At 66.6% G+C, this 57,484-nt stretch carries 53 protein-coding genes and 1 tRNA gene (2 of these 54 only partly in view); 18 read left to right on the plus strand and 36 right to left on the minus strand.

The annotated features are described in order from the left end of the window. The 3 genes from AB0I14_RS09825 to AB0I14_RS09835 form a co-directional block, all read right to left on the minus strand. On the minus strand, positions 1-396 hold the beginning of the coding sequence (locus AB0I14_RS09825) for an LLM class flavin-dependent oxidoreductase (RefSeq protein ID WP_358019562.1). It extends 969 nt beyond the left edge of the window; the window shows 396 of its 1,365 coding nt (coding positions 1-396); its start codon is at positions 394-396; its stop codon lies off the left edge, out of view. Further along, positions 393-1,685: an MFS transporter gene (locus AB0I14_RS09830; protein WP_358021188.1), complete on the minus strand. Its 1,293-nt coding sequence runs from the start codon at positions 1,683-1,685 to the stop codon at positions 393-395. The genes AB0I14_RS09825 and AB0I14_RS09830 overlap by 4 nt, the downstream gene beginning before the upstream one ends. Positions 1,686-1,781: 96 nt before the next feature. Then, entirely contained in the window at positions 1,782-2,390 is a 609-nt protein-coding gene (locus AB0I14_RS09835; RefSeq protein ID WP_358019565.1) for a TetR/AcrR family transcriptional regulator, read from the minus strand. A gap of 45 nt (positions 2,391-2,435) precedes the next feature. Between AB0I14_RS09835 and AB0I14_RS09840 the strand changes: the two genes are divergently transcribed. Together AB0I14_RS09840 and AB0I14_RS09845 are read left to right on the plus strand one after the other, a co-directional pair. Then, entirely contained in the window at positions 2,436-3,584 is a 1,149-nt protein-coding gene (locus AB0I14_RS09840) for a phosphotransferase family protein (protein ID WP_358019568.1), read from the plus strand. Beyond that, entirely contained in the window at positions 3,585-4,700 is a 1,116-nt protein-coding gene (locus AB0I14_RS09845; RefSeq protein WP_358019571.1) for a hypothetical protein, read from the plus strand. Positions 4,701-4,759: 59 nt separating this feature from the next. Here the strand turns inward: AB0I14_RS09845 and AB0I14_RS09850 are convergent, their stop codons facing one another. Beyond that, entirely contained in the window at positions 4,760-5,125 is a 366-nt protein-coding gene (locus AB0I14_RS09850; RefSeq protein ID WP_358019573.1) for a DUF4345 domain-containing protein, read from the minus strand. A 34-nt stretch (positions 5,126-5,159) separates the two neighbouring features. Here AB0I14_RS09850 and AB0I14_RS09855 point away from each other — a divergent pair, with 34 nt between their 5' ends. Beyond that, positions 5,160-5,915, plus strand: a complete 756-nt coding sequence (locus AB0I14_RS09855) for an AraC family transcriptional regulator (protein ID WP_358019576.1) — start codon at positions 5,160-5,162, stop codon at positions 5,913-5,915. Positions 5,916-5,918: 3 nt separating this feature from the next. Here the strand turns inward: AB0I14_RS09855 and AB0I14_RS09860 are convergent, their stop codons facing one another. Together AB0I14_RS09860 and AB0I14_RS09865 are read right to left on the minus strand one after the other, a co-directional pair. After that, the gene (locus AB0I14_RS09860; RefSeq protein WP_358019579.1) at positions 5,919-7,400 is read right to left on the minus strand and encodes an NAD(P)/FAD-dependent oxidoreductase; all 1,482 of its coding nucleotides are present in this window, start codon (positions 7,398-7,400) and stop codon (positions 5,919-5,921) included. A 45-nt stretch (positions 7,401-7,445) separates the two neighbouring features. After that, positions 7,446-8,417, minus strand: a complete 972-nt coding sequence (locus tag AB0I14_RS09865) for a TIGR03617 family F420-dependent LLM class oxidoreductase (protein ID WP_358021191.1) — start codon at positions 8,415-8,417, stop codon at positions 7,446-7,448. A gap of 27 nt (positions 8,418-8,444) precedes the next feature. Here AB0I14_RS09865 and AB0I14_RS09870 point away from each other — a divergent pair, with 27 nt between their 5' ends. Next, positions 8,445-9,800: a flavin monoamine oxidase family protein gene (locus AB0I14_RS09870; RefSeq protein ID WP_358019582.1), complete on the plus strand. Its 1,356-nt coding sequence runs from the start codon at positions 8,445-8,447 to the stop codon at positions 9,798-9,800. 5 nt (positions 9,801-9,805) lie between these two features. Here AB0I14_RS09870 and AB0I14_RS09875 read toward each other — a convergent pair whose 3' ends face one another. Further along, positions 9,806-10,732, minus strand: coding sequence for an alpha/beta hydrolase (locus AB0I14_RS09875; protein ID WP_358019585.1), 927 nt, complete (start codon positions 10,730-10,732; stop codon positions 9,806-9,808). Between the two features lie 43 nt (positions 10,733-10,775). Further along, entirely contained in the window at positions 10,776-11,870 is a 1,095-nt protein-coding gene (locus tag AB0I14_RS09880; RefSeq protein WP_358019588.1) for an NAD(P)-dependent alcohol dehydrogenase, read from the minus strand. A 70-nt stretch (positions 11,871-11,940) separates the two neighbouring features. Between AB0I14_RS09880 and AB0I14_RS09885 the strand changes: the two genes are divergently transcribed. Next, a complete protein-coding gene (locus tag AB0I14_RS09885; RefSeq protein WP_358019591.1) occupies positions 11,941-12,912 on the plus strand; it encodes an NADPH:quinone oxidoreductase family protein in 972 nt (323 codons plus the stop codon). A gap of 39 nt (positions 12,913-12,951) precedes the next feature. After that, on the plus strand, positions 12,952-13,374 hold the full coding sequence (locus tag AB0I14_RS09890; protein ID WP_358019594.1) for a nitroreductase family deazaflavin-dependent oxidoreductase: 423 nt from the start codon (positions 12,952-12,954) through the stop codon (positions 13,372-13,374). Positions 13,375-13,377: 3 nt separating this feature from the next. On the opposite strand, the gene AB0I14_RS09895 is transcribed toward AB0I14_RS09890, so the two are convergent. After that, a complete protein-coding gene (locus tag AB0I14_RS09895) occupies positions 13,378-15,441 on the minus strand; it encodes an acyltransferase family protein (RefSeq protein WP_358019597.1) in 2,064 nt (687 codons plus the stop codon). A gap of 333 nt (positions 15,442-15,774) precedes the next feature. On the opposite strand from AB0I14_RS09895, the gene AB0I14_RS09900 reads away from it, so the two are divergent. Then, a complete protein-coding gene (locus tag AB0I14_RS09900) occupies positions 15,775-15,924 on the plus strand; it encodes a hypothetical protein (RefSeq protein WP_358019600.1) in 150 nt (49 codons plus the stop codon). A gap of 84 nt (positions 15,925-16,008) precedes the next feature. On the opposite strand, the gene AB0I14_RS09905 is transcribed toward AB0I14_RS09900, so the two are convergent. From AB0I14_RS09905 to AB0I14_RS09925, 5 genes are all read right to left on the minus strand, one after another. Then, entirely contained in the window at positions 16,009-16,746 is a 738-nt protein-coding gene (locus AB0I14_RS09905) for an SDR family oxidoreductase (protein ID WP_358019602.1), read from the minus strand. 66 nt (positions 16,747-16,812) lie between these two features. Continuing rightward, positions 16,813-17,106 carry a hypothetical protein gene (locus tag AB0I14_RS09910; protein WP_044516894.1) on the minus strand — a complete coding sequence of 98 codons (294 nt, stop codon included), beginning with the start codon at positions 17,104-17,106 and terminating at the stop codon, positions 16,813-16,815. Between the two features lie 119 nt (positions 17,107-17,225). After that, positions 17,226-18,671: a DHA2 family efflux MFS transporter permease subunit gene (locus AB0I14_RS09915; protein WP_358019606.1), complete on the minus strand. Its 1,446-nt coding sequence runs from the start codon at positions 18,669-18,671 to the stop codon at positions 17,226-17,228. Positions 18,672-18,759: 88 nt separating this feature from the next. After that, positions 18,760-19,458, minus strand: coding sequence for an alpha/beta hydrolase (locus AB0I14_RS09920; RefSeq protein ID WP_358019609.1), 699 nt, complete (start codon positions 19,456-19,458; stop codon positions 18,760-18,762). Positions 19,459-19,580: 122 nt separating this feature from the next. Then, entirely contained in the window at positions 19,581-19,754 is a 174-nt protein-coding gene (locus AB0I14_RS09925) for a zinc-binding dehydrogenase (protein ID WP_358019612.1), read from the minus strand. Positions 19,755-19,763: 9 nt separating this feature from the next. Here AB0I14_RS09925 and AB0I14_RS09930 point away from each other — a divergent pair, with 9 nt between their 5' ends. Next, positions 19,764-20,066 carry a MarR family transcriptional regulator gene (locus tag AB0I14_RS09930; RefSeq protein ID WP_358019615.1) on the plus strand — a complete coding sequence of 101 codons (303 nt, stop codon included), beginning with the start codon at positions 19,764-19,766 and terminating at the stop codon, positions 20,064-20,066. Between the two features lie 2 nt (positions 20,067-20,068). On the opposite strand, the gene AB0I14_RS09935 is transcribed toward AB0I14_RS09930, so the two are convergent. After that, positions 20,069-20,890: a class I SAM-dependent methyltransferase gene (locus tag AB0I14_RS09935; protein WP_358019618.1), complete on the minus strand. Its 822-nt coding sequence runs from the start codon at positions 20,888-20,890 to the stop codon at positions 20,069-20,071. A gap of 925 nt (positions 20,891-21,815) precedes the next feature. Here AB0I14_RS09935 and AB0I14_RS09940 point away from each other — a divergent pair. Further along, positions 21,816-23,246 carry a hypothetical protein gene (locus AB0I14_RS09940; RefSeq protein ID WP_358019621.1) on the plus strand — a complete coding sequence of 477 codons (1,431 nt, stop codon included), beginning with the start codon at positions 21,816-21,818 and terminating at the stop codon, positions 23,244-23,246. 597 nt (positions 23,247-23,843) lie between these two features. Here AB0I14_RS09940 and AB0I14_RS09945 read toward each other — a convergent pair. From AB0I14_RS09945 to AB0I14_RS09980, 8 genes are all read right to left on the minus strand, one after another. Next, positions 23,844-23,920, minus strand: a tRNA-Met gene (locus AB0I14_RS09945). A 108-nt stretch (positions 23,921-24,028) separates the two neighbouring features. Then, the gene (locus AB0I14_RS09950) at positions 24,029-25,423 is read right to left on the minus strand and encodes an FAD-binding oxidoreductase (RefSeq protein ID WP_358019624.1); all 1,395 of its coding nucleotides are present in this window, start codon (positions 25,421-25,423) and stop codon (positions 24,029-24,031) included. A gap of 113 nt (positions 25,424-25,536) precedes the next feature. Continuing rightward, positions 25,537-28,941, minus strand: coding sequence for a BTAD domain-containing putative transcriptional regulator (locus AB0I14_RS09955; RefSeq protein WP_358019627.1), 3,405 nt, complete (start codon positions 28,939-28,941; stop codon positions 25,537-25,539). Between the two features lie 47 nt (positions 28,942-28,988). Beyond that, positions 28,989-29,501, minus strand: coding sequence for a hypothetical protein (locus tag AB0I14_RS09960; protein WP_358021194.1), 513 nt, complete (start codon positions 29,499-29,501; stop codon positions 28,989-28,991). 14 nt (positions 29,502-29,515) lie between these two features. Beyond that, positions 29,516-30,691, minus strand: coding sequence for a type VII secretion target (locus AB0I14_RS09965; protein WP_358019630.1), 1,176 nt, complete (start codon positions 30,689-30,691; stop codon positions 29,516-29,518). Positions 30,692-30,715: 24 nt separating this feature from the next. Continuing rightward, on the minus strand, positions 30,716-31,237 hold the full coding sequence (locus AB0I14_RS09970) for a hypothetical protein (protein WP_358019634.1): 522 nt from the start codon (positions 31,235-31,237) through the stop codon (positions 30,716-30,718). A gap of 102 nt (positions 31,238-31,339) precedes the next feature. After that, positions 31,340-34,345: a UPF0182 family protein gene (locus tag AB0I14_RS09975; RefSeq protein ID WP_358019637.1), complete on the minus strand. Its 3,006-nt coding sequence runs from the start codon at positions 34,343-34,345 to the stop codon at positions 31,340-31,342. A 96-nt stretch (positions 34,346-34,441) separates the two neighbouring features. Continuing rightward, positions 34,442-35,482, minus strand: a complete 1,041-nt coding sequence (locus AB0I14_RS09980) for a PDZ domain-containing protein (RefSeq protein WP_358019640.1) — start codon at positions 35,480-35,482, stop codon at positions 34,442-34,444. Between the two features lie 91 nt (positions 35,483-35,573). Here AB0I14_RS09980 and AB0I14_RS09985 point away from each other — a divergent pair, with 91 nt between their 5' ends. The 3 genes from AB0I14_RS09985 to AB0I14_RS09995 all read left to right on the plus strand — a co-directional run bounded on the left by AB0I14_RS09985 (position 35,574) and on the right by AB0I14_RS09995 (position 39,276). Beyond that, the gene (locus AB0I14_RS09985) at positions 35,574-36,989 is read left to right on the plus strand and encodes a zinc-dependent metalloprotease (RefSeq protein WP_358019643.1); all 1,416 of its coding nucleotides are present in this window, start codon (positions 35,574-35,576) and stop codon (positions 36,987-36,989) included. A gap of 64 nt (positions 36,990-37,053) precedes the next feature. Next, positions 37,054-37,899, plus strand: a complete 846-nt coding sequence (locus AB0I14_RS09990; protein ID WP_358019646.1) for a cyclodehydratase — start codon at positions 37,054-37,056, stop codon at positions 37,897-37,899. 42 nt (positions 37,900-37,941) lie between these two features. Beyond that, entirely contained in the window at positions 37,942-39,276 is a 1,335-nt protein-coding gene (locus tag AB0I14_RS09995) for an AarF/UbiB family protein (protein ID WP_358019649.1), read from the plus strand. A gap of 79 nt (positions 39,277-39,355) precedes the next feature. Here the strand turns inward: AB0I14_RS09995 and AB0I14_RS10000 are convergent, their stop codons facing one another. The 3 genes from AB0I14_RS10000 to AB0I14_RS10010 form a co-directional block, all read right to left on the minus strand. Next, entirely contained in the window at positions 39,356-39,667 is a 312-nt protein-coding gene (locus tag AB0I14_RS10000; RefSeq protein WP_358019652.1) for a WhiB family transcriptional regulator, read from the minus strand. A 485-nt stretch (positions 39,668-40,152) separates the two neighbouring features. Next, positions 40,153-42,279, minus strand: coding sequence for an ATP-dependent DNA helicase UvrD2 (locus AB0I14_RS10005; protein WP_358019655.1), 2,127 nt, complete (start codon positions 42,277-42,279; stop codon positions 40,153-40,155). 53 nt (positions 42,280-42,332) lie between these two features. Further along, positions 42,333-43,076 (minus strand): NAD(P)H-binding protein, encoded by a 744-nt coding sequence (locus AB0I14_RS10010; RefSeq protein WP_358019658.1) that lies wholly within the window; start codon positions 43,074-43,076, stop codon positions 42,333-42,335. Positions 43,077-43,148: 72 nt separating this feature from the next. Here AB0I14_RS10010 and AB0I14_RS10015 point away from each other — a divergent pair, with 72 nt between their 5' ends. Beyond that, positions 43,149-43,625 (plus strand): Rrf2 family transcriptional regulator, encoded by a 477-nt coding sequence (locus AB0I14_RS10015; protein ID WP_358019661.1) that lies wholly within the window; start codon positions 43,149-43,151, stop codon positions 43,623-43,625. A gap of 19 nt (positions 43,626-43,644) precedes the next feature. Here the strand turns inward: AB0I14_RS10015 and AB0I14_RS10020 are convergent, their stop codons facing one another. From AB0I14_RS10020 to AB0I14_RS10030, 3 genes are read right to left on the minus strand one after another with little or no spacing between them, the layout of a single operon-like run. Continuing rightward, positions 43,645-44,064 (minus strand): hypothetical protein, encoded by a 420-nt coding sequence (locus AB0I14_RS10020; protein WP_358021197.1) that lies wholly within the window; start codon positions 44,062-44,064, stop codon positions 43,645-43,647. Positions 44,065-44,095: 31 nt separating this feature from the next. Next, positions 44,096-44,980 (minus strand): dihydrodipicolinate synthase family protein, encoded by an 885-nt coding sequence (locus tag AB0I14_RS10025; protein ID WP_358019664.1) that lies wholly within the window; start codon positions 44,978-44,980, stop codon positions 44,096-44,098. A gap of 44 nt (positions 44,981-45,024) precedes the next feature. Continuing rightward, complete coding sequence (locus AB0I14_RS10030) at positions 45,025-45,810, minus strand: aldolase (protein WP_358019667.1); 786 nt, start codon at positions 45,808-45,810, stop codon at positions 45,025-45,027. Positions 45,811-45,994: 184 nt separating this feature from the next. Here AB0I14_RS10030 and AB0I14_RS10035 point away from each other — a divergent pair, with 184 nt between their 5' ends. Further along, positions 45,995-46,306, plus strand: a complete 312-nt coding sequence (locus tag AB0I14_RS10035) for a hypothetical protein (protein WP_358019670.1) — start codon at positions 45,995-45,997, stop codon at positions 46,304-46,306. Between the two features lie 7 nt (positions 46,307-46,313). Here AB0I14_RS10035 and AB0I14_RS10040 read toward each other — a convergent pair whose 3' ends face one another. From AB0I14_RS10040 to AB0I14_RS10050, 3 genes are all read right to left on the minus strand, one after another. Next, positions 46,314-46,841: an XRE family transcriptional regulator gene (locus tag AB0I14_RS10040; RefSeq protein WP_358019673.1), complete on the minus strand. Its 528-nt coding sequence runs from the start codon at positions 46,839-46,841 to the stop codon at positions 46,314-46,316. A gap of 101 nt (positions 46,842-46,942) precedes the next feature. Then, positions 46,943-47,959, minus strand: coding sequence for an acyl-CoA dehydrogenase family protein (locus AB0I14_RS10045; protein ID WP_358019676.1), 1,017 nt, complete (start codon positions 47,957-47,959; stop codon positions 46,943-46,945). Between the two features lie 63 nt (positions 47,960-48,022). Then, entirely contained in the window at positions 48,023-49,159 is a 1,137-nt protein-coding gene (locus AB0I14_RS10050; protein WP_358019679.1) for an acyl-CoA dehydrogenase family protein, read from the minus strand. A 102-nt stretch (positions 49,160-49,261) separates the two neighbouring features. Here AB0I14_RS10050 and AB0I14_RS10055 point away from each other — a divergent pair, with 102 nt between their 5' ends. Continuing rightward, positions 49,262-49,510, plus strand: coding sequence for a mycoredoxin (locus tag AB0I14_RS10055; RefSeq protein ID WP_358019682.1), 249 nt, complete (start codon positions 49,262-49,264; stop codon positions 49,508-49,510). Positions 49,511-49,530: 20 nt separating this feature from the next. Here AB0I14_RS10055 and nudC read toward each other — a convergent pair whose 3' ends face one another. Beyond that, positions 49,531-50,475, minus strand: a complete 945-nt coding sequence (gene nudC / locus AB0I14_RS10060) for an NAD(+) diphosphatase (RefSeq protein WP_358019685.1) — start codon at positions 50,473-50,475, stop codon at positions 49,531-49,533. Next, entirely contained in the window at positions 50,472-51,566 is a 1,095-nt protein-coding gene (locus tag AB0I14_RS10065; RefSeq protein ID WP_358019688.1) for an NAD-binding protein, read from the minus strand. Before AB0I14_RS10065 ends, nudC begins: the two co-directional genes overlap by 4 nt. Positions 51,567-51,641: 75 nt before the next feature. On the opposite strand from AB0I14_RS10065, the gene AB0I14_RS10070 reads away from it, so the two are divergent. From AB0I14_RS10070 to AB0I14_RS10080, 3 genes are all read left to right on the plus strand, one after another. Then, entirely contained in the window at positions 51,642-52,031 is a 390-nt protein-coding gene (locus AB0I14_RS10070; RefSeq protein ID WP_358019691.1) for a hypothetical protein, read from the plus strand. Positions 52,032-52,161: 130 nt separating this feature from the next. Continuing rightward, positions 52,162-52,875 carry a VIT family protein gene (locus AB0I14_RS10075; RefSeq protein ID WP_358019694.1) on the plus strand — a complete coding sequence of 238 codons (714 nt, stop codon included), beginning with the start codon at positions 52,162-52,164 and terminating at the stop codon, positions 52,873-52,875. Between the two features lie 34 nt (positions 52,876-52,909). After that, complete coding sequence (locus AB0I14_RS10080) at positions 52,910-53,401, plus strand: DUF2231 domain-containing protein (RefSeq protein WP_358019697.1); 492 nt, start codon at positions 52,910-52,912, stop codon at positions 53,399-53,401. Here AB0I14_RS10080 and AB0I14_RS10085 read toward each other — a convergent pair. Together AB0I14_RS10085 and AB0I14_RS10090 are read right to left on the minus strand one after the other, a co-directional pair. Next, on the minus strand, positions 53,398-56,724 hold the full coding sequence (locus AB0I14_RS10085) for a UvrD-helicase domain-containing protein (RefSeq protein ID WP_358019700.1): 3,327 nt from the start codon (positions 56,722-56,724) through the stop codon (positions 53,398-53,400). The two genes, AB0I14_RS10080 and AB0I14_RS10085, sit on opposite strands and share 4 nt — an antisense overlap. After that, positions 56,721-57,484, minus strand: partial view of an ATP-dependent DNA helicase gene (locus AB0I14_RS10090; RefSeq protein WP_358019702.1) — the end only. It continues 2,392 nt past the right edge of the window; only the last 764 of its 3,156 coding nucleotides appear in the window; its start codon lies beyond the right edge, outside the window; its stop codon occupies positions 56,721-56,723. Before AB0I14_RS10090 ends, AB0I14_RS10085 begins: the two co-directional genes overlap by 4 nt.

The raw sequence follows: 57,484 nt of genomic DNA on the forward strand, positions 1-57,484 counted from the left end.
GTTCCAGGCCACCCGGCCACCGGTCAGGTGGTCCAGTGTGGAGAGGCGGCGGGCCAGGGCATAGGGCTGCTCATAGGTCAACGACACCGTGACACCGAATCCCAGGGTTTCGGTGACCGCCGCCATGGCCGAAACCGCAAGTGTCGGGTCGTTGACCGGGACCTGTGCGCCATCGGCCACCGCCGCGTCCCGGGATCCGCCGTAGACGTCGTAGACACCGAGCACGTCGGCGAGGAACAACGCGTCGAAGCCGCCGCCCTCCAGGATGCGGGCGAGTTCGGTCCAGTATCCGAGTTCCCGGTATCGGTAGCCCTGATCGTCGGGGTGGCGCCACAATCCGGCGGACTGATGCCCGACGCAGGCCATGTCGAAGGCGTTGAGATAGATCCGGGTCATCGCACATCTCCGATCTCATCCAGATGTGTTTCCCGTGCGAAACAGGCGGCCGTGAAGGTGATCGCGGTAAGCACGCCGAAATAGCCGACGATCAGCCAGGGGCTACCGCCACCCGCGACCAGCAGCGCAGCCGCGATCAACGGTGCGAACCCACCCGAGAGCACGGCGCCTATCTGGTACCCCAGCGAAGCACCGCTGTAGCGCACCCGGGTATCGAACAGTTCCGCGAACCAGGCGGCCTGCGGCCCGTACATGGCGTCGTGGGCGATGTTGACACCGAACACGATCGCCAACACGATCGCGATATGAGATCCGGTCCCCGCCGCCACGAAGAACAGGATGAGGGCCAGTACACCGGCCACCGCGCCGAACAGGTACGGAGGCCGTCTGCCCACCCGGTCGGACAGTATTGCCCACAGCGGCGTACTGACCAGCCCGATGGCCGATGAGATCAGCACCGCCGTCAAGCCGACCTGACTGCCGGCGGTCGACGAATCCTGCAGGTAGGTAAGTGAATACGTGGTCAGTAGGACGAACAGTCCGATCTGCGAAAATCGTAGACCGGTGGTGATCAACACATTCCGCGGCTGGGTGCGCAGCACCTCCAGCACCGGCAACCGCGCCACCTCGCCGCGGTCTCTGACGCTGGTGAACACCTCGGCGTCGGTGAGCCTCAGCCGGATCACCAGGCCGACGACGACAAGAACAGCGCTGAGCAGAAAGGGGATTCGCCAACCGTAGGCGAGGAAGGCGCCGGGCCCGGTGGCCGTCCTCGTCACGTAGAAAATGGCCGTCGACAGCAACATGCCGGCCGGCGAGCCCAATTGGGTGAAGCTTCCGAACAGACCGCGGCGACCCGCCGGTGCATGCTCTACCGAAAGCAACGCCGCACCACCCCATTCGGCGCCGACCGCCAGGCCCTGCAGCAACCGCAGACTCACCAGCAGTGCGGGTGCGAGCAGCCCAACCTGGGCGTACGTCGGCAGGAGTCCGATCGCGAAAGTGCTCAGACCCATCCCCACCAACGCGCTTACCAGAACTACCTTGCGCCCCAAGCGATCTCCGTAATGGCCGGATATCAGGGCACCCAACGGCCGGGCCCCGAACCCTGCGGCATAGGTCGCGAAAGAGGCCAGCGTGCCTGCCGTCGATGAAATATTCGGGAAGAACAACGGTTTGAAGACCAAGGCCGCGGCCGTGGCATACAGATAGAAGTCGTACCACTCGATCGTGGTGCCGACCGCACTACCCAGCGCGACGGTGCGCGCACTCGGCTTGGCGGTAGCCACGGAACGTGGGTCGGTAATAGTCACGTGGCCGCAGGTTATGCGGCGCCTGAATCACCCGGAAGATTTGGCCTCAGGGTGACGCAAATGCACCAGACGTTACGTACCGACGGTGGCCCCGTGCACCAGGATCGCCGCCGTCTGCGCCACCCACTTGTCATCGAGTTCGCGCTCGGGCCACAACAGCATCCGCAGCAGGGTCGATCCGCCGATGAGTTCCACCAGACGGTCCGGGTCGACGTCGGCCTGCACCTCACCGCGCGCGATGCCGTCGACGATCCGGGCGCGCACCGCGACGAACATCCCGGCGAACCGCTGCATCACCCGTGTGTTGAGGTCGGTGTCGGCGGCGACGTCGGCGACGAGTCCCGGCAGTGCCGCGCGCACCACCGGGCTGGTGAAGACGTCGCGGGCCGCACCGATCATTGCCCGAATATCGGCGGCGATGTCACCGGCCGGAGTCGTCAACGCCGTCGCGGCTGCCGGGAAGACCGCCTCGTGCACCAAATCGGCTTTACTCGACCACCGGCGGTACAGCGCGGTTTTCGTGGTTTGCGCCCGCTCGGCCACTGCGGCCATCGTCAGGTTCGCATAACCGATTTCGACAAGCAGATCCGAGGTGGCCTGCAATATGGCAGCGTCGATGCGCGGGTCGCGAGGACGTCCCGCTCCGGCGGTCTTGCCAACCGGTGATGGCTCTGCTTTCATAACGCTACCAACAGTATCGTAATTGTGTCCGTAAGGAAGAGTTGAATGGCAAATGAGCCGGCCGTGGACGCTCCTGTAGAGAACGTCGACCACCTGCAACGCTCCAGCCGCGACGTCACCACGTTGCCATCGGTGCTGTCGAAATGGCTGTCCACCGTGATGCCGGGCGGTGTCGCTCCCGAGATCACCGTGGAAAGCGGAGTCGACTCCAACGGCATGTCCTCGGAAACGATCATGCTGACCGGCCGCTGGGAAGAGGACGGCGAGGCGAAGGAGCAGCGGTGGGTGGCCCGCGTCGCCCCCACGCAGGACGACGTCCCGGTGTTCTCGTCGTACCGGCTTGATCACCAGTTCGAGGTGATGCGTCAGGTCGGCGAACTCACCGACGTGCCCGTCCCCAACGTGCGCTGGATGGACACCACCGGCGAGGTGCTGGGCACGCCGTTCTTCCTGATGGACCGGATCGACGGCCAGGTGCCGCCCGATGTCATGCCCTACACCTTCGGCGGCAACTGGTTCGCCGATGCCCCGGTCGAACGCCAGCGCGAACTGCAGGACAGCACCGTGGAGGTACTCGCCAAGCTTCACGCGATCCCCGACGCGGCCGAGCGGTTCGCGTACCTGTCCGAGATCGACCCGCCGGGCGATACCCCACTGCGCCGGCACTTCGGCTGGCTCAAGGGTTGGTACGACTACGCGGTACCCGATATCGGCCGTTCACCGCTGGTGGAGCGGGCACTGAAATGGCTGGAAGACAACTTCCCCGAGGACGTGGCAGCGTCGGAAACCGTTTTGACGTGGGGTGATTCACGCATCGGCAACGTGCTCTACGACGATTTCCGTCCCGCGGCCGTACTCGACTGGGAGATGGCCACCCTCGGCCCCCGAGAGCTCGACGTTTCGTGGATCATCTTTGCGCACATGGTGTTTCAAGAGCTGTCCGGTATGGCCGGGCTACCCGGCCTGCCCGACGTGATGCGCGAGGAGGATGTCCGCGCGACCTACCGCGAGTTGACCGGGGCCGAACTCGGCGACCTGCGCTGGTTCTACGTCTACTCAGGCGTCATCTGGTGCTGCGTGTTCATGCGCACCGGCGCCCGGCGCGTGCACTTCGGCGAGACCGAGAAGCCCGACGACGTCGAAACGATGTTCTACCACGCGCCGTTGCTGCGGCGTCTCATTGAGGAGTCTTAAATGCTCGGCCCGATGGACGAATTCCCGGTACATCAAGTTCCTCAGCCGATCGCCTGGCCGGGATCTTCGGACCGGAACTTCTACGACCGTTCGTACTTCAATGCCCACGACCGCACCGGCGACATCTTCGTCATCACCGGCCTCGGCTACTACCCCAACCTCGGGGTGAAGGACGCGTACTTTCTCGTACGCCGCGGCGATGAGCAGACGGCGGTCCATCTGTCCGACGCGATCGATCAGGACCGGCTCAACCAGCACGTGGTGGGTTACCGGGTCGAGGTCACCGAGCCGCTCAAGAAGATCCGCATCGTGCTCGACGAGACCGAGGGTGTCGCTGCGGATCTCACCTGGGACGGCCTGTTCGATGTCGTGCAGGAGCAGCCGCACCTGATGCGTCAGGGGAACCGGGTCACGCTCGACGCCCAGCGCTTCGCCCAATTGGGTGCCTGGAGCGGCTATCTGGAGATCGACGGCCAACGCATCGACGTCGACCCGGAAACCTGGATCGGCTCCCGCGACCGGTCCTGGGGCATCCGCCCGGTCGGTGAGGCCGAGCCCGCCGGACGTCCGGCCGACCCGCCGTTCGAGGGCATGTGGTGGCTGTACGTGCCGATGGCGTTCGACGACTTCTCGATCGTCTTCATCATCCAGGAGGATCCCAGCGGGTTCCGCTCGCTCAACGACTGCAGCCGGGTCTTCAAGGACGGCCGCGTCGAACAGCTCGGCTGGCCGCGGGTGAAGATCCACTACCGTTCCGGCACCCGCATCCCGACCGGTGCCACCATCGAGGCCACCACACCCGACGGCACCCCGGTCCGGTTCGACGTGGAATCGAAACTGCCCGTGCCGATTCACGTCGGCGGCGGCTACGGCGGCGACGTCGACTGGATCCACGGCGTGTGGAAGGGCGAGAAGTTCACCGAACGGCGGACCTACGACATGACCGATCCAGCGGTCGTCGGCCGGACCGCGTTCGGTGTGATCGACCACGTCGGCCGTGCCGTCTGCACCGAAGGCAATCGTGCGCCGGTGGAGGGCTGGGGACTGTTCGAGCACGGTGCACTCGGCCGCCACGACCCCTCCGGTTTCGCCGACTGGCTCACCGTCGCCCCCTAGGACACCAGGCGTCACGCCAGGTCAACGGCGACAGCCACTCTGGCGTGACAACGGTGCGCTCAGGCCGCCACGAACAACGCCCCCGCTCCGATCGCCTCGACCAGGCAGTAGAACCAGTTGGGGTAGAACGAGGTTCGGTCGCCGATCAACCCTGACACGATGCGGCCGAACGCCATTCCGGCCAGTGCGGTGCCGACAGTGATCAGGATTCCGGTGCGCACCTCCCCCGGCGTCGCTGCGGCGTAGCCAAGCACACCGGCGATCGCCAACCCGAATCCTCCGTACACGGCCCGCACTTCGGCGCGCGTCGCCGCGGTGTCGATGCTGAACCCGAACGGGCGCAGAATCGCCTGCGGAGCTGCCAGTGCGTAGACACCCATGCCGAGGAAGAACACCCCGACCACGACGATCACTGCGATAACCACGGTAGCCTCCTGATCAGTTGATGAGGAGCCCAGCATGCAGACTGAACCCGTGCCGGCGCTTCCACAAACCTGCTGCCCGACGGTGTGGCTGTGGCCGGGGCAGGCGCTCTACTCCGGGCCGGGACTCGGCCTTGAGCCGCATTCCGGATCCGTGTGGTGCCTGGCCGTCGGCGTCGACGGACCCCTGACGGTGACGGTGCAGGGCAATGCGATCACCGCCCGGAGCCTGTTGATTCCACCGCGGCTCACCCATCACCTGTCGATGCGGGGCGCGTTGGTGTCGTGCTATCTCGATCCCGGTTCCCAGCGCAGCGCGTCATGCCGACAGCAGTTCACCGAATTCCGGGACAGCATCGGCGTCGGCCATGCCGCCGAGTCCGCGCTGACGACGAGACCGGACGACGACGAGGCTGCCCGGCGCTGGCTGAAGCTGGCCGCCCCCGATGAGCCGCACCGGATCGATCCTCGGATCGAGCTGGTGGCCAAGCAGATTCGCGGGGACCCGGCGGCAGCGGTATCGGCCCGTGAGTTCGCGGCGACCGCGGGATTATCTGAATCCCGGTTCCTGCATCTGTTCCGCCGCGAGGCCGGGACCAGCCTGCGGCGCTACCGGATGTGGAGCAGGCTCATGCTGGCCGGTACCGCGGTGGCGGCCGGTGCGAATCTGACCACGGCAGCCGCCGATTCCGGGTTCGCCAGCCCGTCGCACCTGGCGGACACCTTCAAGACCACGTTCGGATTGTCGGCGACACAGCTCCTGACGACAGGGCTGCGCATCCGCACACCGTGACGATCAGGAAGCCACCGACTCGGTGGCGGGGGCGCGGCCGAAGACCATCGACTCGTCGATGCGGTCGAAGCGGTGGTCGATGGCGTCCAGCACATAGTTGTGGCGGACGTGCCACGGCCGTTTGGTGCCCGAACGCGGCAGCGCGTGCTCGGAACGCTGGATGTAGCCGGCCTCCAGGTCCCATGTCCGCTTCTCCGGCATCGGCGCCGCACCTTTGTGTGGATAGGCATGCGTGTAACCGTGAGCACCCATGTAGGCCAACAGGTTTGCGAACGCCCGCGCTGTCATGTCGGCCCGCAGCGTCCACGACGCGTTGGTGTAGCCGATGCACCACGCCAGGTTCGGGACGTCCTCGAGCAGGAACTCTTTGTAGACGAACCGTTCGGTCGGCTTGACCTCCTGGCCGTCGACCGTGAGCCTGATCCCGCCGAGCGCCTGCAGTTGCAGCCCGGTCGCGGTGACGATCACGTCGGCATCCACTCGCTCACCGGATTTCAGCACGATGCCCGCGGCGTCGAGATGGTCGATGTGATCGGTGACGACATCGACTTGGCCATGGCTGATGTGCTCGAACAGGTCTCGGTCGAGAACCAGGCACAAGCGCTGGTCCCACGGGTTGTACCGTGGCTTGAAGTGCACGTCGACGGGGTAACCCTCGGGTAGTGCGGCGACGGTCCGGTTGCGGATCAGCCACCGCCCGAACTTGGGTGCCTTCCGGAACACGAAGTACATCAGTACGTGGATCATCGCATTGCGGAACCGCACCACCTGATGAGACAGCTTGCGCGGCAGTGCCTTACGGATGGCCTGCACCATGGGATCGATCCGCGCCATCGACATCATGTAGGTCGGCGAGCGTTGCAGCATCGTCACGTGCGAGGCCTGCTGGGCCAACGCGGGCACCAGACTGATCGCCGTGGCCCCACTACCGATCACCACCACGCGCTTGCCCGAGTAATCCAGCGACTCGGGCCAGAACTGCGGGTGCACCACGTCGCCGCCGAAGCTCTCGATACCCGGGAATTCCGGGGTGTAGGGCTCGTCGTAGTTGTAGTAGCCGGTGCCGCAGAACAGGTACCGGCACCGGTAGGTCCCGGCCTGGCCGTCCTGCTCGGTATGCACGGTCCAGGTGTCGGTGCCCGAATCCCAATCCGCCGACAACACACGGGTGTTGAACCGGATATGACGGTCGATGCCGTAAGTGCTGGCGGTCTCGGTCAGGTAGTCGCGGATATCGCCACCGTCGGCGACATTCTCCGGCCGGGTCCAGGGTTGGTACGGGAAGCTCAGCGTGAAGATGTCGCTGTCCGAGCGGATCCCCGGATACCGGAAGAGGTCCCAGGTGCCACCGATCCTCGCCCGGCGTTCCAGCACGGTGTACGTCAGGCCGGGGCTCTTCTCGTGCACACGATAGGCCGCGCCCAGCCCCGAGATCCCGGCCCCGATGATGAGTACATCGGTGTACTCCGGATCCGCAGCACCCATGGCGAACCTCCTTTGGTCCCGCTCGGTACCACCCACCCTAGGCGTTCAGCTGCGCAGTGCGTCAACGATCTGGGCAAGCGAATCCACGGCGATCGGACCCGGCTGATACAGGCAGATCCGGTCCGACACCCCCGCCACCCGGTCACGGATATGAGCGGCGATGTCGGCGGGGCTGCCGCAGGCCGCGATGGTGTGCAGCACCTCGTCGTCGATCAGCGAACCCATCTCCTGCCAGCGGCCCTGCTTGGACAGCGCGTTGAGTTCGGGCTGCAAATCGCCCCACCCGTGTACCTCCAGCACCGGCCGGTACGCCGGGGTCGATCCGTAGAAGGCCAGCAGCCGTCGCGCCGCGTCATGATCGTCGCCGGCCGACACGATGATCTCCGGGACGATGGCCAGATCCGCCTCGTCACGGTCGGCCGCGACGAGCCCGCCCCGCACCGCGGGCAGCGTGACCTCGTGCAGGAACCGCTTCGACCCGAACGGCATGACCAGCAGGCCGTCGGCGAACTGCGCGGTGGCCCGGGTCAGCCGGGGGCCCAGCGCCCCGACATAGATCGGCGGCGGACCGTAGGGGTTGTCCCGAGGGGTGAACGTGGGTGTCATCAGCGTGTGCCGGTAGTACTCGCCGCGAAACTCCAGGCGCTCGCCGCTCTCCCACGCCGCGAAGATCGCCCGCAACGCCGCGACGAACTCGGACATCCGGGCCACCGGCCGGTCGAACTCGGCGCCGAACCGCTTCTCGATCTGGGTGCGGATCTGTGTGCCGAGCCCCAGGGTGAACCGGCCACCAGAAAGGATCTGGTGGTCGATAGCCTGGTGTGCCAGATGAATCGGGTTGCGCGGGAACGCAATTGCCACATTGGTCATCAGGTCGAGATCCCCGACCGTGGAGGCCAGCGTCAACGGGGTGAATACGTCATGGGGCCCCTCGAAGGTGAATACCCCACTGGCCCCGGCCTCACGCAGGGCCGCGGCCCGACCGATCGCGTCGCGCGGCCCGAACAACGCTGTCATCACCTTCACGCGTGAGAGCCTAGACAGGTGAGTATCCCAACCAGCACCGACGTCGTCGTCGTGGGCGCCGGCTTCGCCGGGCTGTCCGCCGCCCGAACCCTGGTCCGGCTCGGACACCAGGTGGTGGTGCTCGAGGGACGTGACCGGGTGGGCGGACGCTCGTCGACCACCACGATCGCCGGAGTGCCCGTCGACCTGGGCGGCACGTTCGTCGGCCCCACCCAGGACGCGGTACTGGCGCTGGCCGACGAACTCGGGTGCCGCACCGTGCCCACCTACGACCGCGGCAAGAACCTGATCCGCTGGCACGGACGCGTCCGGTCCTACCGCAGCACCATCCCGCGGTTGTCGATGATGGAACTGTTCGACGTGTCCCGCATCCAGTGGCGGTTCGAACGGCTCTGCCGATTGATCCGAGTGGATGAGCCGTGGAACAGCCCGAACGCGCACAAGCTCGACGACCGCACGCTGGAGCAGTGGCTGCGCTCGGCAGGCGCCAACGCCTCGACACGCAACCTGATGGCGATCATGTCGAGGGTTACCTGGGGCGCCGAGCCCGACGAGGTGTCGATGCTGCACGCCGCCCGCTACGTCAAGGCCGCCGGCGGGCTGGACCGCATGCTCGACGTCCGCGGCGGGGCCCAGCAAGACCGGTTTCCCGGGGGCACCCAGCAGATCGCGTGCAAGATGGCCGAGGAACTCGGAGACCGGGTGGTGCTCAGCGCCCCGGTGGACCGCATCGAGCGGCATGACGACGGCACGCTGGCGGTGACCTGTCCGTCCGGCGTGGTGCAGGCGCGTGCAGTGATCGTGGCGATCCCACCGCAGCACCGAACCGGGATCGAGTTCAGCCCGGCGCTGCCCAAGCCGTATGCCGAGCTGGCCGTGAACTGGCCGCAGGGCAACCTCAGCAAGGCCTACGCCGCCTATGAACGGCCGTTCTGGCGCACCAACGGCTGCTCGGGCGAAGCATTGTCCGACGAGGGGCCGGTATTCATCACCTTCGACGTGAGCCCGGGTGGTGAAGACCGCCCAGGCATCCTGTTGGGGTTCACCGACGCCCGCAGCTTCGACCGGCTGTCCCCGACGGAGCGCCGCGAGCAGGCCCTGTCCGGGTTCGCCACCCTGTTCGGCGATGCCGCCCTGAAACCGATCGACTACACCGACCACTGTTGGAGCGCAGAGCAATTCGCTCCGGGTGGGCCTACGGCGGCGGTGCCGCCGGGATCGTGGACGCAGTACGGCAAGTGGCTGCGGGAACCGGTGGACGCGATCCACTGGGCCGGCACCGAAACCGCGGATGAGTGGACCGGTTTCCTCGACGGGGCGGTCCGGTCCGGTCAGCGTGCGGCCGCGGAAGTGGCCGGCCGGCTTACCGACTGAGCCCGTTACTGATTGACCGCTTGAGGCGACGCCACCGAATCGGCCAGCGTCCGCAACTGGGCGTTCACCTGTGACGGGCATTCCAGAATGGCGCAGTGCCCACCGGGCATCTCGACGAAAGCACTCAGGTTCGGCGCGTCGGCGGCGATCCGGCGGGCGGCGTCGATGGGCAGCAAGCGGTCCTTGGCACTGCCGATCACCAGCGTGGGCACCGACAGGTTCCGAAGCGAGATATGTTGTGCGCCCAGCCCGTTGACCAGAGTGCGGGCCCAGCCGCCACGTCCGGCGGACGGGGTCTCGGCGAACAGGTGATAGATGAACTCCGCGACCCACGGGTCGGCGTCACGGCCCACCGCCAGACGCGCGACGAAACGCTTGTTGGGCCGCTCGACGATCCGCGGCATGCGCGTCCCGCCGAAGGTCCGGATCGCCGTACCCGCCGCCCGGATGCGCGTCGATGCCAGCGGCGCAGGCACTCTCAGCAATTTCACGTCGCGCACCAGATCCCCGGTGGTGGTGTTGATCAGTGCGACAGCGTCGGCGCGGGCCGCCACCCGGGCCGGGTAGCGCTGCGACCACGAGGTGATCGCGATGCCGCCCATCGAATGTCCGGCGATGATGGCCCGTTCGCCGGGCTTCAGCGTGGCGTCGAGCACTGAGTCCAGGTCGGCGGCGAGGTGGTTGAGGCTGTACCGGTGACGCCCGCGCGGCGTCTCGCTGCGGCCGTGCCCGCGGTGGTCGTAGGCGATGACCCGGTAGTCGGTGGCCAGATCGGCGATCTGGTGGGCCCAGACCCCGATGGCACACGTGATGCCGTGCGCCAGCACGATCGGGTAGCCGTCCTCGGGCCCGAACACCTCGGCATGCAACCGCACGCCGTCGACTGCACGAACCTCGACATTGCGTCCCGGTGGTAGCTGAGGAAGGGTCATGATGCTCCGATCGTTGGCGTCTTTGCCAGGTGAAACTGAGGGTTTACGAGCCTACCGCGTGGGTGATCAGCACGGGTTTTACCACGTCAGCGGCTTTCGCGGCGGCCCAGGCCCGGCCGAAGTCGCCGAACGGGTAGCGGCTCACGAATTTGTCGAGCGGAAGTTCGCCACGGCGGTGCAGATCGACCAGGTGCGGGATGAAGGTGTGCGGTTCGCTGTCCCCCTCCACCACACCACGCACGGTCAGACCCTTACCCATGATCGCCGCGACCGGCAGGTCGGCTGTCAAGGCGCCGAGGCCCAGCAGCGCCAGCGTGCCGCGCTCGCGCAACACCCCGACCGCTGCGGCGAGAACATCGGGCCGCGCGGTGGTGTCGACCGCGGCGGCCACTCCCCCGGACAGCTCGAGCACTGCCGCTGCCACCTCGGTGGTGGTCGGGTCGATCGTCGCGGTGGCACCCAATTCGGTTGCCAGCGTCCGTCGTTCGGCGATCGGGTCGACGGCGATGACGGTCCGGCAGCCCGCAATCCGGGCACCCATGACCGCCGAGAGCCCCACGGCGCCGGCACCGAACACCACAAGCGCGTCCGCGGGTTGCGGCGCAAGCACATTGAGCACGGCCCCCATTCCGGTCTGCACGCTGCAACCCAGCGGCGCGGCAAGCGCGGGATCGATCGCCTCGGGCAGCACCACGGCATTGCGGCTGCCGGCGATCGCATGGGTACTGAAGCTGGACTGGCCGAAAAAGCCGCCGCCGATGGGGACACCGTCGTGGTGCAGTGCACTGGCCTCGCCGCGGGTGCCGCGCATGTTGAGGTCGGTGGACCGCTCGCAGTAGGCCGGGGCGTCCACCCGGCAGTTGGGACAGGTGCCGCAACTGGCGAAGGTGAGGACGACCTGATCTCCGACCCGGGGTACAGCGTCCGGTCCGGCCTGGATCACCGTGCCCGCGCCCTCGTGACCGAACACCATCGGCAGCTTGCGAAACCGCGCGGCCACACTCACATCGGTGTGGCAGATGCCGACCGCGTCGATGCGGACCAGCACCTCGTCGCCGCGCGGTTCCCGAATCTGCACGTCGATGAGCTGTGGATCGGCTCCGGCATCGAGCACCACCGCGGCGCGGGCGTTGAGCATCCGGTGATGCTAAAGCACCGACTTGACACCTGTCACAATTGGCTGGCGACCCCACCAGAAGGAGACACCGATGCGTGCAGCACAGATCACCCGGCTCGACGGTCCCGACGCAGTGCGGGTGGCCGAGGTGGAGGAACCCTCCGATACCGATGCGGTCGTGATCGACGTCCACGCCGCCGGGGTCGCATTCCCGGACGCCCTGCTCACCCGGGGGCTCTACCAGTACAAGCCGGAGCTTCCGTTCACCCCGGGCGCCGAGGTCGCCGGCGTGGTGCGCAGCGCCCCCGCCGGAGCTCACGTCCGCGCCGGTGACCGCGTGCTGGGTCTGACCATGCTCTCCGGCGGGATGGCCGAAGTCGTCGCCCTGCCCGCCGAACGGGTGTTCGCACTGCCGGACGCGGTTTCGTTCGAGGCCGGCGCCGGCATCCTGTTCAACGACCTGACCGTCCAATTCGCATTGCGGACCCGCGGCCGGTTGGCAAAAGGCGAGACCGTGCTCGTGCACGGCGCGGCGGGCGGCATCGGCACCTCGGCGCTGCGGCTGGCACCCGCGCTGGGGGCAGCACGCACCATCGCGGTGGTGTCCACCGAGGAGAAGGCCGAGATCGCCAGGGCCGCAGGCGCATCCGATGTGGTACTCGCCGACGGATTCCGTGACGCCGTGAAGGAACTCACCGACGGACGCGGCGTGGATATCGTCGTCGACCCGGTCGGCGGTGACCGCTTCACCGACTCACTGCGGTCGCTGGCCGTGGGCGGACGGCTGTTGGTCATCGGGTTCACCGGCGGCGAGATCCCCACGGTCAAGGTCAATCGCCTGCTGCTCAACAACGTCGACGTGGTCGGTGCGGGTTGGGGCGCCTGGACGTTTTCACACCCCGGCTACCTGCAGGAACAGTGGGCCGAGCTGCAGCCGCTGCTGGCTTCTGGCGCGGTGCCCGCACCGCAGCCCGAGGTGCGTCCGCTCGAGCAGGCAGCGCAGGCCATCGCATCGCTGGAGAACCGCAACGCCAAGGGCAAAGTCGTGCTGAAGCTTCGGTGATCCGGGAATAGCAGCGCCTCGGCCGACGTTATGGGCGGCGTGACTGAGCATGCCGAACTGAGCCCGACCGACTGGGTACGCGATCAGACCCAACGCATCCTGGAACAGGGCACGACGGACGGAGTCGAGATACTCGACCGCCCCATCGTGCTGTTCACGACGACGGGCGCCAAGTCCGGCAAGAAGCGGTACGTACCGCTGATGCGCGTGGAAGAGAACGGCCGCTACGCGATGGTGGCCTCCAAGGGCGGTGCCCCGGAGCACCCGTCGTGGTACTTCAACGTGAAGGCCCACCCTGCCGTGACAGTGCAGGACGGTGACAAGACCGCGTCACTGACTGCTCGCGAGATCTCCGGTGACGAGCGCGAGCACTGGTGGAAGCTGGCCGTCGAGGCCTACCCGCCGTACGCCGAATACCAGACCAAGACCGACCGACAGATTCCGGTCTTCATCGTCGAATGACGGCTACCACCAACCGAGGGCGTCGGACATCTGCCGCGCCAACTCGGTGGTGAGCGTGCGCACGTAGGCCGCCGACAGATGGTGGGCATCGTGGTAGACCAGCACGTTGCCCTCCACGGCGCGGCAGATCGTCGGCCGGCACACCGCATCACTGAGGTCGAGAACCTTCATCAACGGATAGTCGGCCAGGTGATCGAGGGTCGGATTGCGCTGGGCCAGCGCTTCGTTGCGCGGTACCCCGCAGGACTCGGCGTCACCGCCGGACGACAGACAGTCCACCGGCGAGAAGAACCATCCATCACGGATCATCCAGGGCGTGTCCCGTATGCCGAGCATCGGAATTCCCTTGGCGGACAACTCATCCCAGATCCCCAGGTAGTAGTCGGGCACATAGTCACCCGGACTGTTGAGAATCGGGCGCGTCGACGTGAAGAACACGTAGTCCGGCCGGTCGGCGATGATCTGCGCCAACGCGTTATCCGACCACGTTCGACAGGACGGGTATTTGTCGAAGGATCCCGCGATGATCGGCATGCGTTCGGTGGTCAGCGGACATCCGAACTTCAGGTAGGTGGTCACCTTGAAGCCGTGTTGACGTCCGATCTGATGCAACGCGGTCAGCCAGTGCTCGGAGTGCGACCCACCGGCCAACGCAATCGTGTGAGCGCCCTTGGGATCTCCGTACACGCACGTGACGACCTCATCACCGGTGAATCCCGTGACGCAATGGTCGATCGACGACGGCGGGATGTCGTCATCGGCCTCTAGCGCACTCGGGCGCATCGGCAGCTTCGCCACTCGGTGATTCCCGATGAGCGCCTCCGCGCCCGGATAGTCGCGAATCGAGAGCATGCTCAGTTCGGCACCGCTGGCCCGGGCCAGGACCACATGTCCCTGCCACATGAGCGACATCGCCACGAGCATCACCGCGACCAACACGACGACCGCACCCGACACCATCCGCATGCCGACCCCACGACGCCACGGCAGCTGGGCCCACCGCGCGGTGAGTACCGCCAGCAGCACTGCGACCAGCATGACCGCGATGCCGTCGACCGGGCCGACGGCATCGTCGTTGATGGCCGCCAACCAGAAGATCAACAATGGCCAATGCCACAGGTACAGCGGATAGGCAATCGCCCCGACGGCGACCAACGGAGCGCTGCGCAACAGTTCGTTCGTCCCCGACGACGTCTCCGCGACGCCGCTGACGATGACCAACAGCGTCGCCGCCACCGGAATCAACGTCCAGACTCCCGGGGACTGCACGGTCCGGTCGGTGAGTACACCGCACACCAGGATTGCCGCCAACCCGGCCGCCGTCGCACCGGCCTGCAACCAGCCACGCCATGGGATTCGGCCCACCGGGCCGGCCACCAAGGCTGCCGCCATCACCCCTGCCAACAGCTCCCACGCCCGAGCGGCGGTGCTGTAGTAGCCGAGCATCGGGCTGTCCGATTGCGTGGTGACCGCGTAGTACAGCGACGCCGTCATCGCGATACCGGACACCACAACCAGAATCGTGCGTCGTGCGGCACCACCCCGACGCAGCATCACCACGATGACCGCGGCGGCCAGCACGACGAACGCGAGCGCGAACTGGCCCAGCACCGAGACCGCCCACAGGTGGTGCAGCGGGGTCACCGCCTCACCGGCCTGCACATAGTCGTCCGCTGACTGGAGCAACTGCCAATTCTGGTAGAAGCCCAGGCCGGCCAGGGTCTGCTCGGCGAATGACTCCCACCGGGTCTGCGGCTGGACGAGCACGGTCAGCACCGCGGACACGACCAGCACGAGAACCAACGGCGGCACCACCCAACGCGCCACCCGGCCCGCCTCGGCGGCCAGGGACGACGGGCTCGCGGTACCAATGCTGTGCAGGACGCGACCGCCGACGAAGAAACCGGCCAGGACCAGCAGGACATCCACCCCGCCTGAGGCCCGCCCGAACCAGAAATGGCAGACGACCACCATCACGATGGCCACACCGCTCAATCCGATCAGGTCATCGCGAACCCGCCGCGTGGCAGCAGGAACGCGAACCGGATCGTCAACAATCACCTGCACGCTGAACTTTCCCTGGGCTGTCTTCGCCGGTCACTGACGACGAGAACACCCTGGGGCACGCCGTTCGCCGCACCGAGCATAGGCCACCGGAACAGGTGGTCAAGGCGGGCGGCCAGGCCTCCGGGAGGTCACCTCATCACCCAACTGTGACAGCGCACACTTCCATGCAACGAAACAGGTTGAGCTGTAGCGAAACTCACACTCTAAGAATTGCTTTTAGACAGCCGCGACGGGAGCATGGAGTTATCCATGCGGCGAGCGATCCTCGACGTGTGGACGTCAACAAAGCAGATGAGTACCCGTGATCCGGGGCACTTTTGAGGAGTGAGAAGTATGTCCTTCACACAGTTTCGCGCAAACCAGAAGCGCGCCAACATGCGGCGCCGCCTCTATGCGCGGATCAACGAACTGCCGAACTCGTCGGTTCGCGAAGAGTTGATCGCAGTCGTGCAGCGGCACGAGCTTCAGGATGCAGATCACTGAGACGACGATTCCGCTGTACAGAGCCGGTGGCCCGAAGGCCTCCGGCTCTGTTGTTTTCGGCGGCTGTTTCCGGCGCTTGGTCGGTCAGCCGCGGCCGAAGTACGGCATGGACCGCGCCATCACCGTCAGCGACGGGACCGACACCTCCAGGGGTAGATCGACCAGGTGCGCGACGGCGCGGGCCACATGCTCGACGTCGAAAGTCGGCTCAGCCGCGAGACTTCCGTCGGCCTGCAGAGTCTGGTGGCTGAATCCTGCGGTCATTTCGGTGGCGGCATTGCCGATGTCGATCTGGGTGATGCAGATGTCGATATCGCGCAGGTCCAACAACATTGACGCGGTCAGCCCACTCATCGCGTGTTTGGTGACGGTGTAGGCCAGGCTGTTGGGGCGGGGCCGGTGTGCCGAGATCGATCCGTTGTTGATGATTCGCCCACCCCTGGGTAGCTGGGCGGCCATGACGCGGGCGGCCTCCCGCGCGCAGAACACCGCGCCGTCGACATTCGTGCGCCACGTGGCGTGCCACTGCTCGTCGTCGAGGTCAGCGACGGACGCCGACGGCCCGAACACCCCCGCATTGTTGAACAACACATCCACCCGGCCGAAGGTCGATACCGCGTCGGCGAAGAGCGCCTGCACCGAAGCTGAATCGGTGACGTCGGTGGGGACGACGCGGGCGTTCGGGTCCCCGCTGCCGACCTCGACCAGTGGTTCGGCGCGACGGCCCGCCAGCACCACATGATGGCCGGCGTCCAACAGGACCCGGGCCGTCGCACGGCCGATGCCACTGCCGGCGCCGGTGATGATCACGACTTTCTGCACGGTCCGATTGTGCCCGACCTCGCCTCAGCGCATCCGGGATCGCCGGTTACGCTGAGGCGAAGGAGTTCAGCGAAGCAGGTAAAGACCTACCGTGCCACCGTCATTCACCGCGTAAACGGCCTCACCAGGTCCGGCCCCGGCAGCGTTGGCAGCGGCTACAGCCGACGGGGCATCGGCATGATTGCCGGTCCAGTTCCACGCGCGACCGCCGGTGCCGGTGTGGTTGTCGAAGATGTAGAGGCCGACGGTCCCGCCGTCATTGACCTCGAAGATCGCTTCACCGGGTCCCGCGCCCGATGCGGTGGCCGCGGCCGCCGCCGACGGGGCGTCCCCGTGATTGCCGGTCCATCTCCAGCTCATGTTGAACTCCTATGCCGAGTGCCGATGCGCCCCTGGTCGTTGGGCACTTCCCACTGTCGGCCGCCGTCACGCACTCAGCACGCGTAGTGCACTACTCGACTGAGCACCCAAGCCCGCGCCTAGTGCGTCGGCGTACCGCCCGCTGGACTCGGGCGCGGCGCGGTGAAGAACGACCCGATCACGGCGAACACGCTGATCACCGCGGCGGCTGTGAAGGCCGCATGCACGCCGGGCAGATCCGGGGCCCCACCCGAGTGGGACGCCTTGGTCATCACTGTCACGAACAACGCGGTTCCCGCCGCGCCACCAACCTGCTGCAGCGTCGTCAGGATGGCACTGCCATGCGAATAGAACCGGTCGGGCAGGACTCCGAGCGCGTCAGTCATCAACGGGGTGAACATCATCGACAAGCCCAGCATCATGATCGACTGCAGGACAACCAGTTCCCACACCGGCGACGCCGCCGACAGCAGCGTGAAACCCCACAGCGACACGCACAGCATCACCGAACCGGGCACGACCAGCAGACGGGCGCCGTGACGGTCATAGGCCCGCCCGACCAACGGCCCGGCCAACCCCATCAAAAGCCCGCCCGGCAGAGTCGCCAATCCGGCGACCAACGCGCTCTGCTTCAGCACGTCCTGGACATACAGCGGCACCATGATGATGGCGCCGAACAATCCCATGAACCCCAGGACCACCAAGCTCAGCGATACCGAGAACCGCCGATAGGTGAACGGCCGCAGATCCAGGAACGCGCGGTCGCGCCGTTGCAGCTGTATCTGGCGCGCACCGAATGCCACCATCGCCACCGCACCGATCGCCATCGGCACCCACGCGGGTATCCCCTGCCGGCCGTGCGCGGACTCGCCCATCAGCGAGAGGCCGAACACCAAGCCCGCGAACGCAATCGCCGACAGCGGTACCGAGATGGGATCGATCGGCGTCGGTTCCTCCCGTTCATCGTCGACCCGCAGCCACGTGAGACCGGCGCTCAGTGCCGCCAATGCGATGGGCAACACAATCCAGAACATCCACCGCCAGTCGAGTGAGCCCAGGATGAACCCCGACAGGGTGGGCCCGATCGCCGGCGCGACGGCGATGACGATCGAAATGGTGCCCATCATCTGCCCGCGGCGATCGGCGGGGATCAACGTCATCACCGTCGTCATCAGCAGCGGCATCATGACGGCGGTGCCGCACGCCTGCACGATCCGTCCGGCCAGCAGGACCGCGAACCCCGGCGCCAACGCGGCCACCAACGTGCCCGTGCAGAACAACGCCATCGACGCCACGTAGATGCTGCGCACCGGGTAGCGCTGCAGCAGCGAGCCGGACATCGGGATGACGACGGCCATGGTCAACAGGAAGCCACTGGTCAGCCATTGGGCCGTGCTCGCGGAAATATCGAGATCGACGATCAGGGCCGGCAGCGCCACGCTCATGATCGTCTCGTTGAGGATCATCACGAACGCCGAGCCGACCAACAGCGCGATGATGACGTTGGCGCTCGACTGGGCACGCGGTTGCGCCGCGATCTCCCCCGTGCTCGGGCCCGTCGTCATTGCCACTCCTGTCTCCCCCTACGCCGTCTGCGCAGCCACCCAGGGTAGGTGGGACACCCCGGGTCAGGGAAACCAGTTTTCGCCGAACCTAGGGTTTGCCGACTGTGGTGGCGGCTTCGTCGATCAGATCGACGACCGCTCGGGGCTGCGACGCCAGCGATGCATGGCTGGCCGCAAGTTCGATGACTTTGCGCGGGTTCATTCGGTCAGCCATCCGGCGTTCGTTGTCTGGGTGGATCATTCTGTCCTGAGTGGACACCTGATACCAGGTGGGTTTGGCTTTCCACGCCGGCGCGGTGACGTTGTCGCCGAATGTCGACGCGAGAGGAGCCTTTTGGGTGACCGCCATGGCGAAGGCTTCGTCGGCGGGCAGGTCCTGACAAAAGCTTTCGTGGTATTTGTCCTGTTTGATCCACAGGTAGCCGTCGGAATCGGGTGCCAGGTTCTCGATCGCTGCCGGCGGCAATTCCTGGCTTATCTGACCGGGGCTCTCGCCTGCGTCCGGAGCGAAGGCCGCGATATAGACCAACCCGGCCACGTTGGGCAGATCGCCGGCTTCGGTGATGACCGCGCCGCCGTACGAGTGACCGACGAGCAGGACCGGCCCCTGGATCTGCTTGATCATCTTGCGGGTCCGCTCCGCATCGTCGGCCAACGATGTGAGCGGGTTCTCCACGGCGAACAGTGATTCGTAGCCGCGGTTGCGCAGTTCGACGATGGCTTTGGTCCAGTGGGCCGCACCGCCCCAGAATCCGTGCACCAGAACTACCGCTGGTTTTTCAGACATGATGCTGTCCCTTCCTTGAGTGGCCAGATGCCCTGTTCGAGGGTGTGGTTTCAGGATGTCAGGTAGTTCGGGTTTCGGTACCGGTCCGACCGGAAGCACTGAGTTGCCGGGGACACCTCCGTTCAGGTGGGGTCGAGCACGACGACGAGTTTCCCAGCGCCGGTGTTGGATTCCATCGCTCGGTGGGCATCGCGGATCTCGTCGAGCGCGTAAGTGTGCGACGGGCCGAGGTCGATCGTGCCGTCGGCTTGTTGACCTATGACGCGCTCGTGCGGCTGTCGGAGGCCCCGGATCAACGTCTGTACATGAAGGACCTGGCCGCGGCGCTCGTGTACAGCGCAAGCGGAGTGACTCGAGTCGTCGACGGCCTCGAGCGTGCCGGTTACGCGCGCAGAGTCGTCGACCCCGACAACCGTCGGTCCATTCGTGTCACGCTGACCGACGGCGGGCTCGCTGCGCTACAAGCCGCCTGGCCCACCCACCTACGCGGTGTCCGCCGCACTTCTACGCCCACGCCGCGGAAAAGCAAGCAGAAACGATCGCCGAGGTCTTCCGGGCCGTTGTCGACGACCTTGAGCCCCCGGAGCACTAGCCCCGGCAACTACTAAAACTAGAAGGCGTAGTGCAGAACTACGTTTCCTCTACGGGACACGGCGGCGCTTGGCGCGGTAAGCCGGTTCATGAGGCGAAGACCCAACGGGAACTCCGCGACCTCGGGCTCACGCGTGCACAGGATCTCTTTGACCAGCTTGAGCTTGGGGTGCCAGCGTTCGGGGTAGCGAGGATCATCGAAGCCAGGGAACTTGGTCGCCGTCTTGATGGACTCGGCCCCGGCGAAGCGCTTCTGGGCCCAGACGGCGAACTTGCTGTAACCGTTGAACGCAATCTCGCCGCTCGGGAAATGGTTGATGATGCGGCTCAACAACATTCGCATTTCTTCCTCGGAGAGGAAGGCGATCAGTCCGTCGGCGACGATCACCGCCGGCCGGTCGGTGGGGAGGCCGTCCAGCCAGGCGGGATCGGTCAGGTCAGCACCGATGGGATGACGGTTGGCGGGTTCGGGCAGAAGTTGCCGACGGGCCGCGACGACCTCTGGATAGTCGATGTCACACCATTCGACAGTGGGTGGCGGGGCGATTCGCAGCGTTCGGCTGTCCAGGCCGGCGCCGAGGTCCAGGCCGACCGCGTCGGGGTGGTCGGCGATGAACCGCTGGGCGATTTCGTCCAGCTTCTTGGCCCGATGCGCGATGTATATCGCACTGCTCGTGGGGATGTGAAGCTTCCCGTAGTCGAAGTCGACCGTCCGCACGACCTGGTCGGCCATGTCGTCCCCCAGGATGGGTCGCGACAGCCGGTTGTCGAGCGCTCGGCCGCACAATGTCAACCACAGGCTCGCCTGCACCTGATTGAGGGTCGGAACGGGCATTGCCATTGGCTCATCCTTTTCTTCGCGGGCCGGTGACGGTGCGACCCGAGAATCGGACCGGCCGCGCGACCGGCACCCGCGCCGCGGACCGTCTGAACGATCGCTACACCACTGAACGCATGTTCAGTACATTAAACGTGCGTTCAATCTGGGTCAAGGTTTGGCTCTTTTGTCTCAGCGCAGGCGCATCGGGAGCTCGTTGCACCCAAGTCCGCAGCGGGGCGAACTGGGTCGCTTCGGTGCGGGCAGATGGCAAAGGCTGGTTGCGGTAACCGGATCCGGAATGCACTGGGCGCCTGCTGATATCCGGTGACGCTTCAGCCCTGGCGGGACTGGAGCAAGCATCGACGGCTTCGATACCGGGCGCAGTCACCGGTCAACAACACCCCGCAACGTCGAACTCAGAAATAATTCGAAGGTGTTACAGAATGTGAATGTTATTCCCAACGTTTGCCGATAGGTTCCCCCTGGCCGACCGAGCTTCCCGGCGGCGGCCAGGAAGCCTCCCGGGGTGTAACGAACGGATTCTCTCTTGCAGCTATCACTTCGATCTTCACCGACCGCCGGGTGAGACATCGCCAATACCTCGGCCGCAGGGACGCTTGGCGAAGACGGCGGCGGCACCTGGGCGCCTGAGCCCAACGATCGAACGTCTGATTGCCGGTAGATCGTGCCGTAGCCGCCGAGCTTGTCTCGGCTTCGACGCCGACGAAGAATGCGGCTGTTCCAGCAAAATTCCGTTGAATTTGCTGGAAATTTCGCGGTAACGCCCGCAGGCGGGCCCGACGGCACGGGGCGTTAGCTGCGCTGATTGAGCAGAAGTCCCCCGATAATCGTTGGGCTTAAACCCAAATACGCGTCCAGGCCGCATTGTCACCTGGGCGATACAGGTATGCCCTTACCAGGGATATCTACCCCTCGACTGAGAATCTTGTGCTTACGAGAATTCGAATTTAACACCCCGAACCATCTGTTCAATTTGCGCAATTTTCAGCAGTTCTCAGATAGCTTTCCGCGCGGCAACAATCACAACAACGATAGGTATCGCATGCATGTAAGTGTTCGCTCGTATCTCAATGCAGGGGTTGCCCTTGCCGGTGCCGGCATCATCGCCGTCACCCCTGTCACGCCCGTCGCGCCGGCCCTGCACGACATCCAAGTGCCCACCGTTCACACCGCCGATGTGCAACTGTCCGCCTTGTTGAATCCGCTGGAGGTCTTCGCGCCCATCGTTGAGCAGGCGATGGCGAACTCACAGGTCATCGGGCAAAAGGTCATGCAGAGCCCGCTGCCCGTCTTGCAGGCGCTCGCGCTCAACCAGCTCGATAGCTTGGGCACCCTGGCCGGACTGGGCACCGATGTTGCCCAAGCACTCGCCGCGCTAGCGCAAGCCGTGCCGGGAAATTTCCAGACCGCGATCGGTCAATTTCAGGCGGGCAACATCGACCAAGCACTTCGGACCATCGAAGAGGGCTTCGTCAGCCCGTTCGTTCCACTAGTCATGGCCGACCTGCCCAAGCTCGTCAATGTCCTGAAGAGACCTCTCGTCGACGCACAGGTATTGATTGAGAACCTTCCAATCTCCTACTTGGTAGGTGCCGCCTTTCCGGTTCTGAACAGTTTCTATGCGGCGCAAACCCAGATCATCAATGGCATCACCGGCGTGGCCGACGCGTTGAGCACCGGTAACCCAGAAAAGATCGCGAACGCCATCACCACCGGCGCGGCGAACCTCACACAGGAACTGCTCAACGGGAACCCAGCCACCAACACCCACGGGCTTCTCGGCCTGTACGGCCCCATCAACGGGCTCCTCGACGCAAATGCGATGCTCGCGTATTTCCTGCGGCCACCGGCCGAGTTTTCCGCGCTGAACGCAGCACCCAATGCCGCAGTGAGCCCGGTAACCCTGGCAATTCGATCGGCGGTCACGGCTCCCGTTCCCGCAGCTGCTGGGGCCGTCAAGGAAGTCGCTACGCAGGCCGAGGCAACCGGGACATCCGAAGGTGCCCAATCAACCGAAGGGACCGAGGCGACCAAGGGAACCGAGGATGCCGCGGCGTCGGATGACGGTGCCGCAGATACCGTCAGCACGACCCGGGCTACCGAGCCCACCGGCGGCAATAAAGTGGTGCCCGGCCAGATCAGGCATGACTCGGCCTCGGCGGGCAGCGGGACCTCGTCGACAAGCGTCCGCGACGGCATCACCAAAACGGTCAAGGGCATGACCGATGGATTGAAGAAAGCAGCGAGGAACGTCACTGGTGGCAGCGGCGAGGACAGTGCCTCCGCCAGCCCGAAGGCCAGTGACAGCTCCAGCACCTCGCGCGGCAACGGCGGCAAACACCGCGCAACCAAATAACCACACCTCACCGAGTCGGCCCCCTCCCCGGAGGGGGCCGACTGCCATCCGGAATGTCCCCTGCAATCTCCCGATGCGACGCCCGTCAGCCCGCGGACACTCCTGGCGTGAATTAGATTGGGGCACAACGTGTTCGAAGACCCACCGGCTCGTCGGACGCGACCGTAGGCCGCTTCGTAACTCCCGCCGAGGTTCGCGGTCCCTCAGAATCAGCCACATCGACGGTGCACCGATTGCATTCCCCGATTTGGTCACGTCGCGAAAGGGTATGCGTACCATCGCAGTTCACCAACTGCCAGCACAGTTCCGCGACCCCGAGGCAGATCGATCAACTGCGGACACCCTAGAACGCATAGAGCGGCTCCGACACCGACGGTCAGCACTGCACCGTCCGACATTGGTGCGCCAACCCCCCGACCTCGGTCTCCACGACCGACGCCCAGGCGTGGCCCGCACGATTGCCGCCTCCGGTAGTGAGCCCGACCCCTGATCAACCGATTGGTCCGCACACGCCACGTCGCCTCTCGCTCGGAACAACGAACCGCCGCGCTTCATAGAGAATGGCCCCCGGAGATAAACTCCGAGGGCCATTCTCGTTGGTAGCGGGGACAGGATTCGAACCTGCGACCTCTGGGTTATGAGCCCAGCGAGCTACCGAGCTGCTCCACCCCGCGTTGCAAATACAAGGTTACCGGGGTCTTACGTAGAGCTCCAAATCGGGTGCTCAGAGCCGGTTTTTGGTCGAATCCGACCCGAAATCGGGCCGGAGAACCGGCCCAGAATCAGCCCACGAAACGCACCACCTGGCCGCACCGGAACACGCCGGCCGGATCGTGCCGCTGCGCCAGCGCCGCCAGCCAGTGCCGGGTGTCCTCGTCATAGACCCGGGCCGCCCGCCCCGCGTCCTCCGACGGCGCGAAGTTGGCGATCTGGCCGCCACTGGACCATCGCGACAGCGCCACGATGAGCGCACCGGCGTGTGGCACCACGGCATCGGCGATCGGGGGCGCCAGGACTCCGATGGTGGTCACCGCGAAGGCGGCGTCGCGATGGCAGAACGCGCTGCGGTGCCGTCCCTCACGCGCCAGCGCCCCACCGAGCATCCGGACCTCGACGATGGTCTGCACCGAGCCGGATTCCGGCCCGGCGGCACCTAGCAGCACCTCGACCGTCTCGGCGGTCAGTTCCCGCAACAGCGTGTGGTGCTCGTAGATCGGCATCGGATCGACCGGGTCGGCGTGCACCGCACCGATAGCGGTGTACGGCATCACGGCGACGGTGTCGAGCACCGGGCTGGCGACCGCGCGCATCGGCGCCAGCAGTCGTTCGGCCTCGGCGAAATCGCCGACCGCCGCGTACCGCACCGCCACCGTGAAGCGGCCGGCCAGCGGCTCAGGAATTCCGGGCAGCGGCGGAAGCTGCTGCAGGGCAATGGACGTCGAGATGGACTCGGGTAGGTCAGCACACCATCTCGCCCACTCACGCAGGACAATGCCGGCGTCGTCGCCGTCGAAATACACCGCGCCACCGTAGAACTCGGGGATCGGCAGCAGATCGATCTCGACCGAAGTGACGATGCCCAGCGTCGACTTTCCGCCACGGAGTCCCCAGAACAGCTCGGCGTTCTCCTCCGGTGTGGCACGCAGCAACTCCCCCGCGCCGGTGACCAGCTCGAAGGACCGCACGTGGTCCGATGACAGCCCGACGGTGCGTACCAACGGCCCGATCCCCCCACCGGTGAGGAATCCCACGACGCCGACGCCGGGAGCCGATCCGCACAGGCCGGCAAGACCGTGCGGGGCGGACGCGTCCAGCACCTGCTGCCACGTCGCCCCAGCCGCCACCCGTGCGGTGCGCGTCACCGGATCCACCGTGACGTCGGTCATCCCGGAGGTCACCACCAGGATCGTGTCAGGGGCCACCGCCATGGCGCCGTGGCCGGTGGCCTGGACGCTGACCCGGTATCCCCTGGCCGCGGCGAAGCCCACGGTGTTGGCGATGTCGTAGGCGGTGGCCGCCAGCACCACGGCGGCAGGCTCCACAGTGGCCGCCACATTCCACGGGGTGGCCCGCTCGTAGCCGACTTCCCCCGGCAGCGCCACGGGAGCGGCGACGTGGGCTCGCAGGCCCTTCAACGCGTCGTCCAGGCCGTCGTGGGCAATATCGGTCAGGGTCATCGGGGTCCTCTCAAGATGAGCTCAGAAAGTTCGTTCAGTTTCTGAACGCACAGCATCACCAGGACGACTTGGCGATCACTTGGCGCCGACTCAAGAGCCAGATAAACCCCAGTTCACACTAGCTGCAGCGCGCGGGCCGCCAGGCCGGCCATACCCAGCGCCTCCGCCTCGGCCGCCAACCTGCGTGCCGTCTCGCGCCGTGTCGGGCCGACGCCGTCAAGCTGGCAACGGACCAGCGCGCACCACAGTTGCGTGGGCACGGCACCGGTCCGACGCGCGATGTCCTCGGCCCGGGCCAGGTCGGCCAAGGCGCGCTCCGGATCTCCACGCAGTGCGTGCAGCCGGGCGATCGCCAGCGCCACCGGCCCCGCGTGCCCGACCTGCCCGATCACCGCGATGCGGTCGCCGTAGGGCTGCAGCGCAGCCAGCAGCTCGTCGGCATATTCATCCAGTCCGTAGTCGGCGGCCAGGTGCGCCATCCAGGCGGCCTGCCCCAGTCCGGTCCACACCTGCCCGCGACCCGCATCGGCACGCCACTCCTGCAAGCGCGCAAGCGCATCGGCCCGGGGCCCCTCGACGACGGTGAGTAGCGCTGTGTGCACCAGAGCCTCCATCCCCTGGCCACCGGTGTCGATATCGGCCTGCGTGGCAACCAGACCCTCGCTGACCGGGCCACCCGTCTCCCGCAGCAAGGTCACCTCAGCAAGCAAACCGCTTCCGGCGCCGTAGAGCTCGGTCTGCTCGTGCACGTGCGCCGCAATGGCGTGGTGTCGTCCCGCCTCGGCGAAGTCACCCCGCCAGATCGCCAACACCGCCTGCATCCATCGCAATTGGGCGCGCAACACCGGCAGCTGCAGCTCCTCGCTGCCCGCCATACCGGCACGCAGATGACGCTCGGTCAGCTCGATGTCACCCAGGTGCATCGCCGCCATGGTCGCGACCGAATGGGCGATCACCGCGTCCTCACGGGACCTGCTGTGCCGCAGCGAGTTCAGCTGGTCAATCCACTCGAAGGTCGCAACACTGAACTCGGCCACACCCGAGTAGGTGATGAGCCGGCCGATCAACGTATCGGCGATCACTTCGGGATCGCCTGTGCCGGTGGCCAACCGCTCGGCCCGGTCGAGGTATCCGGCGGCCACCGCGGGATCGGCCTGATAGCAGCAGCCCACAGCCAACGCCGCCAACACCCGCGCACCGGCGGCCGGATGCGCGGTCGCCATCGTCGCGGCCTGCTCCAATAGCGCGATCAACCCGCCCGGGTCGTCTCCTGGTGCCAGCCACGGCCATCCACCGCTGGCGCGGAGCAGCGCACTGGCCACCCGTCCGGCGGTGTCGGCCCGCTCACTGCGTAGTGCTTCGGCAAGGTTGCGTTCGACGGCATCGAGCACCAAGCGCCCCCGGCCGGCGCGCGAATGGGCGTCCAGCATGGCCACTGTCAACCCATCACGCTCGGCGTCGTCACGGGCGGCGAGGGGCAACCGGTCATAGGCGTCGAGCGCGGCCTGCCACCATTGCGCAGCGATATCTGAACTCCATTGCTGGGCAGCCTCCTCGGCGGCCAACCGGCAGGCCGACACCACGTCCTGCGGGTCGGCCAGTGGTTGAGCGGCCACCAGATGCTGAGCACGCCTGGTGACCGAATCTCCGGAAGCACTGTGTACCAACGCATCCGCAACCTGTAGGTGGAGACGGTGACGACGCATGGCCGGCAAGCCGGCAATCAAGTGCTCACGCAACAGTCCGTGCGCGAATGCGTAGCCGTCGCCGTTGTGGGCGCTCACCACAATCCGTTCGTCGGCGGCCGCGTCGAGGTGATCGGCAAGGCTGTCGAGGTCGAGCCCTGCCACCCGCGCCAGCACCGGCACCGCGTCGGCGTCGATCGCGTCGCCGATCACCGCCGCCACCCGCATCAGTCCCACGACCTCCGGCGGCAGTCCGGCCAACCGGCGGTCGAGCACCGACTTCACCGCGACAGGTATCTCGTCACGCTCGGTTCGGGGCAATCGCGCGTACTCGGAGACGAAGAACGGATTACCACCGGTACGTTCGGTCAGCACGCTGGCCTCGGTGTCATCGACGAAGTCCTCGGCGATCTGATTGACCAGTACCGCAACATCTTCCGATGACAGCGCGGTCAGGGTCAGGTGCCGGTTGCCCGCACCACGGGCCACCGTCGCCAGCAGACGGGCCACATCGGTGATGTGTTCACCGTCGCGGACGGTGAACACGATCGCCACCGGGTGGCCCCACAGCGCACCGGCGATGTAGGCCAGACATGCCGCAGAGGTCGAATCCGCCCACTGCAGATCGTCGATCACGACCATCAGCGGCCGGCGCGCCGACTCCAGGAGCGTCTGCACCCGCTCGTACACCCGGAATCTGGCAGTGTCGGGATCGGCGTCGCCCGGCACTTCCAGCACCTCGTCAGGGTCACCGCCCAGGCCTCGGACCAACTGCCGCATCGGCCACCACGGCGGAGTCGACGACCCGTCGGGGCAACTCACCCAGACGGCATCGGAGGAGAACCGGTCGTCGATCTCCTCGGCCAGTCGCGTCTTGCCGATTCCCGGCGGACCGGACAGCACCAGCCACCGGGTCTCGCCCGCACGGACATCGACGAGAAGCTCTGCGGCGACATCTAATTCGCGATCCCGGCCGATCACCGCCGCGCGCCCGGAGTCAGGAACCTCAGGTTCGATCATCGGCACCGCGGGGGTATGCACCTCACCGGCGCCGCTCCACTCCGCGGACCGGGGCCAGGCCGCGAGTTCCGGCGCCTGACGCAGGATCGCGGTCTGCAACTCGCGGAGCTCGACACCAGGCGACAGACCCAGCTCGGCGTCGAGCAGGCGGGTGTAGCGCGTGTAGATCTCGAGCGCCTCCGCGGCGCGACCGGACCGGTACTGGGCCAGCATGTGCAGCCACGCGCCCCGATCCGAAAGCGGCTCGGCCGACCGCAAATCCGATATCGCGGAGTGCGCGGCCGATACCCGCCCCAAGGCGAGCAGGGCGGTGATCCGATGATCGAGACACTCGGTGCGCAGCTCGCGCAGCCGGGCCGCATCCCGGGTGACCCAGTCCTGATCGCCCAGATCATCGAGCAGGTCTCCGCGCCACAGCGCCAGAGCCTCGTCGGCGGCGCTCAATGCCTCGGCCCAGCGTTCCTGCTCGACCGCCGACGAGGCCCGGGCGCAGCCGTCGGCGAACACCGCGATGTCGACCGAATCGGCAGGCACATCCAGGTAGTAGCCCGGGGGCTGACGCACGATCGGCGAGGCCGACGCGGCGCCGTCACGCAAAGCCCGGCGCAAGTGGGAGATATAGACCTGCAGGCTGGCGGTGGCACTGGCCGGCGGATCCTCACCCCAGACCCCGCTGATCAGCCGGTCAACCGAGACGACCCGCCCGTGTGCCAGCAACAACATCGCCAGCACGGCCCGCTGCTTGGGTGCACCGATCTCGACGGCCACATCGCCACGCACCACCTGCAGCGGCCCCAGCAAACGAAAGTGCACCGACGCAGCATAATTGTCGGCGCCGCAACCCGGGGAGCAGATACTGCTCACTTCTTTTGCGGCGTGCACACCCCTTCAAACTCCTTGCCTTCCTTCTCCGCCACACCCGCGGCGTCGAGCCAACCGACGCCATCGAAGAAGAAGGTGCCGGCCGGGTGATTGTTCGATCCGGCGACAACCTCGGCCGTCCGAGCGGTCGCGGGGTACCCTCCGGGCGTGGACTGCACATTGAGAAACAAATATTCTTCTGTGCGCCAATCGAAGTCAGGCGGCGGCGCTTCCGTCACGGTCAGACCCGGATAGGGTCCACCGACGGTGAACCGGTCGAGCGTCGCCGTACCGGAGGTATCGGTCAACACGAGCTTCGGGCCAAATCCAAACCCGACCTCCACCGACCGCACCCCGACGCAGCCCGGCGGCACCCAGATCTCCAGCTTGCCGTCGGTGACCCGGGCACCGAACGCCGGCCGCATCGGGGCGGCGAACGGCGCATCCGACCATGGACGGTCCCCGGTCCGGCAACTGGTGAGCCCCGCCGTCACCAGCAGGGTCAACAACACGGCCAGCCACAACCTCACGAGTAACCCCCGTCGGACAAGCCCGCATCGCGTTCCAGCGGGTTGATACCGGTCTGCTGTTCGATGATCGCGCCCAGCCCGTAATCCCGTGCCATCCAGACGAATCCCTTCTGGGCCCATTGCTCGGAATGGCGCTCCTCGTGGTGCAACAAGCGGTCGAGGTCGAGGGTGCTCTGGAACGGCAGACCGCTGTCATCTTGCCCCCAGTTGGCCCCCGATTGGATGATCTTGCTCAGCTGGTCTGCCGGATCCTTGGATCCGTCGATGTTCATCACGAACACGTCGCCGTAGGTCGTCCCGCCGTGGACACCGATCTTGTCCATCACCGGCCCGCCCAAACCCATCAGCATGCCGTTGGGTGTCGTGGCCAACGATCCCCCGCCGCCCTTGTCGAAAATCTGGTCATAACTCCAGGAATTCGCATTCTGTCGGTCGATGATGCGCTGCACCTCGGAAGCCGAGTAGGGCGTTTCCTCGAAATCGTTCTGAACGTCATCGGCGGTACCCAGCTTTCCGTCCGCACCGGCCTCGGCGGCGTCGTAGTCGGTGCCGGCGTTGAGGACGTAGGTCATCACAACGGCCTTCTTCGCATCCTCTTTGCTGGTGCCGGGCGGCAGGATGAAGAACGACTTGCCGTCCTTGTCCTTGACCTCCTGCAGTCCGTTGAGCACGTCGAACGACTGTGGGGTGATGTTCTGTGCGCGGGCGATGTCGACCATGGTCTGCGGATCCACCCCGTGCTTGGACGCATTCTCCAGCCACTGAGCGTATTTGGACCCTGGCACCACTGGTCCGGTGAGGAGCCCGGCATCACGCAACGCCTTCTCGTAGTCACTGACCGGCGGATGCTCACCGGCGTCGGGCAGCTCGGCTGTTCCGGTGAAGTCGATCCGCTCAGCCGCCTCGTCGTCGCCGCGCTCGTAGCGGTCGGCGGCCACCCGTAACTTCTGCGCGTACGCCGTCACATCGCCACCCAACAGCTTCGCCTGCTCGGTGAGTGCGGATCCCACCGTCCCGCACGCCGTCCCGACCGCCAGCGAGGGCATCGACCCGGCGGCACCGGAGATGGCCGGCCCGGCGCGATTGCCGCTGACGTCGTGGCCCGAGGTGTCGAAGACGGATGCCGTCTCCCGCATGGTCTGTTCATCGACCTCGAGAGTTGCGCCGCTCATGTCACGCGGCCCAGGTCCCGAGGCTCATTTCACGAGCCCCTTGTTGATCCGGTCCATCTTGTTGGCCGTCGACTTGTCTGCCGCGTCGAACTCGGCCAACGCAGTCTGAATGGCCGTCTGCAGCGCCAGGCGCCGCATCCCCCACTTCAGCGCCAGCACCGGAAGGCTCGCCACCAGAAGCTTCAGCCTCCATCCCAACGCGACGCGGCCGTCGTCGGAGATGTCGAACAGGTCGGCCTCCGGACTCGAGACCAGATCCGACACCCGGGTGCGGATGCCGCCGAGCTCGGCACCACCGGAGGACATCGCGGTGTGCAGCGACTTGAGCCTGTCGCGGTAGAGCTCCTGATCGCCGAACATCTCGTTGGCGTGGCCCTGTGCGGTGTCGGACGCGCTACCCCGCCAGTCGGATGCCAACCTGGTCAACTGGAGGCGTTCACGGGCGATCCGACTGTCGAGGTCAGACGCCGCCGAGGCCACGTCACCGGCGGCGGACACCAGTTGTTCGGGATGGCTGCCCAGCACCTGCGAGATCGTCACCGCCACCAGCGACTCCTCATCCGTCCCCCCATCCACCGAACTATCGGTCCATTGTCACCCACCGGACCGGCCCGGTGACGCACCAAATATTCGACGGAGAGGAGTCGGCTACTTCGACGAGTCGAACTTCTTCATCGCATCGTTCAAGCGCTGCAACGCCTGACCGTACTTGCCGAAGTCACCGCTGCGCTGGGCATCCTGCGCCTCGGTCAGTGCCGACTCGACTTCCTTGAGAGCGGCGGACTTGGCCGGCGACAACTGCACGGGCTCACCCGGCGGGATCGCCGCCGGAGGCGCGACAACCTGCGGCGCCTGACCATCGGGATTGGCCGGTGGCTGGGCCACCGGTGCCGCCTCGGGAGTTCCGGCCGCCTGCGCCTTGCCGTCGGTGGGAGCCACATTGGTGGCAGTGGCGCCCGCCCCCGGTCCGAACAACTCGGTCAGGGCGTCACTGACAGTCGGGCCGTAACCCACCTTGTCGCCGTAGAGCATGGCCACCCGGATCAACCGCGGGTAGGTCGAGGCCGCATCGCTGGTTCCAGGTGATGCGTAAACCGGTGCCACATAGAGCAATCCGCCATCGGCCACCGGCAGGGTCAACAGGTTGCCCCAGCGGATCCGGTTCAGGTTGTCCCGTCCGATCACGCCGAGGTCCTGCGTCACCGCGGTATCGGTACTGATCGCGTTGAACGCCTGCTTCGGACCCTTCACCTCACCCGGAATGGTCAGCACGGTGATCTTGCCGTAGCTCGACGGATCCGAACTGGCACTGACATAGGCGGCCAGGAACTCGCGCTGCAACCAGTTCAGCGCACTGGTCAACTGGAACGACGCCAAACCGCTGTTGTTCACAAGGTCTTTGGCGACGATGTAGAACGGCGGCTGATAGCTGCTTGCGGTCGGGTTGGGATCCAGCGGCACGTTCCAGAAATCGGCGTTGGTGAAGAACTTCACCGGATCGTCGACGTGGTACTTGGTCAGCAGTGACCGCTGAACCTTGAACAGGTCCTCGGGGTAACGCAGGTGTGCCTGCAGTTCCGGGGAGATGTCCGCCTTCGGTTTGACCGTGCCGGGGAACACGCTCATCCAAGCCTTGAGCACCGGATCCTGCTCGTCCTGGGCATACAGCGTCACCGTGCCGTCGTAGGCATCGACGGTGGCCTTGACCGAGTTGCGGATGTAGGACACCTGCTTGTCGGGAGCCAGCCGGTTGACCGCCACCTCGTTGGAATCGGCTGTCGCACTCGAGAGCGTGGTCAACTCCGAATACGGATAGTTGTCCAGGGTGGTGTAGCCGTCGACGATCCAGACCATGCGCTTGTTGACGATCGCCGGGTACATGCTCGTGTCGGTGGTCAGCCACGGCGCCACCGCCTCGACGCGCTCGGCCGGATCCCGGTTGAACAGGATCTTGCTGTTCTCACCGATCACGTTGGACAGCAGGAAGTTCCGCTCGGCGAACTTGGCGGCGAACACCGACCGGGCCAACCAGTTGCCGATCGCCACACCACCGGTGCCCGAGTACGAGTAGTTCTTGGTGTCGGTGTTGGTTTCGTAGTCGTACTCGCGGTCGACATCACCGTTCTTGCCGACGATCGCATAGTCGTCCGCGGTATCGGCGATCACCGGTCCGAAGTAGACCCGGGGCTGATCCAGCGGCGCCGGTCCGGGCGAGACCACCTTGCCGTTGGCGCCGACGACGCTGGCGAGGAACTCGGGGTAACCGCCGTTCTGATTGGGGTCGTTGGCGATTCCGCGCACCGTGTTGGCCGGCGAGGCGATGAATCCGTTGCCGTGGGTGTAGACGGTGTGCCGGTTGATCCAGTCGCGCTGGTTCTCGATCAGCCGGTCCGGATTGAGTTCGCGTGCGGCGACGACGAAGTCGCGCAGATTGCCGTCAGGGCCGGCATAACGGTCGATGGCCAGCTGATCCGGGAAGAAGTAGAAGTTCTTGCCCTGCTGGAACTGGGTGAATGCGGGGCTGACGATCGTCGGATCGAGCAGGCGGATGTTCGACGTGGTCGCCCGGTCCGCAGCGACCTGCGCGGCCGTGGTCTGACCGTTGCTCTCGTAATTGCGGTACGTCACCGTGTCGTCGGTGAGGCCGTAGGCCTGCCGGGTCGCGGTGATGCTGCGTTTGATGTACTCGCTTTCCTTCTGCGCGGCGTTGGGCTTGACGCTGAACTGCTCGACGACCAGCGGCCACCCGGCGCCCACCACCATCGAGCTGAGCAGCAACAGCACCACACCGATGGCCGGAATCCGCAAGTCGCGCAGCACGATCGCCGAGAACACCGCCACCGCACAGATCAGCGCGATCGCCAGCAGGATCAGCTTGGCCGGGAGTACGGCGTTGATGTCGGTGTAGCCGGCACCGGTGAACGGCTTGGCGGCGCGCGTATTGCTCAACAACTCGTAGCGGTCCAGCCAGTACGCGAATGCCTTGAGCAGGATCAGGAAGCCGACCAGGCTGATCAGCTGGATGCGTGCCGCGCGGCTCAGCGCCCCGCTACGCCCGGCCAGACGGATGCCACCGAATACGTAGTGCCCCAGCAGGTTCGCGACGAACGCCAGGAACGTCGCGACGAACAGGTACGTCAGCACCAGCCGGTAGAACGGCAGATCGAACGCGTAGAAGCCCAGATCCCGACCGAACTGCGGATCGGTGATCCCGAAGTCGCTGCCGTGCAGGAACAACTGCACCCGCACCCAATAGCTCTGTGCGATCACACCGGCCAGCAGACCGATGAAGACCGGAATGCCGATCCCGAACAGCCGCAACCGGGCCAGCACGGTGGTGCGGTAACGCGCCACCGGATCATTCGGGCCGGCGGCCGGGACGAACACCGGACGGGTCCGATAGGCCAGCGCCAGCCCGGCGAACACCACGAGACCGATGAGCAGCCCGACCACGAGGAACACGATGAGCCGGGTGGCCAGCACGGTGGTGAACACCGACCGGTACCCCAGCTCGCCGAACCACAACCAGTCGACATAGCCGTCGACCACCCGAGGCCCGATCAACAGGGCCAGCACTGCCACCAGCGCCAGGCCGATCAGCATCCGGCTACGTCGCGTCAGCTTCGGCATCCTCGCCGCGGGCCGCATCCCCACTGGTGAACTCCCGTTTCAGCCTCGGTGGACTCGTGGCATGCCCGACAGGGCCGCCCGATTTCCTACAACTCTAGTCATCCACAGGCGCTATGCGGTTCAGCAGCGAGGCGGTTCGCCACCGGCAGAAATCGTGTGCAGCGCTTCGACAGCGTGGGTCAGCGTGTCCACCTTCACCAAGTCCATGCCGTCCTGAGGCGCCGAGCGCGCCTCGGTGCAGTTGTCGGCGGGCACCAGGAACGCCGTGGCGCCCGCTTCCTTGGCGGCCAGCATCTTGTGCGTGATGCCGCCGATGGACCCGACCTTGCCCTCGCCGGTGATGGTTCCGGTGCCGGCGATGAACTTGCCGTCGTTGAGGTCGCCCGTGGTCAGCTTGTCGACGACGGCGAGGCTGAACATCAGCCCCGCCGACGGGCCGCCGATGTTGGCCAGGTTGAAGTCGATCTCGAACGGCGCCCACGGCGCGTCGAGCACACCCACGCCGAGGAATCCGTAATCCCGGTCCGGGTTGTCACCGAGCGTGATGGTCGCGACCCCGGGCGGAGCGTTCTTGCGACGGAAGTCGATCACCAGCTGCTCGCCCGGCTTGGTCTTCTTCAGGATGGCCTGGAACTCGTCGAGGTTGGCAACCGGTATCCCGTTCACCCCGTCGATCGCGTCACCATCGCGCAGCTTGCCCGCCGAAGGACCGGGATCGGTGACGCTCTGCACGGTCACCGCCACCGGGTACTTCAGGAACGACAGCGCCGCGTACTCGGCGCTGTCCTCGGACTTCTTGAAATCCGAGTTGTTGGCCTCGTCGATCTCGTTCTTGGACTTGTCCGGCGGATACACCAGGTCGCGCGGAACGAGTTGCTCACGGCCCGACATCCACAACGCCATCGCCTGGCCGAGGGTGAGGCCGTCACGCTGGGACACCGTGGTCATGTTCAGGTGCCCCGAGGTGGGATGGACCACGGAACCGCCGGTCCCGTCGGTGCTCTTGATATCGACCACCTGTTTGCCCTCGACGTCGCCGAGCGTGTTGAACGTCGGACCGGGACCCAACGACACGAAGGGCACCGTCACCACCGACAGCAGCACGCCGAACGCCACAATCGGCACCAGCGCGACCAGCAGCGTCAAAATCCGCCTGTTCACGCCGCCCACAGTAAGGCCTGCACCATCGTGTTCACCCACAGCGTGACCCGCAGGCACACCCGGACACCTCGTCATGAGTACCGTTGTGGGTATGGCTGACCTGCCCTTCGGCTTCTCCGCCGGGGACGACCCGGACCGAGACAAAGACAAGAAGGACCCCGATTCGGGGTCCGGTTCCGGCAACTCCGGGCCAGGCCCGGGTTCGGATCCGTTCGGTTTAGGCATGGGCGGAGCCAACTTCGACATGGGCGACCTCGGGCAGATCTTCACCAAGCTCGGCGAGATGTTCAGCGGCGCAGGCGGTGCCATGGGCGGCAAACAATCCGGTCCGGTGAACTACGACCTGGCCCGGCAGCTGGCGTCCAACTCGATCGGGTTCGTCGCCCCGGTGCCGGAGAAGACCACGGGCGCGGTCGCCGACGCGGTACGTCTGGCCGAGACCTGGCTCGACGGGGTCACCCCGCTGCCCGCGGGCACCACCAGGTCGGTGGCCTGGACCCCGAGCGACTGGCTGGACAACACGCTGGACACGTGGAAGCGGCTGTGCGACCCGGTGGCCGAGCAGATCTCCTCGGTGTGGGCGTCGGCGCTGCCCGAAGAGGCCAAGAGCATGGCCGGGCCGCTGCTGGCGATGATGTCGCAGATGGGCGGCATGGCGTTCGGCTCCCAACTGGGCCAGGCGCTGGGCAAGCTGTCCCGCGAGGTGCTCACCTCCACCGACGTCGGCCTGCCGCTGGGCCCCAAAGGGGTCGCGGCACTCATGCCGGAGGCGATCGAATCGCTGGCCGAGGGCCTGGAGCGCCCGCGCAGCGAGATCCTGACCTTCCTGGCCGCCCGTGAGGCCGCCCACCATCGACTGTTCAGCCATGTGCCGTGGCTGTCCAGCCAACTGCTCGGCACCGTCGAGGCCTTCGCCAAGGGCATGAAGGTCGACATGTCGGGCATCGAGGACTTCGCCCGCGGATTCAACCCGGCCTCCCTCGGCGACCCGTCGGAGATGGAGCAGCTGCTCAACCAGGGCATCTTCGAGCCCAAAGCCACCCCCGAGCAGGAAGTCGCCCTGGAACGGCTGGAAACCCTGCTCGCGCTCATCGAGGGGTGGGTGCAGACCGTCGTCACCGCGGCGCTGGGCGATCGCATCCCCGGCACCTCGGCACTGGCCGAGACACTCCGCCGTCGGCGCGCCACCGGCGGACCTGCCGAACAGACCTTCGCCACGCTCGTCGGCCTGGAACTGCGCCCCCGCAAGATGCGCGAAGCCGCGGTGCTGTGGGAACGGCTGACCGAGGCAGTCGGCACCGACGTCCGCGACAGCGTGTGGCAGCACCCCGACCTGCTCCCGAGCGCAGCCGACCTCGACGATCCGGCCGGCTTCATCGACCGGATGATCGGCGGCGACACCAGCGGCATCGACAGCGCCTTCGAACAGGCCATCGCCGACCTGGAGAAAGAGCAGCGCGAGAGCGGCAAAGGCGACGCCGAAGGTGACGGCGGCAGCCAGTCCTGACCCCGGTACCGCGGCCTGTGGATAACTGAAACGGCGGTCCCCGCCGGCGTGGCAGAGTCATCGCATGACGCGCTACGTGCTCGCCGCGGGCCGGCCGATCCTGCTGCGTCCCGACGAGGCGGTTCAGTTGGGCTGGGATCCACGGCGCGCGGTACTGGTGCGTCCCCCGACCGGAATGAGCCAGGCACAATTGGCCGATCTGCTGCGGGCACTGCAGGCCGGCGCCACCCGCGATGAATTGGTCACGGCCGCAGAATCATTCGACGGTGCCGAGGCCATCGATGAGCTGATCACCGCATTGACCGAAACCGGAATGCTCACCGTCGTCGCCACGTCCTCGCGGGCGACCCGGTCGGCATCCATCCGCGTGCACGGCCGCGGACCGCTGTCGGAACTGCTGGCCAACGGCCTGCGCTGCTCGGGCGCCCGGGTCAGGCACAGCACGCACCCACACACCAGGAGCGTGGCGGCCTCCACCGACCTGGTGGTGCTGGCCGACTACCAGATCACCGACCCGCGGCTGCTGCGAGAACTGCATCACGGCGGGATCGCCCACCTGCCGGTGCGGGTCCGCGACGGCGCCGGTTTGGTGGGGCCACTGGTGATCCCCGGGCTGACCAGCTGCCTGCACTGCGCCGATCTGCACCGCACCGATCGCGACGCGGCATGGCCTGCCGTGGCGACCCAGCTCAGGGGCACCGTCGGCAGCGCCGGCCGCGCGACCATCCTGGCCACTGCGGCGCTGGCGATGCGGCAGGTCGACCTGGTGATCCGCGCGGTCAGACACACCGACGGTGACGAGCCCGCACCCGATGCGCCGGCGACGTTGAACACCACCCTCGAACTCGACGCCGACGGATACTCGATCGTCGCGCGGCGGTGGTCCCGGCACCCCGACTGCCCATGTTGAAAACGGATGTTGCCAGTTGGTTGTGGGCGGTTCAGCCGAGTCGTGGATGATGGTCTGGTGACCGACATCAAACGGGGAAGCGTCGCACGTAATGCCAAGCTTGCCGGGCTGGCCGGCGGCATGGCCGGCCGCGCCGCACTGGGTTTCGGCAAGCGCCTGACCGGCAAGTCCAAGGACGAGGTCACGGCCGAATTGATGGACAAGGCCGCCCAACAATTGTTCGCCGTGCTCGGCGAGCTCAAGGGCGGGGCGATGAAGGTCGGCCAGGCGCTGTCGGTGCTCGAGGCGGCCATCCCCGAGCAGTACGGCAAGCCGTACCGCGAGGCGTTGACCAAATTGCAGCGCGAAGCACCGCCACTCCCGGCTGCCAAGGTGCACCGGGTGCTCGATGCGCAGCTCGGCACCAAATGGCGGGAGCGGTTCACCTCGTTCGACGACACCCCCGTGGCCTCGGCCAGCATCGGTCAGGTGCACAAGGCGGTCTGGTCCGACGGACGCGAAGTAGCGGTCAAGATCCAATACCCCGGTGCCGACGAGGCATTGCGCGCGGATCTCAAGACGATCCAGCGGCTGGTCGGTGTGTTCAAGCAGCTGGCTCCCGGCGTCGACATCCAGGGCATCGTCGACGAGTTGATCGAACGCACCGACATGGAGCTGGACTACCGGCTTGAGGCCGAGAATCAGCGGGCCTTCGCCAAGGCGTACCGCGACGATCCCCATTTCTGCGTCCCCGCCATCGTCGCCAGCGCACCGAAGGTCGTCATCGCCGAATGGATGGACGGCATCCCGATGTCGGTGATCATCCGCGACGGCACCCCCGAACAGCGGGACCTCATGGGCACCCGGCTGTCCGAACTCACCTTCGACGCACCCAAGCGGCTGCAGATGATGCACGGCGATGCCCATCCGGGGAACTTCATGCTGCTGCCCGACGGGCGGATGGGCGTCATCGACTTCGGCGCCGTCGCACCACTTCCCGACGGTTTCCCGACCGCCCTGGGCGAGTGCATCCGGCTGGCCCGGGACAAGAACTACGACGCACTGCTGCCCACCATGGAGGAAGCGGGCTTCATCCAGAAGGGCCAACAGGTTTCGATCGAGGAAGTCGACGACATGTTGCGCCAGTACGTCGAACCGATCGAGGTCGACGTCTTCCACTACAACCGCCGGTGGATCCAGCGGATGGCGGCCGGCCAGATGGACAACTGGGTGGCCCAGATCAGGACAGCCCGCCAGCTCGACCTGCCGCCGAACCTGGCCATCCCGTTGCGGGTGATCGCCTCGACCATCGCGATGAGCTGCCAGCTCGATGCGCATGTGCCGATGAAAGCGATTGCCACCGAACTGGTTCCGGGTTTCGCCGACGAGGCGGCCTAACGCAACGGATTTCGCGGAACGCACAAACACCGAACGGCGCCGAGTGTCACACACTCGGCGCCGTCGGCGTTTTCAGGCGTCACGCGGCGGCCGGGTTCCCGGCGGCGTTCTTCCGTGGACGCCCACGCGGCCGCTTGCGGGCCACGATGGTTCCACGGTCGAGGATCTCACCGCCCCAGACACCCCACGGCTCCTGCCGTTCCAGCGCGGCGGCCAGGCACTCGTTGCGGATCGGGCAATCCGCGCACAGTGCCTTGGCCTGCTCCAGATCGACTGGGCTCTCGGCGAACCACAGATCGGGATTCCCGATGTGGCACGGCACCACCGGTAGCCGCTCTTCGCATGTCATCGGCGCGACGCTCACCTCCGGAGCGGTCATCGCAATGGACATGTGCTTATCCCCCTGCTTCCTGGTCGTAGTTGTCGGCGATCTGTCTCTTCGACGGATCTGCGACCAGGTTTTCCGGGGAGGACGACTCCCAAAAAAATTGGCCACGGATCCGGTTGACTGCGGGTCCGTGGCCATTTGGCTGGTGATGGGAGCTCTTCCTAGAAAGGGCTCCGATCCACGGACGCGCCAGTCGCGGCGGCGGGGCGGCGCTTATGCTGCGGCGCAATAGCAGCGGCGGCCAGCCACGCGGCGGCGGGGGCGGGGGCAGCGGGTGCGGCGTACCGGCGTGCCACCGAGGATGCCTCGGAAGCGGCGACGGCGAGCACGGACGACGGCATGCCTGCAGCCGCTACACCACTGAAATTGATGTTGCTATCCATTGCGGGCACCCTCCTTCCGTCTCGTTACCAGAGCTGTGTTACGAGGCTAAAGCCTAACAGCCAAATCGCACAACCTATTTTCTACCTGCGGTTTTGGCGCGATCTTTACGAACCTTGGCGGGGTTTCACCCGTGCGACGACCAACTCGAGGACATCCGGGCCGTACTGCTCGAGCTTGCGCGCACCGATCCCGGGAAGGGCCACCAGTGCGGCATCGTCGGTCGGCAGCGACTCGGCGATGGCAATCAGGGTGTTGTCGGTGAACACCACGTACGCCGGCACTTTCATCTCCTTGGAGACGCGCAGCCGCCACTCCTTGAGCTCGGTGAGCAGCTCCTCATCCAAGTCCGAGGGGCAGGTTTCACAGCGGCGCAACATGATCGCCGGCGGGCTCGTCAGTGCGGCATTGCAGACCCGGCAGCGCGGCGCCGGCCCCCGCGGACGACGCGACCGGTCCGGTCCTGAGCCGGTGGAATTCTGCAGTTGCGGCGCGATGCCGTTGAGGAACCGCGACGGCCGTCGGCCCTGGCGCCCACCGGGAGTGCGGGCCAGCGCCCAACTCAGCCCCAGATGCACCCGGGCCCGGGTGACCCCGACATAGAGCAGACGACGCTCCTCCTCCACCGGCTCGCTGTCGGGCCCGTGCGCGAGGGCGTGTGAGATCGGCAGGGTGTTGTCGGCCAGGCCGACCAGGAACACCGCATCCCACTCCAGGCCCTTGGCCGCGTGCAGCGATGCCAGCGTCACGCCCTGCACCACCGGTGGGTGCCGGGAGTCGGCCCGCTGGCGCAGTTCGGCGACCAGTGCCCGCAGATCCAGTTCCGGGCGCACCGTGACCTCTTCGTCGACCAGTTCGGCGAGCGCCGTCAGCGCTTCCCAGCGTTCCCGTGCCTTGGTGCCGGCCGGTGGTTCGGCGGTCAGTCCGAGCGGCTCCAGCAGCTCACGTACCAGGGCCGGCAGGTTGTCCTCGGGAATGTCACGGTCGGCGAAGCGTTGCATCGCCACCAACGCCTGGCGGATCTCCTGGCGGCTGAAGAAACCCTCGCCGCCGCGCACCTGGAACGCGACCCCGGCCTCGGTGAGCGCCTCCTCATACACCTCGGACTGCGCGTTGATCCGGTACAGCACCGCGATTTCCGCCGGCTCCGTTCCGTTTTCGATCAGCTTCTTGATCGACCGGGCGACGGCGTTGGCCTCGGCCACCTCGTCGGGATATTCGGAGAACGTCGGCTCCGGGCCAGGGTCACGCTGCCCCACCAGATGCAGCTTGCTGCCCGCCATCCGGCCGCGTGCAGCCGCGATCACGCGGTTGGCCAACGACACCACCTGCGGCGTCGAGCGGTAGTCGCGCTCCAGCCGCACCACTGCGGCGTCGGGGAAGCGCCGGGAGAAGTCCAGCAGGAAACGCGGGGTGGCCCCGGTGAACGAATAGATCGTCTGGTTGGCGTCACCGACCACCGTGAGGTCATCGCGCTCCCCCAGCCAGGCGTCGAGCACCCGCTGCTGCAGCGGCGTGACGTCCTGGTACTCGTCGACGACGAAGCAGCGGTAGCGGTCGCGGAATTCCTGGGCGACCGCGGCATCGTTCTCGATGGCCGCTGCGGTGTGCAGCAGCAGGTCGTCGAAATCCAACAGCGCCGAGCCATCGCGGCGGGCCTTGAGCGCCTCGTAGCCCGAATAGACCGCCGCGACCTTGGCCGCGTCGAACGGGATGTCACGCCCGACCTTCGCGACCGCCGTGCTGTAGGCCTCCGGGGTGATCAAAGATGCCTTGGCCCACTCGATTTCGCCTGCCAGGTCGCGAACATCGTCGGTGCTGGTCTGCATCCCGGCCCGGTTGGCGGCCTGCGCGACGACGGCGAACTTGCTGTCGAGCAGCTCCCACCCGGTGTCGCCGACCAGGCGCGGCCAGAAGTACTGCAACTGGCGGCGCGCCGCGGCGTGGAACGTCACCGCCTGCACCGCCGCGGTGTTCACCCCGGACTCCTGACCCAACGCCCGCAACCGGCCGCGCATCTCGCCCGCGGCTCGCGCGGTGAATGTCACCGCGAGCACCTGACTGGGCGCGACGTGGCCGCCGGCCACCAGGTGCGCGATCCGGCGGGTGATCGTGCGGGTCTTGCCGGTACCGGCACCGGCAAGCACGCACACGGGGCCGCGGGCGGCCAGCACTGCCTCCCGCTGCTCATCATCGAGATCGCCCAGAGCGGGCGAAGGAGCCTCCAACGGCATCGGTCCATGATGTCAGGGACCGGTGACAATCCCGGGCCCGGCGTGCCCCCGGCCTACCGCTGGCGGCTCAGCCACTGGTCGAAGGTGGTGGGTGCGATGCGGGCATTCTCGGCGGGCAGCAGCGCGTTGCCGGCCATCTGCACGCCGAATATCGACGACCGCGTCGGCACCAACGTCACCTCGCGGCCGCGCACCGCCAGGGTCCGGCGGGCCATGTCGACCAGATCCTGCGTCTGCGGCCCGGCCACATCGACGTAGCGGCCCTGCGGATCACCCACGACCACTTCGGCCAGCACGGCCGCCACGTCGTCCGGATCGATGGGCTGCACCAGCAGCGGCGCGATCGGCGCAGTCCCGTCCTGTTCGGTCCAGCTCACCACCATCTCGGCGAAATCGTGGAACTGGGTGGCGGGCACGATCGTCCAGGGCACCGTCCCCGCTTGGATCAGCCGCTCCTGCTCACGTTTTCCGGCGTAGTGCGGATTGCCCTCGATGTCGTGGATCCCCACGATCGACAGCAGGACATGATGCGCCACCTCGGCGCGGGCTTCGGCGGCGAGCAGATTGCCCGTGGCGCCGCCCAGATAGTGCACGGTGCTGTCCCGATCGGTGGGCGGCGCACTCATCACGTCCACCACCGCCTGCACCCCGGCCAGGGCTGCGTCGAGCCCGTCACCGGTGGACAGGTCCACCCCGTTCGAGCGACTGATCGGCACCACCTGGTGTTCAGCGCGCTGCAGCGCAGCGACTACGCGCGTCCCGATGTTCCCCGTAGCTCCGGCGACTGCGATTCGCATGATGTCTCCCGTCCTGGCCGATAAATATCTCGGACTATATAGGTCCTTAATATCTGTAATAAACTACAGGCCGTGAAACTTCCCGTGGCCACCGAGTGGGTGCTGCACTGCGCGACGTCGCTGGCGCAGCTCGACGCCGGGGCCACCGCGTCGGCCGCCGACCTCGCGGAGTACTTCGACCTACCCGCGGCCTATCTCGCCAAGCAGCTGCAGGCTCTCACCCGCGCGGGCGTGCTCGCCGCGACGACCGGCCCCCGCGGCGGGTTCCGGCTGGGCCGGGCACCGACCGACATCACGCTGCTGCAGATCGTCGAGGCCGTCGACGGCGCATCCCCGCCGTACGAATGCCGCGAGATCCGCCAGCAGGGCCGCGGTGCCCTACCGGCCGCCTGGTGCCGCCACGAGTGCATCCTCGCGGTGAAAATGGCTGACGCTCACCAGGCCTGGCGAGCCAGCCTCGACGGCGTCACGCTTGCCGACATCCTCGCCGACCTGCCCGCCACGGCACCGGCACGCACCCGAAAGCTGTTGGGCAAGAGAGGGAAATGAACCGACCGGTCCCGACTCCTCAGGCCCACTGGCCCGCGATGAAACCGGCGAGCAGAACCGCGAACCCGCCTACCTCCCCGACAATGAGCAACGCCATCGAGATGTGCATCCCGGGACTCGGGGATTCGAACTGATTGGTCGTGTCCCGTCGGGCACCGTGAACGATGTAGCTCAGGATGGCCGCGAGAAAGAAGAAGACCAGGACCATCGCCGCGGTCAGGTTGACCCATTCCGGCCAGGCGCTGAGTTCGACAAAAACCGCAGTCAGCAGTGTGGCGAACGCATAGAGCAGCGACGCCCGGTGAGCAATGTCGACATACGGATGGGCGACGTGCCGCTCGGAGGTGGCCATCTGCCGGTACTTCCACACTCCGAGCACCAGAGCCAGCAGAAAGATCAGCCCGGCCGCGAGCAATGTGGTTGCGGTGGCATCCCCCAACACCGGCGCAGTGCGATCCACGCCGCCGCCCTCAAGAAACGGCGAGCAGTCGACGCAACTCGTCGCGCCCACTGTCGTCGAGCGGAAGCAACGGGAGCCGCGGCACCCCGACGCCCTGACCCAGCAGCTCGAGTCCGCCCTTGATGGTGGTGGGCAGACCGCCGGCCACGATGAACTCCAACAAGGGGCGTAGGTCCTCGTACAACGATTCGGCCCGGGCCCGGTCGCCCGCGCGGATCGCATCGTAGAGATCCAGGCACGGCTGCGGACGCAGGTTCGGCGCTGCCGTGCACCACCCCTTCGCTCCGGCATTGAAGGCCTTGAGCGCCAACGGGTTATTACCGTTGTAGAAGGGCAGCTGCCCGTCACTCAGCTCCGCGATGCGGGTCATCCGCGACAGGTCTCCGGTGGATTCCTTGACCATGGTCACGTTGTCGATGTCCTTGAACATCTGCACCAGCAGTTCCGGCCGCATGTCGATGCCGCTGGTCGCCGGGTTGTTGTACACCATGATGGGAATTCCGATGGCCGCCCCGATCGCGGCATAGTGCTGCGCGATCTCCCGCTCGGACAGTTTCCAGTAGGAGATCGGCAGCACCATCACCGCGTCCGCGCCGGCCTGCTCGGCATACTGCGCCCGGCGAATGGTGTTGGCAGTGGTCAGATCCGAGGCGCCGATGATGACGGGCACCCTGCGATCGACCACACCGATCGTGGTGTCGATGACGGCGTCGAACTCGGCTTCGGTGAGATAGGCCGATTCACCGGTGCTGCCGAGCGGCACGATCCCGTGCGCTCCGTCGGTCACCAACCGGTCGACCAGGGCGGCGAGCTTGCCCGTGTCGATGCGTTGGTCTGCGGTGAACGGTGTGACGGGATAGGCGAGAATTCCGTGGATTTCAGTGTTGGCGGTCATGTTTGGCGTCCTTCTGCGGTTCGGATCGGTTCGGGTGCGGGTGGTCAGCTGGTCAGCGCATCGGGGTGGTTGCGGAGCGCGCGGCGCGCGTAGTAGGCGAAGTTGGCCTGGCTGCGTTTGGGCCGCAACGTCCAGTCGTGGGCCTCGCGTGCCAGTCGCGGAGGCAGGTCAGCGATGGTGCCCGCTGCCATGGCAGCCAGTTGCAGTTTGGCGCCGCGCTCGATGAGCATCGCCAGCGAGCACGATTCCTCGATGCTGGCTCCGGCGATCACATGGCCGTGGTGGGCCAACAGGATGGCCTTCTTGTCCCCCAGCGCGGCACTGATGATCTCGCCCTCTTCGTTGCCCACCGGGACTCCGGGCCAGTCGGCCAGAAATGCGCAGTCGTCGTAGAGGGGTGCGATGTCCATCTGCGACACGTGCAACGGGACTTCCAGCATCGAGAGCGCGGCGACATGGAACGGGTGAGTGTGCACGATGCACTGCACATCGGGCCGGGCGCGGTAGATCCAGGTGTGGAATCTGTTTGCGGGGTTTGCCATTCCCTCGCCCTCGAGAACATTGAGATCCTCGTCGACGAGCAGCAGATTGTCTTCGGTGATCTCGTCGAAGCCCAATCCCAGCCGCTGGGTGTAGTAGGTACCCGGCTTCTCGGCTCGTGCGGTGATCTGGCCTGCCAGGCCCGAGTCGTGACCCGCATCGAACAGCGCTCGGCACGTCAACGCCAGCTTCTGCTGCGTCGTCAGGGCGGACTCCTCGATATGGGTTGACAACCCGTCGAGAGCACGCTGCATCAAATCCTGTTTCGAATCACCAAGCGTGGTGGTCATCGCGGCATACCTTTCTGAGTGGAGGGCTGGAGACACAACCAAGACTGTATGACACATTGTGTCTTCTAGTCAACCAGATTGAGGGTTTACACTCGCCCGGTGCATCACAATTGTTTCTTATATGACACTTTGTGTCCTATGATTGGAGCACGTGATCGCACCATCGAAGAAGGAGTGAGAAGCCATGAAGCACATCGCAACCGCCACGGCGTTTTCCCTAGGCGCCGTCGCCGGCTGGCTCACGGTGGGCACCGCGGTGGCCGCGGCAGCCCCCACTGGCCCGTCGGCAGCCGAGACCATCGCGCGCCTACAGGCAGAGGGAAATCGGGTGATCATCAACAGGGTCGGCAGCGGGCCGCTCAGTCAGTGCACGGTGACCGATGTCCGCGCAGTCGTCATACGCCCCCAGGCGAAGACGGTCACAATTCACGGCCTGCCGGACCTGGAACCCATCCACACCGTGCACGTGAACCTCAAGTGCTCACGCCAGCCATGAGCGCAAGTCAGCGATTGCGGCCGTAGTCGGTGTGGGTGATCACCAGAACCTCGCTGGGCGTGCTTCCCCGCTGCCGTAGCTGGTGCGGCAGTGAGGCGTCGAAGTACGCGCAATCGCCGGGTTCCAAGGTGAACAGATCGTCCTGGTAGCGCAGCTCCACGACGCCCGCGTGGACGAACACCAACTCCTGTCCGGCGTGCTCGGGATGCGGATGTTCGGCGAACTTGAGTGTCGGTCGCACGATGAACGGCGACATCGACTTTCCGAGCATCCCCGCGGCCACCGCGTGATACCGGCTACTTGCGCGCTCACCGGCACGGTCAATGGACAACGTCGTGACCGCTGGGTCCTCGGAGAACAACTGTGCGACATCGACCTCGAGCGCACGCGCCAGCTTCATCGCGACCGCGATCGACGGGGTGGAACGCTGGCGTTCGACCTTCGACAGGTAACTCTTGGTCAACCCGGTCGCTTCGGCGAGCTCCTCGAGCGTCATGCCTCGCTGTTGACGCACAGCTCGCAACAGGGCGCTCATAACACCTCCTGCTCGCTGTGATGGATACCCGGCTCGACACATGGTCCCATAGGACAGCAGGTGTCATATCGCCGACATTCCGAACGACAAGAACGAGGCGACTAGTCGCCGGCGGCAGTGATCAACGCCCACAACCCGTCCGAGCCCGCCTGAGTGGCGTACTCGGTGAGCTTGTCATCCCAGTACGCGACCGACCCGTACTCCGAACGCCAGGACAGGGCAGGCATCGTGAACTCGTGCAGGCGGTGCTCGCGGGTGGTGCCGATCGCACCGTGCACCTGATGAGCATTGCGCACCACCACCGATGCGGCATGGCCGACGCAGGAACGTGCCACTGCGACAAGGAAATCCAGATGCGCCGAGGACCAGTCCGAACGCAGCGCCTCGGCCAGCGCACCGTCGGTGGCCGCGCGGGCCAGCGCCGACTCGGCGGCGATGTCGGCCACGAGATTCTGGACCGCCTGGAACTTCGCCAGCGGCCTGCCGAACTGGGTGCGTTCGCCTGCGTGGTCGACCGACATCGCCAGGATCCGGTCCAGCACCGCGCACACCTGCACTGCCCGCACCAGCGCGGAGCGTCGAGTGAACTGCTCGATCACGTTGTCGGGCACCGGGGTTCCCGTCAATCCGGTGACATCAGCGCTGACGTCGTCACGCGGCTCCCCCGCCCTGTTGTGGCCAGGGGTGACCGACAGTGACGCGGTATCCACATCAGCCGCGCGGTATCCGGTGCCGTCGCGCCAGAGCAGCACCACCCGCTCGGAGTCCGCCGCCCACGGCACCCCGCGCGCCACGCCGTCGTCATCGAGCAGGCAGGCGGTGCGCCGGAAATCGTCGGCAGCCAGACCGGCCGTTTCCAACAGCCAGCAGGCCAGCAGATCGTGCTCGGCCAGCGGGATTCTCACCCCGTGCCAGGCGGCTGCGCGCAGCAGCTCGACAGCCTCGGCCCAGCCGGCGCCGCTCCCGCCCGACTCCTCGGAGCCGGTCAGCCGGATCAGTCCGAGTTCGCCTAACTGGTCCCATAATTCGGTGATGGACTCACCGGGCTCGTGCTGTTCGCGGTGCGCGGCGAAGACCGCCGACATCATCTCGACCAGTTCGGCATCGACAGTCCCCATCAGTACTGTCTCCTCTTCGCGCAAGCGCTCATCAGCACTGTCTCCTCTTCGCGCAAGCGCTCATCAGCGCAACCCCAATCCCCGCGCAATGACCCCACGCAGAACCTCGTTGGTACCGCCACGCAGGGTAAACCCGGGGCGCTGCACCACGGCGTCGGCCAGCATCGAGCAGTAGCCCTCGTCGTCGATCTCACCGAGAACATCAGCGAAATCGGCGATGTCGCCTTCGGCGGACGTTCCGAGCACCTTGACCACGGCCGCCGCGGTGTCGGCCGGCTCATGACGCTCCAGCGCACCGGCGACCGCCATCGACATCTGGTGCAGTCCGGTGATGCGGGCCAGGTACCGGCCCAGATCGGTATGGCGCGGCAGCGCCCCGTCGCGCATGTGCGAGGCCATGTCCGCCAGCAGCGGGAACGTCGACAAGAAGCGCTCGGGCCCGCTGCGTTCGAAGCTGAGCTCCGAGGTCACCTGCTGCCAGCCGTTGCCGATGGTGCCGAACACCATGTCGTCGGGCACGAACACCTCGTCGAGGATGACCTCGTTGAAGTGGTGCTTGCCGTTCATCGAGATGATGGGCCGGATGTCGACGCCGGGCGCGTGCAGATCGACGATGAACTGGCTGAGACCGTCGTGGCGGTGTGCGGGATCCACCGCAGCGGTGCGGGCCAGGCAGATGAAGGCGTGGGCCAGATGGGCACCCGACGTCCATACCTTGGTTCCGGTGATCGTCCAGCCACCGTCCGCCTGCACGGCCTTGGTGCGCACGCTGGCCAGATCCGAGCCGGAATCCGGCTCGCTCATACCGATCCCGAAGTAGCACTCGCCTTTGGCGATGGCGGGCAAGAACTTTCGCCGCTGCTCCTCGGTGCCGTACTTGAGCAGGGAGGGGACGATCTGGCGGTCGGCGATCCAGTGCGCCCCCACCGGGGCCCCGGCCGCCAGCAGTTCCTCGGTGACCACGAAACGCTCCTGGTGGCTGCGCCCGTGCCCGCCGTAGGAGACCGGCACCGTCATGCCCAGCCACCCCCGGGCGGCCAGTGCCCGGCTGAACTCCTCATCCCAACCGGTCAGCCAACTGTCGGCGTACCTGCCGACCTTGCCCGCCTGCTGCTGCTCGGCGACGAACTGCCGCACCTGCAACCGCAACTCGTCGAGCGCATGCGGGTCGCCGGCCACCGGCGGCACCAATCGGGTCATGTTCGGCTCCGTCCCATCGCAGATTGGCAACTTACCGCTGTAGATCAGAGACCTGCGTCACCGCGGGGCATGTGACAGCCGTTCGGCTACGTTATGTGCACTATGACTGCTACACCGACTGCTCTGACCATGTACACCACAACGTGGTGTGGCTACTGCTCGCGGCTCAAGATGGCTCTGAAGTCCGAGGGCATCGCGTGGACCGAGGTCGATATCGAGCAGGACCCGGCCGCCGCCGATTTCGTCGGTTCGGTCAACGGCGGCAACCATGTGGTGCCGACCGTGAAGTTCGCCGACGGGTCGACCCTGACCAACCCGACGATCAAGCAGGTCAAAGCCAAAATCGGCTGACATTCTGCGGCAGTTGAAAGTCAGTCCAGGGCCGCCCACGACTCGATGATCTCCCGGGCGATCGAGATCGACCCGGGCAGCAGCAACCGGGACTGCGAATCGCCGGCGGCCGAGTTCCAGTCACCCTGATCCAGCGCCTCGCGGATCTCAGCTCGGGTGAACCAGTCGGCCTCGGCGATCTCGCCGTCGTTGAATGAGAACGGCTGTTCGGGATCACCGATCGCATGGAACCCGACCATCAGCGACCGCGGGAACGGCCACGGCTGGCTACCCAGGTACTGCACATCGGTCACGGTGAGGCCGACCTCCTCGGAGATCTCACGCACCACACATGTCTCGAAGGATTCGCCGGCCTCGACGAATCCGGCCAGGATCGAGAACAATCGCTCGGGCCATGCCGTCTGACGGGCCAGCACCGCGCGGTCATGGCCATCGTGGACCAGACAGATGACCGCCGGATCGATGCGCGGGAATTCCTCATGCCCGCTGACCGGGTCGATCCGCGACCAGCCACCTTTGGCAGACTTTGTCGCCGCGCCGTCCACCGCATTGAACCGGGCCCGGTCGTGCCAGTTGAGCAACGCGGTAGCGGTCGACACCAACTGGGCGCTGACGTCGTCGAAGACCTCACCGGCCCGGCGCAGATCGAGCACCTCGGCCGGCGCATCCGGATCCTCGGGCCCTTCCAATGCGCTGCGGACACCCCAGACATGCCGCCCATCGGCCAGCCGCCCCAGGAAGACCGCGTGCTCCGGCGGCTTCTCGGTGCCCAGGCTCGAGGCCTTACCGAGTACCACCTGGCCACCCGAGATCAGCACCTGGCTGCGGCGGTCGACACGGAGCAGCAGCGCGTCCCTCCAACCCTCGGTCGCAGCATCGATATCGGTGCGCAGGGCATCGGCACGGTCGGCGCCGACCCGTGAGAGCAGAGGAACGTTGCGCAGGCCGAACGTTCGATATGTCATCGCTCGGCGTCCGCGCTGCGGATGTAGAGCAACCGGTCACCGGCCTCCAGCGCATCCACCTCTGGCGCATCGACCCGCACCAACCGGCCCTCACGCACCACACCCAGCACGATGTCGTGCAGGTGGCGCGGAGAGCCGCCCTCCTCCTTCGGAGTGACCTCGCGCTCGGCGATGGCGAATCCCGCGTCAGGAGTGAGCAGATCCTCCATCATCTCCACCACGCTGGGGGTCTGCGTCGCAATCCCGAGCAGCCGGCCGGCAGTCTCCGAAGACACCACCGTGGAGTCCGCACCGGACTGTTTGAGCAGATGCAGGTTGTCCGATTCCCGCACCGCCGCGATGATCTTGGCCTTCGGTGCAAGCTCGCGGGCCGTCAACGTGACCAGCACCGCACTGGCGTCGTTGTCGGCCGCGACGATGATCGACTTGGCGTGCTGGGCACCCGCCAGCCGCAGGACAGCGGAATTGGTGGCGTCACCGTGCACGGTCACCAACCCGGCGCCCTTGGCGCGTTCCAGCGCGGCCGCGCTCTCGTCGACGACGACGATGTCGGCCGGCGAGACCTCATCGCCGACCATCGCGGCGACCGCCGTCCGGCCCTTGGTGCCGTATCCGACGACGACGGTGTGGTTACGCACTTTGTTCCTCCATCGCTGAATCTTCAGCGCCTGCCGGGATTGGGTGGTCAGGGTTTCCACGGTGGTACCGATGAGAACGATCAGGAAGGCCACCCGCAGCGGCGTGATCACGATGACGTTGACCAGACGCGCCGAATCCGAATACGGCGTGATGTCGCCGTAGCCGGTCGTCGACAGCGACACCGTCGCGTAGTACAGGCAGTCCAGGAAGGTCAACGGATTGTTCGGATCCGGGGCACTGTCGTTGTCCCGGTAGCCGTAACGATCCGCGTAGACGATGAGCACCGCGGCGAACAGGGCCCCCAACGCGTACAGCACCCGCATGAAGATCTTGCGGGCCGGACTGACGAACGGCTCGGGGATACGCAGCACATCGACGAGCGCGGCATCCGGGCGCGAAGTCAGGTTCGGGTCCATCGCGGCGAGTCGGCGCCGCAGCCTGCCTTTAGCCACGCGAACCCATCATCGAGCAAAGCACCCCGGGGCGTGCCGGGATCGTTCCGATCAGACGCACGCCACAATGTAACCATGACCGCACCCGAGGCTCAGCGGATCTCCTCCGCACCCGCCGCCCAACGCATGGCCGCCCTGCTCGTGGGCATGGGCACGCTGCACTTCGTCGCACCGAAACCCTTCGACTCCATCATTCCGGCCGAGCTGCCCGGCAGCGCCCGCTTCTACACCTACGCCTCCGGCGTCGGCGAGCTGACCGCCGGTGCCCTGCTGGCCGTGCCCCGCACCCGGCGCCTGGGCGCGCTGGCGGCCGTGACCCTCTTCATCGCGGTGTTCCCCGGCAATCTGAACATGGTCCGGCTGTGGTGGGACAAGCCCTGGCCGATGCGGATTGTCGCGATCGCCCGGCTGCCGCTGCAGATCCCGATGATCACCGCAGCGCTGCGGGTGTACCGCAGCTCCTAGTCTCTCGGCCAGAACACCTGGACACCAACGGGTTTCACCCCCCGATGCGAGGTCGGATCCCTCCCGAATCGAGGTTTGGCAAGGCTATCGTTGCTGGTGGCGCGCGATTTGGGTCGATATTGTCGGGATCGTGCCGAATCCCAGCCATCCGTCCGAGCCGCATGTGGGTTCTCTGTCCTCGAAGCTGAACTGGCTTCGTGCCGGGGTTTTGGGCGCCAACGACGGAATCGTCTCCACCGCCGGCATCGTGGTGGGCGTGGCCGCCGCGACGGTGGAGCAGGCGCCGATTCTGACCGCAGGCATCGCCGGCCTGGCCGCCGGAGCCGTCTCGATGGCGCTGGGTGAATACGTCTCGGTGAGCACGCAACGCGACACCGAACGCGCATTGCTGACCAAGGAACGCCTCGAATTGCGCGACGACCCCGCCGCCGAACTGGACGAGTTGACCGCGCTCTACCAGGCCAAAGGCCTGTCGACGGCGACCGCGCGCACCGTGGCCGAGGAACTCACCGACCACGACGCCTTCGCCGCGCACGCCGAGGTCGAATTGGGTATCAATCCCAAGGATCTGACCAGTCCGTGGCAGGCGGCGGCGTCCTCGGCGCTGTCGTTCACCATCGGGGCGCTGCTGCCGTTGATCGCAATCCTGGTCCCACCGACAACGTGGCGCATCCCGGTGACCGTGGTGGCCGTGCTGCTGGCGCTGATGCTCACCGGGGCGGTATCGGCCGGGCTGGGTGGGGCCCCGAAGGGACGCGCGGTGCTGCGCAACGTGATCGGCGGCGGCCTGGCCCTGGCGATCACCTATCTGATCGGTCTTCTGGTGGGGACCGCCATCACCTAGCCCGTCGCATCTTCTGACCAGCCAAGGAGTTCCCGTGACAGTGATCAACGGCCTGCCCGCCCATGTGCTGCTCGTCCACGCGCTGGTCGTACTCGTACCGCTGACCGCCGTGCTGGAGATGGTCTGCGCGCTGTGGCCTCCTGCCCGCCGAGGCCATTTGTTGTGGCTCACGCTCATCCTGGCCGTTGTCACAACGGTTTTGACGCCGCTGACGACGTACGCCGGCGAATGGCTCTACGACCTACGGCCCGCTCAGGATGCCGTCCTGCAACAGCACGCCGAACGCGGCGACACCATGATCTACTTCTCGCTCGCGCTCCTGGTCGTCGCACTGGCGTTGGTAGGAGTGCATTTCGCCGAACGCCGCGACGACAGCCGACGGGTCATCTATCACGGTGTCGTCGCGGTGGTCGCCGTTCTGGTGGCGGTTGCCTCGATCGTTCAGATCTACCGGATCGGCGATCTGGGAGCGCGGTCGGTGTGGGGATCGGAGATCGCCAACCTGACTCCTTCGGGTGACGGCTAGGGCTGCTGCCCAGGATCCGCCGGTGCGGCCGTGGGATCGGTCAGCAGGGCGACGAGTTCGTCCTCCCCCGGCAGTGATTCGGGGCTGACGGTCTGCCCGGAGCGTACGTAGTGGAACGCGGCCCGCACCGATTCCGGCGCGCATCCGCGGAGCGCCGCCCAGGCCAGGCGGTACACCGCGAGCTGAACCGCCGCCTGCGCCATGGCTTCCGGCGTGGTCGGTGGCTCTCCGGTTTTCCAGTCGACCACAGTGGTGGTCCCGTCGTCCTGCGCGAAAACCGCGTCGATCCGGCCTCGCACAATGGTGGTTCGGGTCGTTCCGATCACCATGTCGAACGGCACCTCCACCTCGATCGGGGTGCGTGCGGCCCACGATGACATGACGAATGCGTCCTGTAGCTCGGACAGTTCGGCCGCACCGGCGCGCCCGCTGTCACTGTCCACCGCACCGGGTAGGTCGTCGAGGTCGAACAGACGCTCGGAGTGGAAGTACCGCTGCACCCACTCGTGGAACGCGGTGCCCAGCAGGGCATGCGGATCCGGACGTTGCGGCAACCGTCGGTGCAAACGCTGCAGAGCGGCCTCCCGATCACGGCTCAACTCCACCAATGTGCTGACCGACAACTGGCCGGGCAGCTCAAGCGGGGCGACCTGCGGTGCGCGATCCCGTTCGGCCAGAAGCGCATCGACGTCAGCGGCCCAGCCCTCCCCGCCGGCATCGGCGTCGCCGGCCTCGCCGGTCTGGCCTGGGCCCGCCTCGGTCCCACGGTCGCCGGCCAGCGCTTGCGCCACGAGTGCCGCGCCACGGTCGACGTCGGTCTCTCTGGCCGGGGCCGCCGGCCAGATCGCTTCGACAGCCTTGTCCCGCAGCGGGTTGACCTCGCCCGCCGACGGCTCGGGAGCCCACTGCTCGATCTCGCCGCACGGATGACCCTGCGCGGCAGCATCTTCCACGATGGTCTTGATCTCGCACAGGAACTCCGAGGGGCCACGAGGCTTACCCTCGGTCGCACCCCAGTGATGCCCGGAGATCAGCAAGGTGTCCTCCGAGCGGGTGATCGCGACGTAGAGCAGCCGGCGCTCCTCGTCGATGCGGCGCTGCTCAAGGCTGCGCTTGTGATCAGAGATCTTGTCCGACAAGATCTTCCGGTCGTTGATGTCGGAGGTGTCCAACACCGGCACACCCAGCTCCGACTCGGTCGCACGATCGCCGCGCAACAGCGGAGGCAGATCCGACGAATCGGTGAGCCAGGTGCGTGCCGAGGCCGTCGACGGGAACACCCTGCCGCTCAGATGCGGAACCGCGACCACCTGCCATTCCAGCCCCTTGGCAGCATGCACGGTCAGGATCTGCACCCGGTCGTGCGACACCGTCAACTCGGCCGGCGCCAAGCCGTTCTCCACCTCGGTGGCCACATCCAGGTAGGCCAACAGCGCGAGCACGGACGCGCCAGGTCTCCCGGCGAAATCGGCCACCAGATCGCAGAACGTGTCGAGGTTCTCGGTACCCGTCCAGCCCGCAGCCACCGGGCGGGCCGCGCGAGCCTCGGCATCCAATCCCGCGACGCGCCGCACCTCGGCCACCAACTCGGGCAGCGGGTGGCTCAGGTGCGCACGCAACATGGTCAGTTCGCGCCCGAGGGTCTCGATCCGCCGATAGCCGGCCGACGAATAGTGTTCGGCGGAACCGGGATCGCAGAGCGCGTCGGCCAGGCAGGCAGAATCGGCATCCGGGGCGGCCTGGGCCACGATCTCGGCGGCGCTGGGCTCCCCCACCGGCCGGTCGTCGAGTTCCCTGGCCCGGCGCCACAGGGCCGCGATATCCCGGGCGCCGAACCGCCACCGCGGCCCGGTCAGCACCCGCATCACCGCGGATCCCGCTGCGGGATCCGCCACCAACCGCAGCATCGCCACCAGATCGGCCACCTCGGTTATGGCCAGCAGTCCGGCCACCCCGACCACCTCGGCCGGCACCCCGCGTGCACTCAGAGCCTCGGCCATCGGCGCGGCGTCGGCGTTGCGGCGCACCAGTACCGCTGAGGTCGGCGTGGCCGACCCCTGTGCCACCGCACCGTGGTAGATCCGCGCCAGGTGATCTGCCACCCAATCACGTTCGGTCTCGACATCATTCAGCAGCGCGCACCGGATGGTGCCCGGCTCGGCGTCAGGCCGGGGCCGCAGCTCATGCACCGTCACCGACCGGCGACGTGCCTCGGCGGACACCGCGTTGGCCAGATGCAGCGCGCTCGGCGGGTTGCGCCAACTGGTCCGCAATTCCAGCGTCGGGGCGGGGGTCCCGTCGGCCTGCGGAAAGTCCGTGGTGAACCGGGGCAGGTTCGTCGCCGACGCGCCCCGCCAGCCATAGATCGACTGGATCGGATCACCGACCGCGGTGAGCGCCAAGCCCTCGTCCACGCCGCCGCCGAACAGCGAGGACAACGCCACCCGCTGCGCGTGCCCGGTGTCCTGGTACTCGTCGAGCAGCACCACCCGGAAACGTTCCCGCAGCTGCTCACCAACCTGAGGAAAGCTCGAAGCCAGCCGCGCCGCCGCGGACATCTGCATGCCGAAATCCATCACCTTGTCGGTACGCATCCGCTGGTGCAGCGCATCGATCAACGGCACCAGCTCGGTGCGTTCGGTCTGGGTGGCCAGCATCTTGAGCAGCCACTGGCTGGGTCCGCGGTCACGCTGATACGGGCCGGCCGGCAGGGTGTGCACCAACCGTTCCAGCTCCAGATGCGTATCGCGCAGTTGATCCGTGTCCACCAGATGCTCGGCCAGCGCGCCCGCCAGCCGCAGCACCATGCCGGTGACGGCGGCCGGGGTCTTGTCGATGGCCAGCTCCCCCGGGTGCGTACACACCACGTCGAAGGCCAACTGCCACAGCTCGGTCTCGCTGAGCAGGCGGGTGTCCGGTTCGACCGGGAGCAGGAGCCCGTGCTCGCGCAGCAGGGTTCCGGCGAACGCGTGATAGGTACTGACCGTGGCGATTTCATCGGCGCCGACGGTCACCGGCGCGAGACCGGCACCGGCGAGCCGGGCCAGCCGGGTCCGCACCCGGCGCAGCAACTGGCCCGCGGCCTTGCGGGTGAAGGTCAGGCCCAGCACCTGTGCGGGCGTGGCATAACCGTTGGCCACCAACCAGACGACCCGGGCCGCCATGGTCTCGGTCTTACCGGCGCCCGCGCCCGCGATGACCACCAACGGCCCTGGCGGCGCGGCGATCACCGCGGCCTGCTCCTCGGTCGGCGGGAACAGACCCAATGCGGCGGACAACTCGGCCGGGCTGTACCGCACGCCGGTCTGTGTGGTTTCCGTCATGACCGGTCCCCGGCAGCCTGGGCCGGGCACGACGAACGCACCGGGCAGTTCGCGCAGCCGTCGTTGACGCGGGCCACGAACTGCGGCCCGGCGGTGGCCGCAGCCGCACTGCTGACCGTGCCCAGCCAGTCGGCACGAGTGTCTGGTGTCATCGGATCCTGTTCGCGTTCGGTGGCGCCCGCCGCCCCCGCCTTGCCCAGGTATACCAACCGGCCCCCGCCCGGCTCGTCGCCGTGCGGTAACAGCCCCGCGGCCACCGCAAGTTGATACGTGGCCAGCTGGGCGTGCTTCTGCGCATCGTCCTTGGTGACCGGACTCTTGCCGGTCTTGAGGTCGACCACGACGAGCCGATCCGCCTGGTCGCGCTCGAGGCGATCCAACCGGCCCCGCACCCGGACACCCGGCCCGTCGGGCCCCGGCTCGACGAGCACGCCCTCGACATCGATCTCCACGGCGACCTCGGTCAACTGGCCCCGGGTGTCCGCACGCCACCGCGTGAAGGTTTCCAGCATCTCGCGGTGGCGCGACAACTCATTGTCCGAATACCACTTCGCCTCGAAAGGCAGGTCTTCCCAGACCTTTTCCAGGTCGTTGATCAGCTGGCTCTCGGTCTTGCCGGAATCGGCGACCAGCGCGTGCAGCAACGACCCGACCGTCGAACGCACGTCGCGTCCGTCACCGCCGCCGTGGCGCTCCAGCAGCCAACGCAACGGGCAGTCGGTGAGCATCTGCAGCGTCGACGGCGACAAGGCGACCTCGG

The sequence above is a fragment of the Mycobacterium sp. NPDC050441 genome, from assembly GCF_040655355.1.
Classification (GTDB): domain Bacteria; phylum Actinomycetota; class Actinomycetes; order Mycobacteriales; family Mycobacteriaceae; genus Mycobacterium.

Coding starts and splice junctions, on each gene's coding strand:
- AB0I14_RS09835 (WP_358019565.1), bottom strand. CDS start 2,390: ATGAAAGCAGAGCCATCACCGGTTGGCAAGACCGCCGGAGCGGGACGT.
- AB0I14_RS09840 (WP_358019568.1), top strand. CDS start 2,436: ATGGCAAATGAGCCGGCCGTGGACGCTCCTGTAGAGAACGTCGACCAC.
- AB0I14_RS09845 (WP_358019571.1), top strand. CDS start 3,585: ATGCTCGGCCCGATGGACGAATTCCCGGTACATCAAGTTCCTCAGCCG.
- AB0I14_RS09855 (WP_358019576.1), top strand. CDS start 5,160: ATGCAGACTGAACCCGTGCCGGCGCTTCCACAAACCTGCTGCCCGACG.
- AB0I14_RS09860 (WP_358019579.1), bottom strand. CDS start 7,400: ATGGGTGCTGCGGATCCGGAGTACACCGATGTACTCATCATCGGGGCC.
- AB0I14_RS09865 (WP_358021191.1), bottom strand. CDS start 8,417: ATGACAGCGTTGTTCGGGCCGCGCGACGCGATCGGTCGGGCCGCGGCC.
- AB0I14_RS09875 (WP_358019585.1), bottom strand. CDS start 10,732: ATGACCCTTCCTCAGCTACCACCGGGACGCAATGTCGAGGTTCGTGCA.
- AB0I14_RS09880 (WP_358019588.1), bottom strand. CDS start 11,870: ATGCTCAACGCCCGCGCCGCGGTGGTGCTCGATGCCGGAGCCGATCCA.
- AB0I14_RS09885 (WP_358019591.1), top strand. CDS start 11,941: ATGCGTGCAGCACAGATCACCCGGCTCGACGGTCCCGACGCAGTGCGG.
- AB0I14_RS09900 (WP_358019600.1), top strand. CDS start 15,775: ATGTCCTTCACACAGTTTCGCGCAAACCAGAAGCGCGCCAACATGCGG.
- AB0I14_RS09910 (WP_044516894.1), bottom strand. CDS start 17,106: ATGAGCTGGAGATGGACCGGCAATCACGGGGACGCCCCGTCGGCGGCG.
- AB0I14_RS09915 (WP_358019606.1), bottom strand. CDS start 18,671: ATGACGACGGGCCCGAGCACGGGGGAGATCGCGGCGCAACCGCGTGCC.
- AB0I14_RS09920 (WP_358019609.1), bottom strand. CDS start 19,458: ATGTCTGAAAAACCAGCGGTAGTTCTGGTGCACGGATTCTGGGGCGGT.
- AB0I14_RS09930 (WP_358019615.1), top strand. CDS start 19,764: ATGAAGGACCTGGCCGCGGCGCTCGTGTACAGCGCAAGCGGAGTGACT.
- AB0I14_RS09935 (WP_358019618.1), bottom strand. CDS start 20,890: ATGGCAATGCCCGTTCCGACCCTCAATCAGGTGCAGGCGAGCCTGTGG.
- AB0I14_RS09950 (WP_358019624.1), bottom strand. CDS start 25,423: ATGACCCTGACCGATATTGCCCACGACGGCCTGGACGACGCGTTGAAG.
- AB0I14_RS09965 (WP_358019630.1), bottom strand. CDS start 30,691: ATGAGCGGCGCAACTCTCGAGGTCGATGAACAGACCATGCGGGAGACG.
- AB0I14_RS09985 (WP_358019643.1), top strand. CDS start 35,574: ATGGCTGACCTGCCCTTCGGCTTCTCCGCCGGGGACGACCCGGACCGA.
- AB0I14_RS09990 (WP_358019646.1), top strand. CDS start 37,054: ATGACGCGCTACGTGCTCGCCGCGGGCCGGCCGATCCTGCTGCGTCCC.
- AB0I14_RS10000 (WP_358019652.1), bottom strand. CDS start 39,667: ATGTCCATTGCGATGACCGCTCCGGAGGTGAGCGTCGCGCCGATGACA.
- AB0I14_RS10005 (WP_358019655.1), bottom strand. CDS start 42,279: ATGCCGTTGGAGGCTCCTTCGCCCGCTCTGGGCGATCTCGATGATGAG.
- AB0I14_RS10010 (WP_358019658.1), bottom strand. CDS start 43,076: ATGCGAATCGCAGTCGCCGGAGCTACGGGGAACATCGGGACGCGCGTA.
- AB0I14_RS10025 (WP_358019664.1), bottom strand. CDS start 44,980: ATGACCGCCAACACTGAAATCCACGGAATTCTCGCCTATCCCGTCACA.
- AB0I14_RS10030 (WP_358019667.1), bottom strand. CDS start 45,810: ATGACCACCACGCTTGGTGATTCGAAACAGGATTTGATGCAGCGTGCT.
- AB0I14_RS10035 (WP_358019670.1), top strand. CDS start 45,995: ATGAAGCACATCGCAACCGCCACGGCGTTTTCCCTAGGCGCCGTCGCC.
- AB0I14_RS10040 (WP_358019673.1), bottom strand. CDS start 46,841: ATGAGCGCCCTGTTGCGAGCTGTGCGTCAACAGCGAGGCATGACGCTC.
- AB0I14_RS10045 (WP_358019676.1), bottom strand. CDS start 47,959: ATGGGGACTGTCGATGCCGAACTGGTCGAGATGATGTCGGCGGTCTTC.
- AB0I14_RS10050 (WP_358019679.1), bottom strand. CDS start 49,159: ATGACCCGATTGGTGCCGCCGGTGGCCGGCGACCCGCATGCGCTCGAC.
- AB0I14_RS10055 (WP_358019682.1), top strand. CDS start 49,262: ATGACTGCTACACCGACTGCTCTGACCATGTACACCACAACGTGGTGT.
- nudC (WP_358019685.1), bottom strand. CDS start 50,475: ATGACATATCGAACGTTCGGCCTGCGCAACGTTCCTCTGCTCTCACGG.
- AB0I14_RS10070 (WP_358019691.1), top strand. CDS start 51,642: ATGACCGCACCCGAGGCTCAGCGGATCTCCTCCGCACCCGCCGCCCAA.
- AB0I14_RS10085 (WP_358019700.1), bottom strand. CDS start 56,724: ATGACGGAAACCACACAGACCGGCGTGCGGTACAGCCCGGCCGAGTTG.